Genomic DNA, 56445 nt, shown 5'->3' on the forward strand with positions numbered 1-56445 from the left:
CGGCTGGCCCCACTGGGGCTCGGGCGCGGCCGGGGGGCCCGAGGCGGGCAGGGGCTGTGTGGGCGGAGCGCCATCGGCCCCGGGGATGGGCGGCTGCCCGGGCGGCGGCGGAGGCGGGTAGCCACCGGCCTGCTGCGCGGGCAGGGTGTACGGGTCTTCGGGTTGGCTCGGGCCGGGCGGTCCGTAGTTGGACATGAGCTCCCCAGGGGGTTTAGTGGTTCAGCGCAACTTGAGGCAGAGTACGAAGTCGAGCCCATCGAGCTCGCTGTTGAAGAAGTACCAGTCGGTGTAGCCCTCGACCTTCGAGCACTTGGTCTTGGCGTCATCCGCGCCGTTGGTCGGACCGTCGACCCGGGCGAGCACCTCGTAGGTCTTCGGTCCGCAGGGGGTGACGACGAGCTTGGGCTGCTTCGTGTCGCCCTCGTTCTGGACGCACTGGCCCGCCTTCACGAAGCGGGCGTCGGTCGACGGCTCCGAGGCCGGCGCGCTCGCCTGCGGTTCGGCGCTCGGGCTCGACCGGCCGGTCGGGGTCGGGGTGACCGTACCGCTCGCCGACGGCGTGGGAGTCGGATCCTCCTTCTGCGCGACGAGGTAGTAGGCGGCCGCGCCGCCGCCGCAGAAGAGCACCGCCACGGCGACGAACGCGCCGACCAGCAGTCCGGTACGCCGCCGGGGCGGCGGGGTGGTGTGCGGCGCCAGCGCCGGCGCGACGCCCGGATGTGCCGGCACCTGCTGCTCGTACCCGGGATAGGGGTAGCCGGTGTGCTGGTCGACGTAGCCGGAGGACGAGGTGGCCGCCGGCGGCGCCAGACCGGTCCAGGGGTCCTGGTCCCTCCACGGGTCGGCCGGCGGAGTGTAGGGCTCCTGCGACTGCCGGTCGGGCCACGGCTGCTGCGGTTGGCCGGAAGTCGGCCCACCGGGCGGTCCGTAGTTTGACATGGAGGGTCCTCCAGGCCGGAGAGTGGGAAGGCGGCTGACCGTGCCAGCGGCGGTGCTCTGGTCACCGTAGCGTGATACTCCGACAGGGCACCTAACGCAATTGTGTCGACTCATGGCAACTCGTCGCGGCCGGGCCGGCGTGCGCGAGGTCGCTAGCATCCGGACGCGTGTTCGCCGCGTTCGCCATCACCGTCGGCGCGGCGGCCGGCGCGCTCACCCCGTGGCTCGCGTACCGCTTGGCGACCGAACCGGGAACGCCGCCGCGGTCGGCCTGTCCGCGCTGCCTGCGGCCGTTTCCACCCGGCCTGGCCGGCTGGGTACGACCGACCGCCCGTTGCCCCGCCTGCCCGGCCCGGCTCGCGGCGGGCCCCTGGTGGGCGGCGTTCGCCGGCGCCGGCGTCTTCGGTCTGCTCGCCCTGGCCCGTCCGGCCGACCCGGCGCTGCCGGTCTTCCTCGCCGTGGCCGCGGTCGGTCTGCCGCTCGCCACCGTCGACCTCACCTGTCTCCGCCTTCCCGATCCGCTGGTGGCCACGGCCGCGATTACCGGCGGCGCCGGGCTGGCCGGGGTCGCGCTGACCGCCGGTACCGCGGACCAACTGCTGCGCGCCCTGGCCGCCGCGGCGTGCTGCCTGGTCGGGTACGCCGTGCTGGCGCTCCTGCCCGGCTCGCGGCTCGGCTTCGGCGACGTCAAGCTGGCCGGGGTGCTCGGTCTGCCGCTCGGCTGGCTCGGCTGGTCGCCGCTGCTGGTCGGCGTCGCCCTGCCGCACCTGCTGACCGGCGCGCTCGCGCTGGCGCTGCTGCTGACCGGCCGGGCCGCCCGGGGAACGCCGCTGCCCCTCGGCCCGGCCCTGCTGGCCGGCGCGCTGTTCGCGGTCGCGCTGGCGTGAGCGCGACCCGGGGTGCCGCCCGACCCGTGCCACGCCGCCCGGCCCGTCGGCCCCGAAGCAGCAGCAACTCTGGCGACCCTGGAGCAGCCGCAACTGGCGGTCCTAGAGCAGCCGCAACTGGCGGTCCTTGGGCCGGCGCGGTTCGCTGTCGCCGAAGCGCTCGAAGAGCCCGGCGTCGATCGCGTCCAGGAACGGCGTCGGGTCGCACTCCTGCTCCCGTCCGTGCCGCTGGCGCCGGCGGGCGTGGCTGACGTAGAGCCGGTCCTGCGCCCGGGTCAGCCCGACGAAGAAGAGGCGCCGTTCCTCGGCCACCTCGTCCTCGCTCGGCTTCCCACCGGGGAACCGCATGGGCAGCAGCCCGTCCTCGCAGCCGACCAGGAACACGACCGGGAACTCGAGCCCCTTCGCGGCGTGCAGGGTGAGCAGGGTGACCGCCTCGGCCCGAGGGTCCAGGGCGTCGACCTCGGCCCCCATGGCGATCTGGGAGAGGAACATCGGCAGGTCCTCGCCGCAGCGCTGGGCGAGCGGGGTGAGCAGGTCCACCGCCGCCCAGACGTCCTCCGGGCCGGGCCCGCCCGACGCGTCGAGCGTCGGCGTGGCGAGCCGTTCCGCGAGTACCTGCCCGGTGAGGCGTACCCGGGCGGCCAGCGGACCGCCGAGTCCGTCGGCGAGGCGCAGCTCGCGTGCGATCAGCGCGACGCCCGGCCGGTCCCGCAGCCGGTTGTGCGAGCGCTTCTGCACCGGTACGCCGGCGCGGGTCAGCGCGTCGACCACCGGTGCGGCCTGGGCGTCGGTGCGGTACAGCACGGCGATGTCGCCGAACGAGACGTTCGAGGTGCGGCCGTCGATCCGCCCCGAGTCCAGCGAGCGGTGGGAGAGACCGCCGACCAGGTCGTCGATGGTACGGACCACGAAGTCCGCCTCGTCGACGACGGAGGCGGCCGGGTAGCGCCCGACCAGCGGCGCCTCCGGGTCGAGCCGGGCCGGGTCCAGCCGCCGCCCCCGCACCAGCGACGACGGCGCGATCGCCTGCACCGCGGCGGCCAGGATCGGCGCGGAGGAGCGGTAGTTACGGGTCAGCCGCACCAGCCGCGCGTCGGTGAAGTCCTCGGAGAAGCGCAGGAAGTACGAGACGTCGGCGCCTCGGAACGAGTAGATGGCCTGGTCCGGGTCGCCGATGGCGCAGAGGTTGCCGTCGGCCGGGCTGAGCAGCCGGAGCAGCTCGTACTGCACCGCGTCGACGTCCTGGTACTCGTCCACGAAGATCCAGCGCCACCGGTCGCGGTACCGCGCCACCAGCGCCGGGTCCTCCCGGAGCAGCTCGACGGGAAGGGTGACCAGCTCGTCCAGGTCGACCAGCTGCCGCTCGCGCAGCAACTTCCGGTACGCCGCCGGGTCGTCGCCGGCCTCCTCGCGTACCGCAGTCCGCTCGACGTCGTCGGCGATGCGGAAGTCGACGGGCAGTCCGGCGGCCTCGGGGTTCTCCCGCAGGATCGACAGCCCGAGCGAGTGGAAGGTGCCGACCGTGACGTCCTCGGCGACCGGTCCGAGCAGACCGTCCAGCCGGGCCCGCAGCTCCTCGGCGGCCCGCCGGGTGAAGGTGATGGCCAGGCAGTGCTCCGGGAAGACGTTCAGCTCCGCGCAGAGGTACGCGATGCGGTGGGTCAGCGTCCGGGTCTTGCCGGTGCCGGGACCGGCCACGATCAGCAGCGGCCCACCGGGTGCCGAGGCGGCGACCCGTTGCATCGCGTCGAGCCGGTCGAGCAGCCCGGTGCCGACCTCCTCCATGCCGGCGAGCATCGGCTCGAACGGCTCGTGTGGCGAGACCGGCGGGGCGATCGGCGGCGGCGGGACCGGGGTGGCCGCGGGGCGGGCGGGACGGCGTTTCGGCTCGGCCTTGGCCACCGGCTTGCTCCGCGCCTTCGCCGGGGCGGCGGTCCGCTGCCGCGGTACCGGCATGTCGAAGAGCGCGTCGGCCTGCCCGCCGCCGGCGGTGCGGCCCAACTCGTCCGGGTCGAAGACCGTGATCACGCCGTACTCGCCGTCGTAGCCCGGGATCCGGCGGACGTCACCCCGGCGCAGCCGGCCGATCGCCTCGCCGAGCAGCTCGCCGCCGGCCCGGCCCACCTCGTCCAGCGGTACGGTCTGCAGGATCTCCAGCTCGGAGCCGAGTGCGGCGAGCAGGTTGTTGAACTGGCCCTCCACGGTCTTGGAGCGCGCGCCGACCCCGTTCAGCTCGCCGAGGATCTCCGCGAGCGGTACCAGGTGGGTCACCCGGGGCGCGTTCGCCGGCCGGTACCCTTCGGGCCGGTCGGCCAGGTCCTCGACGCGGCTGAGCACACCGACGGTGAGCGGCTTGCCGCACTCCGGGCAGCGCCCGCCGGCCTGCCGGGTACGCTCCGGCGCCCAGTTGACGCCGCAGAGCCGGTGACCGTCGGCGTGGTACTTGCCCTCCTCCGGGAAGAACTCGATCGTGCCGCTCAGCCCCTCGCCGGTACGCAGGGCCGAGCGCAGCGCGTAGTAGTCGAGTTCCGTGTCGAAGACCGTGGCCTCGCGGGCCAGCGCCGGCGGCGAGTGCGCGTCCGAGTTCGAGACCAGGCGGTACCGGTCCAGGCTGGAGACCCGCCAGTTCATCTCGGGGTCGGAGGAGAGCCCGGTCTCCACGGCGAAGATGTGCTCGGCGAGGTCGGCGTAGCAGTCGGCGATGGCGTCGAAGCCGGACTTGGAACCGAGGGCGGAGAACCAGGGCGTCCAGATGTGCGCCGGCACCAGGTACCCGTCGGGGCTCGCCTCAAGCGTGATCTCCAGGAGGTCCCGCGAGTCGAGGCCGAGGATCGGGCGGCCGTCCGAGCCGAGGTTGCCGATGCGGCCGAGCGCGGTGTTGAACCGGGCCACGGCGTCCAGGTCGGGCAGGTAGATGAGGTGGTGCACCTTGCGGGTCCGGTCGTCCCGCTTGTAGATCGTGGAGATCTCCACGCTCAGCATGTACCGCACCGGGTTCGCCTCGGCGGCCGAGGCCAGCCGCGGCGGCAGCCGGCGGGCGATGTCCCGCTCGTCTTCCTCGCTCAACCGGTAGAGCCCGGGCTCGGCGGGGCGCAGCGTCTGACGGAGGTGGTCGAACCAGGCGGGGTGGGTGAAGTCGCCGGTACCGAGCAGGCTCACCCCCTTGCGCCGGGCCCACCAGGCCAGGTTCGGCAGGTTCAGGTCCCGGCTGCAGGCGCGCGAGTACTTCGAGTGGATGTGCAGGTCCGCGACGAACTGACGGGTGCCCACAGAGGAGCCGCCGGAGCTGGCGGCGCTAGACGGAAGCACGCCGCATCCTGTCACGCCCCGACCCGCCTCGGCGTGTCGCCACGCGTGAGTGTGATCCTCCCGTCCCGCCCGGACGAGTCCCCCGGCGGCGGCGCCCGGGGCGATCAGGCCGTGCTGCGCAGCTCCACCAGCGTCACCTGCGGCGGGGCGCCGACGCGTACCGGCGGGCCCCAGAACCCCGCCCCGTTGGTCACGTAGAGCCGCGTACCGTCGATCGTGGCCAGTCCGGAGACCACCGGCTGCTCCAACCGGACCACGTAGTCGAAGGGCCAGAACTGGCCGCCGTGGGTGTGCCCGGAGAGCTGCAGGTCCACGCCGTGCCGGGCGGCCTCGCGCACCTGGACGGGTTGGTGTGCCAGCAGCACCACGGGCCGGCTGGTGTCGCGGTCGCCGAGGGCGGCGTCGAAGTCCGGACCGGGCGCGCCTCGTTCGGTGGCGACCAGATCGTTGATCCCGGCGAGGTCGAGCACGCCGCCCGGAGTGACGATCCCGGTGCGCTCGTTCTGCAGCACCCGCAGGCCGAGCCGGTCCACCTCGGCGATCCATTCCGCGGCACCGGAGTAGTACTCGTGGTTGCCGGTCACGAAGAAGCTGCCGTACCGCGAGCGCAGCCCGCGCAGGGGCGCGGCGGCGGGGCCCAGCGCCTCGACCGTACCGTCGACCAGGTCGCCGACCACCGCCACCAGGTCCGCGTCGAGCCGGTTGATGGCGGCGACGATCCGTTCGGCGTGCGCCCGGCCGTTCAGCGGACCGAGGTGGATGTCGGAGACGGTGGCGATCCGCAGCCCGTCCATGCGACGGGGGAGCTTGGCGAGGGGGATCCGCACCCGGTCCAGTCGCGGCGGACCGGTCGCGACGCGCACGCCGTACCCGGTCACGCCGGTGGCGGTGAGTCCGGCGACGATGGCGGCTCCCCGGGCCAGCAGCAGCCGCCGGCCGGGGTCGTGCTCGGGTCCGACCCGGGACGCACCGGCCCCGCCCTCCGCCGGCGGTGCGACGGTTTCCTCCGGCGGGGCGATGGTGGCGACGGCCTCGGCGGTCGGCCGTTCGACCGTGGCGGTGTTGCCGACCGCGGCCGGCTGCGGCACCGGGCGGGCGGTCGCCGCGCGGGCTCGCCGGCGCAGCAGCAGCCGTACCGCGAGCACCGGTGCTTCGAGCGCGAGCAGCACCAGCACCAGGTAGAACATCAGCGCCAGCCAGAGGTAGCCCGGCCAGGTCAACCAGAGCAGGCCGGCCTCGGTACCGATCAACGTGGTCGGTACGGCGACGCCGAGCAGCACCAGGGCGGCGCTGCCCAGCCGCCGCCCGGTGCCGGGGCGGGTGGTGTCGCGGACCAGCCGTTTCCACAGGTAGAGATGGACCAGGCCGGCGCCGAGCGTCAGGGCGGCCAGGAACCACAGCGGCGCCATGCCGCCAATCTAGCCGCCGCCCGGCACGGGAGGGCCGGGATGCCCCCAGGCCGCCGTGAAGGGCGGGCCGGCGTCTGTGCTCCCGGCCGCCCGCGCGGCGGCGTCGTTCCTGGGCCGCGAGCGGGGCGGCGTCGTTTCTAGCCGCCGGCGAAGGGTGGCAGCACGTCCACCGTCGCCCCGTCCGGCAGGCGGGCCTGCCGGTCGTGCCAGCTGACGCCGTCGACCAGGAAGCTCGCCATCTTGAGCACCGTGGCGAGCCGCTCGCCGTGCCGGGTGCCGAGGTCGGTGGTCAGCTCGTCCAGGCTCCGGTCGCCGGATACCGACTCCACGCTGGTCCCGGCCGCGGCCCGGGCCGCGGCGAAGTACCGGACGGTCAACTCGTGCGCCACGGTTCAGCCTCCGATCGCCGACATCGGGCGGGCCGGTTGCAGGAAACTCGGATCGTCGATGCCGTGCCCGGCGCGCTTGCCCCACATCGCCACCCGCCAGCGCCGGGCGATCTCCTCGTCGTCCGCGCCGGCGCGGAGCGCCCCGCGCAGGTCCGACTCCTCGGTCGCGAAGAGGCAGGCGCGGACCTGGCCGTCGGCGGTGAGCCGGGTACGGTCGCAGTCGCCGCAGAACGGTCGGGTGACGCTCGCGATGACGCCCACCTTCGCCGGCCCGCCGGAGGGGTCGGTGGCGCCCTCGACCAGCCAGGTCTCGGCGGGCGCGCCGCCGCGCTCGGCCGGGTCGGGGTGCAGCGTGAACTCGGCGCGCAGCGCGGTCAGGATCTCCTCGGCGGTGATCATCGAGGAGCGGTCCCAGGCGTGCTGGGCGTCGAGCGGCATCTGCTCGATGAACCGCAGCTGGTAGCCGTGCGCGAGGGCGAAGCGCAGCAGCGCGGGGGCCTCGTCGGAGTTGACGTCCCGCATCAGCACGGAGTTGATCTTCACCGGGGTGAGCCCGGCCTCGGCCGCACCGGCCAGTCCGGCCAGCACGTCGTCCAGCCGGTCGCGGCGGGTCAGCCGGGTGAAGCGCTCCCGGTCGATCGTGTCCAGCGAGACGTTCACCCGGTCGAGCCCGGCGTCGCGCAGCGTGCGGGCCATCCGCGCCAGCCCGATGCCGTTGGTGGTGAGCGACAGCGTCGGGCGTGGTTCCAGCGCGGCGACGGCCGCGACGATGGCCGGCAGGCCGGGCCGGATCAGCGGCTCGCCGCCGGTGAACCGGACCTCGGTGACGCCGAGCCGCCGCACCGCGATCCGGACCAGGCGGATGATCTCCTCGTCGTCGAGCAGATTCCGCTGGGGCAGCCAGGCCAGCCCTTCGGCCGGCATGCAGTACGTGCAGCGCAGGTTGCAGCGGTCGGTCAGGGAGACCCGCAGATCGGTCGCGGCTCGCCCGAACCGGTCCACCAAACGGTCGTCATTCGGTCGGCCTACGCTTACCGGGGCCGACGGCGGGATGCCCATTGCTCGACCGTAGCGCGTCACCGGTGGAGGACGGAGCGGGCCGCACGAGCTACCTCTTCCCGGTACGCGCCGCCGAACAGCGCGGTGTGCACCAGGAGCAGCTGCAACTGGTGCAGCGGTACCCGGTCCCGCCATCCGTCGGCGAGCGGCCAGACCTCCTGGTAGGCGGCGAGTACGCGGTCGAGGTGAGGTGCCCCGCCCCAGAGCGCCAGCTGGGCCAGGTCCGTCTCCCGGTGTCCCCCGTGCGCGGCCGGGTCGACCAGCCAGACCCGGCCGTCCGCACCCCAGAGCAGGTTGCCCGGCCACAGGTCGCCGTGCACCCGGGCGGGCGGCTCGTCCCCGCCGTACCGGTCGACGCCGGCGATCACCTTCCGCACCAGGGCGGCCTCGGTCCCAGTGAGCGCGCCGTTGTCGACCGAGCGCCGCAGATGTGGTTCGAGCCGGTGTGCGGCGAACCACTCCGGCCAGGGACCGGGCGACGGGGCGTTCTCCTGGGGAAGCGCGCCGATGAACCCGATCCACTCGGCACCGAAGGCGGGCGCGCCCGCGCGGTGCAGGGCGGCCAGTTCTCGCCCGAAGCGTTCGGCCGCAGCCGGGCTCGGCTCGCCGGGCTCCACCCACTCCAGCGCCAGCAGCTCAGGCAGCGCCACGATCACCTCGGGGACCGGTACCGCCCCGGCCGAGCGCAGCCAGCACAGACCGGCCGCCTCGGTGGCGAAGAAGCCCTCCGGCGCCGGCGTTCCGGACCGCTCCGGCCAGGTCTTGGCGAACACCGAGTTGCCGTCGTCGAGCGTCAGCCGGGTGGCCGTGCAGATGCTGCCGCCCGGCACGGGCGTCTCCCGGATTCGCTGGTGGGTCAGGAAGGTGGGCAGGTGTCGCGGGTGCTCCCGGAGGTAGGCCAGGTCCATGCCTGCAAGGTAGTCGCCGGATATCGCCCGCGGGCCGCCCGGCACGTCACGGTGCCAAAATATCGACCGATTGCTATTTCTATTCTGACCTGCGGAACTACCCAGCGTGGCTGTGGACAACGCCGTGTCGATCACTAGTTCATCCACAGGGGTGGATGGGGACTTCCCGGCGCGCGGCGTGGCGGGCGACCCTACCCGGTATGAATCCCTCCGACCAGCCGCCGCTCTCGCTGCGTACCCCCGCCGACGTCATCGCGGCCGTGCCCTACCTGCTGGGCTTCCATCCCGCCGACAGCCTGGTGGTGGTCGCGCTGCGCGGAAAGCGGGTCGTCTTCGTGGCCCGGGGCGACCTGCCTGGCCCCGCCACCGGCCCCGCCGTCCCTTCCGGCCTCGCCTCTTCTGGTCCCGCCTCTTCTGGTCCCGCCTCTTCCGGATCCGGCCCGCTCCCCGGTCCCGACGGGGCCGGCCGGGCCCGCGACTCCGGGTCGGCGGCCCTCGGACCCCTCGGACCCCTCGGACCTGGGGCCGCTGCCGGGCCCGGGATCGTCGGACCGGGGCCCGGGTCCCGCGATCCCGGGTCCGGCCCGGTCGGTGACCTCGACACCCTGGACCTCGACGACGTGGCCCGCCACATCGCGGCGGTCGTCGGCCGGCAGAGCGCCGACACCGCCACCGTCATCGGCTACGGCCCGCCCGAGCGGGTCACCCCTGCCGTCGACGCGGTCCGGACCGAACTCGCGCGGGCGGGCCTGCGCGTCCTCGACGCGCTGCGGGTCACCGGATCGCGGTACTGGTCGTACCTCTGCGACGATCCGCACTGCTGCCCGCCGGAGGGGAAGGCGTTCGACCCCTCCACCAGTCGGGTCGCCGCGGCGGCCACCTTCGCGGGCCAGGTCGCGCTCCCCGACCGGGCCGCCCTGGTCCGGCTGCTCGATCCCGTGGTCGGCGCCGCCCGCGAGGCGATGCGGCTGGCGACCGTTCGCGCCGACCAGAGCCTCACCCGGCTGCTGGCCGCCGCGCCGACGGAACCGCGGCGGGCCCGCGAACTGCGTACCGCCGGCGAGTCGGCGGTACGGGTGGCGCACGACCGCCACCGGCGCGCGGATCGGCTCATTGACGACGAGGTCGCCTGGCTGAGCCTCCTCCTCGACCACATTCCCGTGCGGGACCACGCCTGGCGGCGCACCGGCCCCGAGGACTGGCAACAGTCACTCTGGGGCGACCTGGTGCGTCGGGCCGAGCCCGGCCTGGTGGCCGCGCCCGCGAGCCTGCTCGCCTTCTCGGCCTGGCGCGCCGGGCAGGGTGCGCTGGCCGCGGTCGCGATCGAGCGCGCGCTGAGCGACCGGCCGGGCTACTCGATGGCGCTGCTGCTGGAGGACGTGCTGCGCAACGGTGTGCAACCCTCCACGGTGGAGGCATGGCCCCGGGTCCGGCGCCCGGGCGCCCGCCGGGGTGCCTCCGGCCGGCCGCCCGGCGGCGAGGCCCGAGCCAGGGCGGACGCTGACCGGTCGCGCACGCGGGCCCGCCCGTCCGGTGGCGAGCCGACCCGCCGCGCCCGGCGACCCCGGCGGCCGGTCCGGTGAGGACCGGAGGCGCGGTCGGCGCGGCGCCGCGCGGTTGGGCAGGGCGGTCGGCCGCGCCGGGGCGGACGGGCGGAACCTCAGACGTCGACCCGGGAACCGCCGGTGTAGACGTTCATGGTGCTGCCGCGCAGGAAGCCGACCAGGGTCATGCCGGCCTCGGTCGCCAGGTCGATGGCGAGCGTGCTCGGCGCGGAGACCGCGGCGAGCAGCGGTACCCCGGCCATCCACGCCTTCTGCGTCAGCTCGAAGCTGGCCCGCCCGGAGACCAGCAGGACGTGGCCGCTCAGCGGAAGCCGGCGCTGGCGTACCGCCCAGCCGATCACCTTGTCCACGGCGTTGTGCCGGCCGACGTCCTCGCGCAGCACCACCAGGTTCCCCTCGGCGTCGAAGAGCCCGGCGGCGTGCAGCCCGCCGGTCTTCTCGAACTCCCGTTGCGCGGCGCGGAGCCGGTCGGGCAGGGCCGCGAGGGTGGTCGCCGGCACGCAGAGCGGGTCGCCGGCCACGTCGAACCGGGACCGGGTACGAATCGCGTCGATGCTCGCCTTGCCGCAGACCCCGCACGAGCTGGTGGTGTAGAAGTTCCGGGTCGGGTCGGTCTCCGGCGCCGGCACGCCGGGGGAGAGCACCACGTCCACCACGTTGTACGTGTTCGGCATGTCGGTACCGGCGCAGAGCTGTGCGGTGGCCACGTCGTCGGCGGAGCGGATCAGCCCTTCGGTCAGCAGGAAACCCATCGCCAGGTCGAGGTCGTCGCCGGGCGTACGCATCGTCACGGCGAGTGGTGCCCGGCGTCCCGGCCCGGCCGGACCGACCCGGATCTCGAACGGCTCCTCGGCCGAGAGGCTGTCCGGCCGGCGTACCGACACCCTGCCACCGGCGGACTCGGCCGCCAGGTCGATTCGCAAGACCGTACGCCGGTCAGTAACCCGTCCCATGCCGCCATACTGCCTCGCGCGAGTCGTCCCCCGCACGGCTACCGTGGCCGGATGGAGGCATTCGCTGCGGTGGTGCTCACCGGGGGCGGCGCCCGACGGATGGGCGGCATCGACAAACCGGCCGTGCCGGTCGGCGGCCAGCCAATGCGCGACCGGGTGCTCGACGCCGTCTCCGGCGCGTCGGCGCGGATCGTCGTGGGGCCGGCGACGGGCCTGCCACCGGACGTCCGGCACACCCGGGAGGACCCGCCGGGCGGCGGTCCGGTCGCGGCGACGGAGGCCGGGCTGGCGCTGCTCGATCCCGACCCGCCGACCACCGTCCTGCTCGCCGCGGACCTGCCGCTGCTCACCGCCGAGGCGGTACGGTCCCTGGTCGAGCACGTCTCCGGCGCGGCCGTAGACGGGGCGGTGTACCTGGACGACGGTGGACGCCGGCAGTTGCTCTGCGGCGCGTGGCGTACGGCGGCGCTGCGGGCCGCGCTGGCCCGGGTACGCGCCGGGCGGGGCGGCACGCTGGCGGGCGCGTCCATCCGGGGGCTGGTCGCCGACCTGACGGTGGCCGAGCTGTCGTGGACCCGATCCGGGCCGCCGCCGTGGTGGGACTGCGACACTGACGACGACGTACGCCGCGCGGAAGAGTGGATTCGATGAACGCGATGGACCAGTGGGTGACCGCCGCCTGCGCCGAACTCGGGGTGCCCGCGTCACAGGTGCGGGTGCCGGTGGTGCTGGATCTCGCGCGTGACGTGGCGCACCACGTCCTGCGCCCGGGCGCGCCGGTGACCGCGTACCTCCTGGGACTCGCGGTCGGGCGGGGCGCCGATCCGGAGACGGCCGCGGCCCGGCTCGCGGAGCTGGCCAAGAACTGGCCGGCCGCGGGGAATCCGGTCGAACCGGCCTGATTCCGGCGAGGCGTACGCGGCACTACGGCCACTCGCCCGCACGGCCGTACGCGTCGCCGGCCCTGACTGTCCGATCGGGGTCCGCGCTATCCCCTCCCTCCGATGCGCTGGATAGGGTGTGTGCCTGACGGACGGAGGGGATCATGAGGGCGGACCACACCCCGGTGACCGAGGACGACGTGACCGGCGACACGCCGGACCCGATCCTGCTCGACGAGTCGACCACCGCCGATCTCCAGGCGAAGGTGACCGAGGCGTGGCAGGAGTTCGCCCGCGCGCTGGCCGGTTGCCTCCGTACCCTTCCCGTCGGCGCGCAGATCGCGCTCACGCTCGACCCCACCGCCTCCGGCACGGACGACGCCATCTACTCGGTCAGCCTGGAGATCGGCGACGCCGGTGCGGTCCGGGCTCGCGCGGTCGGCAACGCGGTGCTGCCGCAGGGCTTCCGGCTCAACCGCGCCGCCGTCGCCGACATGGTCGCGCTCGGCTGGTCCCCGCCTGGCGTGGTGGAGGGCTCGGGGGAGCACTTCGGGCTGCGCGGTACGACCGCGGAGGCGAGCCGGCTCGCGAGCATCGTCTCCCGCACCCTCCGGGACGTGTACGGCGCGCCGCACCCCGCGTTCCTGGTCTACTCGGCGCAGGACGTCGACGGCGAACCCGTACCGGTCGAGCCGCTCGGCACCGCCCGGCCCGAGCCGGTCGCCGACGAGGACCTGGCGCTCGATCTCGAAGAGCTGACCACCACGCGGGCCGAGCAGGGCGGCGAGCCGGCGATTCCCCTGGAGGAGCAGGTCCGTACCGTCGTGTCGGCGATGCTGAAGTCGGACACGGAGCAGCTCCAGGTCGACTCCGACGGTGACATCAACATCCGCGCCGGTTCGGCCATGGTCTTCGTCCGGGTGCGGGACAATCCCCCGCTGGTGGACGTCTTCTCCCCGATCCTCACCGAGGTGGAGCCGACCGAGCAGCTGTACGTCAAGCTCTCCGAGCTGACCAACCGGATGCCGATCGGCCGGCTCTACTGCACCAACGACACCGTCTGGGCGTCGATCCCGGTCTTCGGGCGCAACTTCCAGCCGACCCACCTGATGCTCGCCGTCCAGGTGATGACCGGGCTCGCCGACGAACTGGACGACCGGCTGCACGGGGAGTTCGGCGGCAAGCGGTTCTTCGGCGAGGGCGACCGGCCGAGCCAGCGCGACTCCGGCGAGCACCGCACCGGCATGTACCTCTGACGTCGCGAGAACCGGAAGACCCCCGACCACGTACGGCCGGGGGTCTTCCTGATTGATGCCTCAGCAGCCCTTGGCCGCGCCCGAGTAGCGGCCGTCGATGGAGATCGGCTTCAGGAACGTGATGTCAGAGAAGGACCCCCAGCTGACGTAGGAAGTGCGTGGGCTGACGGTGTTGCAGGGAACGGACGACACGAGGACAGCCGTGCCCTTGAAGTTGCGGAAGTCCTTCTCCGGTGGGAAGAGACCGCGATGAGCGGGCAGCGTCGTCTTCGAGTCCGCCCAGGCCAGCTTGCTGGTGAGGCGGATGTTGTGGCGCTGGGTGCACTTCACGGAGGTGCGCGCGTACAGCCGGTTCTGCGACACGAACGGCTTCGAAACGGTGACCTTGCAGTCCTTGGCGGTCGGGCCGGCGGCGCTCGCCTGGGTACCGGCCGCGGCCGTACCGGCCATCGCCTCACTGTCGGCGTCGTGCGTCACCGACTCGACGGTGAGCGTCGGGCCGCTGGTGGTGTGGTTGGATCCGGCGCTGGCCAGATTGGCGGTACCGACTATCACCAGACCAAGAGCCGCTGCCGCGGTGAGCAGCGGCAACACCTTGTTCTTCAGAACGGATCGCATGTGTGGCTCCAGAATTGATGGGGCGGGAGAATGGAAGGCGGCGAGTAGGGGCCCCGGGGTTTCGCCGGCGATGACAGCTCAGCGCGTCACTGGGCGTATCGGCAATGGCACTCGTCGTACGGGACAATCCCGTACCGGCGGCCCGGACCGCCCTGTCCTGCCCCGCCCCCGATCCGAGCCCGCCGGGACTGTCCCGGCTCGACAGGGACATTCACCCAGACTGTTTCGGCTTTGCGGCGACATCCGCCGAGGTTGCCTCGGTTCCGCCCGGACGGGACGGCCGGATGCCGCGACGCGGTGTCGGCACAAGTCCGGTGCCGTCGCTTGCCGGAGGGGTGGTCGTGCGTCGAGCCGGTCCGGTGACGGGCGCCCGGGCCGGTCCGTGGTTCCCCGTCCGAGCTGACGCGGTGCGAGACCAGCCCTGATGGCACAGTTCGCGGGCGTTGTCTATCCCGATTTGCGGCGTTGCGTACGCGGATGACTCCGATGCATGCTCTTCGTGTTCAATTCGTCACCGCTTGTTGCGCGGGGCGGTGGCCTGGACGAGACCGTGCGCGAACCGGGAGGTTTCTGTGATCAACAACCGCTCGCCCCACCCGAAGCCCTCCCGCTCGCAGCAGCTCGACCCCGGCGCCGACGTCCTCGCCGTGCTCGACGGTGCCGACGTCTCCGAGCCGGTACGCGCGGCCGTCGAACACGCGCTGAACGCGCCACCGGCACCGAACCCGAGACCGACGCACCGGTCCTGGCCGGAGACGGACGCGCTCGTGCCGTACACGCTCCACCTGACCTTTCCCGCCACCGACCTGGACGACGCGCGGTCGCACGCGATCACGTACGTCGAGGGGCTGAGCCTGCTCCGGCCCGAGCTGGGCATCCATCCGCCGTCGCTGTCCCGGGCCGACTCCTGGAGCCAGCACGAGCCGCTCTACTGCGGGGCCGTCGGCCCGGACGCCGAGATCTGCGCGGACGTACGCAACCACCCGGGCTTCCACCGGGCCGCCGGGCTGGGTGGGCTCTGCTGGGGCGGCGGGGTCGACTACTGACCCTGCCCGACCCGACTCGGCCGAACCCAACCCCGGCCCGACCTGACCCGACCTGACCTGACCCGACCCGACCTGACCCGACCCGGCCTGACCTGACCTGACCCGACCGGCCCGGGCGGTGAGGGGGCGGAGGGTGGGGCCCAGAACCCCGAGACCGGGCCCCACCCTCCAGGGAGGAGGAGTCACGTCATGGCGAGCCAGCTCAGCGTGCGCATCCCCGCGACGCTGGTGGCCTTGAGCCCGGCCGCCGACAGGGTCCAGAGGACCCCGTCGACGACCAGGGAACGTCGGATCCCGCCGCCGCCGGGTCCGCCCGTTCCGGTGACACCCTCCGCGTGGTCGATCACGCCGACCTCGGTGAAGCCGCGGTCGTCGACCCGCAACACCCGGGCCGCGGGCTCCACCGCCGCGGGTTTCGCCGACCCGGGGCGACCGGCGAACGTCGTCATGCCGCTGACCGGTACGACCAGCAGTCGGTCGGCGGGCCAGTAGAGGAAGGCGTGCGGGTCGTGCTCGGCCTCCGAGTGGTCGCCCGGCACGTGGTACTGGGCCAGCCGGGCCGGCTTCGCCGGGTCGCGGACGTCGAAGAGGGATACCTGGGTCCCCTGGGTCCGCCCCCGCGCGTCCGCCTCCTGCCCGATCCCGATCAACCGGCCCTCCGCCGCCGGGTGCAGGTACGCCGAGTACCCGTTCACCTTCAACTCGCCGACCAGCCTCGGCGCGGCGGGGTCGCGCAGGTCGAGCGTGTAGAGGGGATCCGTCTGCCGGAAGGTCACCACGTAGCCGGTGGCGCCGAGGAACCGTACGGCGTAGATCCGTTCGCCCCGGCCCAGGCCGGTGACCCGGCCGGTCTCGGTCAGCCGCCCGCCGGCGGCGCGCAGCACGTACACGGCGGAACTGGTCGCGGCGGCGTCCCCGCCGGTCTCGTCGCTGGTCGTGGCCACCCGCAGGTGACCGTCCCACTCCGAGAGCGCGTACTGGTTGATCAGGTGGCCGGGAACCTGGGCCGAGGTGACGTAGCGGGGGCGCCCGGCCCCGGCGACGTCGAACTGGTAGATCTCGGTGGCCGGCTCGCCGGCCGGTCCGCCGTCCGGCTGCCCGGGCCCGACCGCGCCGAACGGGCGCCTGCCCCACCAGCCCGGGTCGTTGGCCAGGTAGAGCCGCTCGCCGTTGCTGTAGACGGTCTCCCCGTCGGCGGCCACGGAGACCGGGTCGCCGTCGCCGAGCGTGGTGGCGCCGAGGTCGAAGCTGAGCAGGGTGACGACCGATCGCCCCGAGTACGTCGCGGGGCGGCTCAGCCGCTCGCAGCCCACCCGCCCGTTGGTGGTACGGCCCCCGGAGCTGACCTGATAACCGGGCAGCCAGGCGTCGATGGGGGCCTGGTCGATCGCCCGCCGCTCGGCCTCCGCGCGCTTTCCGGGCGTCGCGCGGTCGTCGTCCGGAACGTCCAGCCGGAGCGCGGAGCGGACGACCACGCGTACGGTGGCGCCGGACTGGCGTGCGTCCAGGAGGGCGGCGTCGATCCGGTACGTGCCGACCAGCGTCGGCTTGCCGGTCAGGTCCACCAGCAGCAGGCGGGGCCCGCCGGGTTCGCCCGGTGCCGGGCGCGACCCGGCCGGTCGCGGAAGGACGGGTGTCACGCCCGTGGCGCCGCCCATCAGCACCAGGGCCCGGTCGCCGTGCAGGAGCAGGTTCGCCGCGCCGAAGCGGTACGGGTCGCCCGCGCCCTGAGCGAGGTCGAGTTCGCCGGTGACCCGGCGGGTGGCCGGGTCGATCACCCGCAGCGTTCCCGAGCCGACGGTGACGATCCGGCGGCCGTCGGTCTTGATCAGGTCGGGCTCGTCCGCGCCGGGCTCGTGCGTGTTGGTTCCCGAGTAACCGGGTGCCGCGGCCCCGGCGGCCGGCGCCCCGACGGCCCGCCGGTCGTCCCGGGTGCCCGGCCGGGCCGCGTCGGCCGGCACGACCTCCTCGATCTCGGAGACCGAGGCCTTGGCCGCCGCCCGCAGCCCGGCCAGCGCCTCGTCGCACGAGTCGAACGCGACGAGCTGAAGGCGCCCGACGGGTGGGGCCGGGTCCCGGCGCGGTGCCGGCTGGCTCGTACACCCGGCGAGCAGGACGAGCGCCGCGGCGGCACCGGCGGAGCGGGGGCCACACCTGGGGGTCATGCACCGTCTGACGCCTCGGTCCGCTCGCCGGTTCCCCCGTACCGAACGAATCGGTGAATCGGCCCATATGAACCGCCGAGCCGCCGCTCGCCCGAACGGTGGAGCCGCGGCGTCGTGGTCGGGCGTCGCGGGGCAGCACGGTCGGGCGTCGCGGTGGGGACGCCACGGCCCCGGCGTCGCGGTGCGACGCCGGGGGTCAGCTCGGCGCGGGTACGACGGTCGGGGCGTCGACCAGCCGGGAGAGCACGATCATGCTGCGGGTGGAGGTGACGAACGGTTCGGCGCGGAGCCGTTCGAGCGCCTGCTCCAGATGGGCGATGTCGGCGGCCCGCAGGTGCACCAGGGCGTCCGCCTCGCCGGAGACCGTGTAGGCGCCGACCACCTCCGGGTGCCGCCGGGCGGCCGCGGAGATCTGCACGGGCGTGGTCCGGCCGGTGCAGAAGAGCTCCACGAAGGCTTCGGTGTTCCAGCCCACCGCCGCCGGGTCGACGACGGTGGTGAATCCCTTGATGACCCCGGCCGCGCGGAGCCGGTCGACCCGTCGCTTGACCGCCGGTGCGGAGAGGGAGACCCGCGCACCGATCTCCGCGTACGAAGCGCGCGCATCGACGACCAACGACGCAATGATTCGCTGATCTACGGCATCAATCTGCAACGTTCTGCCTCTCGCAAGCAATAGTTCCGGCTGTCGACGACGATTTACCGTACCTACCCTTGGTGTCCGTGAACCAGCATCGTTCGCCGCGAAAGCGGACATATCTCATGTGCCCGCCGGAGCACTTCGACGTGGCGTACGCGATCAACCCGTGGATGGACACCGACACGCCGGTCGACACCGAGATCGCGGTGAAGCAGTGGGAGCGACTGCGCGAGACCCTGGTGGAGCTCGGGCACACCGTGCACGTACTGGCGCCGGAGCCCGGCCTGCCGGACATGGTCTTCGCCGCCAACGGCGCCTTCGTGGTGGACGGCACGGCGTACGGGGCGCGCTTCAAGCACCAGCAGCGCGCGGCCGAGGCGGCGGCACATCACGCGTTCTACGAGGCGAACGGCTGGTCGTTCGTGGCACCGGCCGAGACCAACGAGGGCGAGGGGGACTTCGCCTACCTGCCCGAGGCGCACGGCGGCATCGTCCTCGCGGGGTACGGGTTCCGCACCGAGCCGACCGCGCACGCCGAGGCGCAGGAGGTGTTGGGCCGTCCGGTGGTGTCCCTGCGCCTGGTCGACCCGCGCTTCTACCACCTGGACACCGCGCTGGCCGCGCTCGACGACCGTACGGTGACCTACTACCCGAACGCCTTCTCGGTCGGGGCGCAGCGGGTCCTCGCCCAGCTCTTCCCGGACGCGGTGCTGGCCGACGAGGTCGACGCGCTCGCCTTCGGGCTGAACCTGGTCAGTGACGGCCGGCACGTCGTGCTGAACAGCGAGGCGACGGCGATGGCGGACCGGGTCGCCGCCGCCGGCTACACCCCGGTGCCGGTCGAGCTGTCGGAGCTCAAGAAGGGCGGCGGCAGCGTCAAGTGCTGCGTGGCCGAGCTGCGCCCCTAGCCCCCGCGCGAGGCGCGCCGCCCCGCCCGGTCACGCCCGGGTACGGGCGCCCGGGCCGCGACCCGGCGCCCGGGCGGGCTCAGCCGAGCGTGGACAGCTCGCGGATCAGCACGTTCGAGAGGACCTGGCCGTCCAACTGGGCCCGGCGCAGGTACCACTTCTGCTGCGGCGTACGGGACTGGTTGAACTGCCACGGTCCGCGCGGGCTGTCGATCTGACCCACCTTGCCGAGGGCCAGGTTGAGCTGCTGCGGGGTCGGCCGGGCGCCGGCTAGCCGGATCGCCTTGTCGAGCACCTGCGCGGCGTCGTACGAGGCCATGGCGTACGTGGTCGGCGGCGTGCCGTGCGCCTTGCGGTATGCCGAGGAGAACTGGCGGTTGGCCGCGTTGTTCAGGTCGCCGGAGTAGTTCAGCGAGGTCAGGATGCCGTCGGCCTCCTGGGGCTTCAGCTGGGACAGCACCGTGCCCTCGGTGAGGAAGCCCGGGCCGTAGACCTGCTTGCGGTAGCCCGAGGCGTAGAGCTGCTTGAGGAAGACCACCGCGGCGGTGTCGCTGTGCGAGCTGAAGACCGCGTCCGGGTTGAGCCCCATCAGCTGGTTGACGTTGTTCGCGTACGCGCTCTTGCCGGGGTTGCTGTCCCCGCTGGTCCAGATGATCGTGCTGGAGAGGCGCTTGTCGGAGGGGCCGAAACTGGTCCGGAAGCCCTCCACGACGTCGCGGCTGATGTCGGTCTGCGGCGCGATGATCACGACCTTGCCGTTGCGCGGCACCCGGCTCGCCACGTACGGACCGAGGGCCTGGCCGGACTCGCCGTTGACGTACGAGGTGCGCCAGATGTAGACGACGCTCTGCAGGGCCGACGGCGAGGCGTTGGAGCCGATCAGGGGCACCCGGGCCTGCTCGACCGCCTCGCGGATGCCGGTCATGACGGCCGAGTTCGCCACCCCGGTGAGCGCGAGCACGTTCTGCTTGAGCAGGCCGTCCAGCGCCGCCTTGCCGGACTGGGCGGTCTCGCCCTCGTCCGCGATGACCAGGTTGACCGGGTGGCCGCCGAGGCGCTGGTCGTTCAGTTCGAGGTAGAACTGGAAGCCGTTGACGATCTCCTCGCCGATCGGCTTGTAGCTGCCGGTCTGCGGCGCGATCATCCCGATCCGGACGGGATCGTCGCTGAGCACCTCGGCCGAGGTCGAGTCCGGATCGGTGCCGCAGGCGGCGGCGAGTCCGGTCGTGCCCAGCGCGGCCAGGAGCTTCAGCGCCTGACGGCGGTCCATCTGCGACAACGATCTTCCTCTCCAGGTCGGGCGGCGGGGTCGCGGCCCATCCGGCGTTCTACCCGCTGCCCGACCTCGCGTCAATCCGGCCACTCACCCGACCAGCGACTCTAACCCGGCCACCACCTGCGGCCACGCGGGCGACCAGGGGTCGATCAGCCCGAAATGCTCGCATTCGGGGAGTTCCACCAGCGAGACCGGGGCGCCGGCCGCGGCCGCCACCTCGACGTACCGACGCCCGATCCGCACCGGTACCTGCTGGTCCAGCGTGCCGTGCAGCACGACGGTGGGCGTACCCAGCGCCGGCGCGCGTACCGGGTCGGCCGCCGCGTACCGCTCCGGGAACCGGTCCGGACCGCCCCCGAGCAGCGCCGCCACCGCGCCGTCGTCCAGGTCCAGCCGGTACGCCTCGCCCAGGTCGGCGACCGGCGCCAGGGCGAGCACGGCGCGCACCGCGGCGGGACGCGCGGCGGCGCAGTGCAGCGCGAGGTGCCCGCCGGCCGAGTGCCCGAGCAGGATCGGCGGACCGGGCGCGTACCCGGCACCGGGCCGGGCCGCCGCGACGAGCGCCGGCAGGGCGGCCACCCCGTCGCGCACGTCGGCGAGCGTGCCGGGCCAGCCGCCGCCGGGCTGCCCGGTACGCCGGTACTCCAGCTGCGCCACCGGATAGCCGCGCGCGGCGAGGTCGGCGGCGAGCGGACCGGTGTGGGTACGGTCGTACTCGGCCCGCCAGAAGCCGCCGTGCACCACCACGACCAGCGGCCGGGGCGCGCCCGGCACCGGCGCGGGCAGCCGGAGGTCGGCGAGCTGTTCCGGGGCGTCGCCGTAGCGGACCGTGAGGTCGGGCGGGGGCGCGGGCCGGCTGAGCACCGCCCGGGGGTCGGGGACCATGTGACGACGGTATCGGCGTCCCGGCGAGCGCCCCGGACCCGGCCTGAGCGAAGATGAGGAGCATGACCGAAACCCCACGTAGCCAGGACGAGAAGGCGGAGCAGGGCCGCACCGAGGCGGGTCGCTCCGGCACGGTGGTCGTGATGGGTCCGGACGGCCGCCCGATCGGCACCATGCAGGCCGACGGCGAGGCGCACGGCGAGGACCCGAGCCGGCTGATCGAGCAGCCGGCGAAGGTGATGCGGATCGGCAGCATGATCAAGCAGCTGCTGGAGGAGGTGAAGGCCGCGCCGCTGGACGAGGTCAGCCGCGCCCGCCTGCGCGACATCCACCAGCGCTCCATCGCCGAGCTGGAGGACGGTCTCGCCCCGGAGCTGCGCGAGGAGCTGGAGCGGATCTCGCTGCCCTTCACCGAGGGGAGCACCCCGAGCGAGAGCGAGCTGCGCATCGCGCAGGCGCAGCTGGTGGGCTGGCTGGAGGGCCTCTTCCACGGGATCCAGGCGGCGCTGGTGGCGCAGCAGATGGCCGCCCGCCTCCAGCTGGAGCAGATGCGCTCCGGTGGGCGTCCCGCCCTGCCGACCGGCCCGGGCGGCGCGATGATCCCCGGCATGCCGGGTGGCCAGCCCGGCGAGGCCAGCACCGGCCAGTACCTCTGACGCCCCCGGGCGCGGGGCCGCCTACCGGACCCACGCCGCCTCGCAGCTCGTCGGACCCGCGCCGCCGGGCGCCGGACGCGCCGCCCGCCGGGCCCGCGCCGGCCCGGCAGCGCCGGGGCGCACGGCTACTCCGGCGGAAGGATCTTGTCCAGGTACGCGGCCACGCCGTCCTCCTCGTTGCTCCCGGTGACCTCGTCCGCGATCTCCAGCACCGTCCGGTGCGCGTTCGCGACCGCGACGGCCTGACCGGCCCAGGTGAGCATCGGCAGGTCGTTGGGCATGTCGCCGAAGGCGACCACCTCGTCGGAGGTCACGCCGTAGCGGGAGCAGAGCCAGGCCAGCCCGGCGGCCTTGGTCACCCCGGCGGCCGAGATCTCCACCAGCCCCGAGTACGACGAGTGGGTCGCCTCGGCGAGCCCCGCCAGCGCAGCCGTCACCAGTTGCACGAACGCGTCCGGGTCCTGCCGTCCCGCCCGCGCCAGCAGCTTCACCGCGGGCGCGCTCAGCAGCTCCTCCGGTGTCTCGATCGCGCGGATGGCGTCGTGCCGGTGGTCCCAGTAGACCGGGTAGTCGGCCTCGTGCCGCATCTGGCGGCCGTCGGTCACCTCCACCGCGAGGCTGACCCCGGGAATCTCCGCGCGCAGCCGCCGGACCACCTCGGCCAGCAGCTCCGGGGCGAGCGGGTCGGCGCGCAGTACGGCGTCCTCGGTCGGGTCGTAGACCACCGCCCCGTTGGCGCAGACCGCCGGTACAGCCAGTTCGAGCTGCTCGTACACGTTCGCCAGCCAGCGGATCGGTCGACCGGTGACGAAGACCACGAAACGGTCCGCCGCGGCCAGCCGGGCCAGGGTGGCCGCCGTCCGGGGACTGACCGACCGGTCCGGTCGTAGCAGGGTTCCGTCCAGGTCGGTGGCGATCAGCCGCGGCGGTTGCCCCATCAACGAGACAGTAGCCTATCGAGGTAGACCGCTACCCCGTCGTCGTCGTTGCGGAGCGTCACCTCGTCGGCCGCGCGCCGGACCGTCGGGTGCGCGTTGGAGACGGCCACCCGCCCCCAGCCGGCCCACTCGAACATGGGCAGGTCGTTGGGCATGTCGCCGAAGACCAGGACGTCGTCCGGGTCGACCCCGAGCGCCTGCGCCACCACGGCCAGCCCGCTCGCCTTGTCCACCCCCGGCGGGGTGATCTCGACGAAGCCGAGTCCCGCCTGGGTCAGCGTCGCGACGTCGGCGGGGATCAGCCGGCGCCCGACGGCGAGCAGGGTGTCCACGTCGTGGTCGGCGGTACGGGCGAATCCCTTGATCACGTCGCTCGCGACGCAGTCCGCCCGGCTGCGCGCCTCGAACCGGTCCGGGTACGGCCAGCTCGGGTCGAAGTCGCCCCAGAGTGGGGCGTCGTGCGAGTCCATCGCCTCGACCATCACGGTCAGCGGCCCGACCTCGGCCTCCAGCGTGCTCAGCACGTGGGCCAGCACCGGCCCGGGCAGCCGCTCCTCGCGCAGTACCACCGGACCGGCCGGGTCGCTCTGGTCCACCACCCAGCCGCCGCCGGCCATCACCAGGAAGTCGGCGGCCCGGATGTCGTTGCGGGTCAGCTCGGTCAGGCGGGGTCCCCGGCCGGTCGCGCCGACCACCGGTATCCCGGCGGCGCGCACCCGGTCGAGGACCTCGTGGGTGTACGCCGAGACGGTGTTGTCCGTGCGGACCAGCGTGCCGTCCAGGTCGGTGGCGATGAGCTTGGGCAGTCCGGGGCGGGGCATTTCTCCTCCTCTGCCCGCCATCGCCGAGCCGTCGGACGCCTTCCGGGCCGACCGCGGTGCCATGGGCCACGGCCGCTAGCTCACGACGGCGGGCAGCAAACGTACCTCGCGCTCCGCGACCGATCCATGACTTTTGCGGTAATCGACCGTGAACCGGGTAGGGCGTGTTCCGGTACGGCGCGCTTTCGGCGGGCCGTACCGGAACAGCCTCCGGTCAGCGAGGTTCGAGCAGGTCGCGGCCGCCCAGGTAGGGCTGGAGCGCCTTGGGAACTCGTACCGATCCGTCCGGTTGCTGGTGGTTCTCCAGGATCGGTACGAGCCAACGGGTGGTGGCCAGCGTGCCGTTCAGCGTGGCCGCCGTCTGCGGCTTGCCGTTCTCGTCCCGGTACCGGATGTTGAGCCGGCGCGCCTGGAACGTGGTGCAGTTCGAGGTCGAGGTGACCTCGCGGTACCGCCCCTGCGACGGTACCCACGCCTCGCAGTCGTACTTGCGGGCCGCGCTCGTACCGAGGTCGCCGGCGGCGGTGTCGATCACCCGGTACGGCACCTCGACCTTCGCCAGCATCTCCTCCTCCCAGGCGAGCAGCCGCAGGTGCTCGTCCCGCGCCTCCTCCGGCCGGCAGTAGGAGAACATCTCGACCTTGTCGAACTGGTGCACCCGCATGATCCCGCGGACGTCCTTGCCGTACGAGCCGGCCTCCCGGCGGAAGCAGGACGACCAGCCCGCGTAGCGCAGCGGCCCGTCCAGCGGGAGGATCTCGCCCGAGTGGTACGCCGCCAGCGGTACCTCGCTCGTGCCCACCAGGAAGAGGTCGTCGGCCTCCAGGCGGTAGACCTCGCTCGCGTGCTCGCCGAGGAAGCCCGTGCCCTCCATCGACTCGGGCTTGACCAGCACCGGCGTGATCACCGGGGTGATGCCGTACTCCACCGCCTGGGCGATCGCGAGCTGGAGCAGCCCGAGCTGCAGCTGCGCGCCGACGCCCGTGAGGTAGTAGAACCGGCTGCCCGAGACCTTGGCGCCGCGCTCGACGTCGATGGCGCCCAGTCGCTCGCCCAGCTCCTGATGGTCGCGCGGGTTCTCGATCGCCGGCTTGGTGCCCACCTCGCGGAGCACGACGTAGTCGTCCTCGCCGCCGGCCGGGGCGCCCTCCTCGACCAGGTTCGGCAGGGCGAGCTGCGCGCGGCGCAGCGCCTGGTCGGCCTCGCCGGCGGCGGCCTCGGCCGCCTTCACCTCCGCCGACAGCTCTCGGGTACGGCTCAGCAGCGCGGCCTTCTCGTCCCCGGTGGCCTTCGGCATCTGCTTGCCGAGCTGCTTCTGCTCGGCCCGCAGCGCCTCGAACCGCGAGACCGCCGCCCGGCGGGCCTCGTCGGCGCGCAGGACGTCGTCGACGACGGACTCGGACGCGCCGCGGGCGCGCTGGCTGGCACGGACGAGTTCCGGTTCATCGCGGATCAGACGCAGGTCAATCACGGCAACCGAGCCTACCCGGCGGTTCGCGCGGGCCGCACCGCGATATCGGTCCCCGTCGTCCCCGCCACCGGCGGCGTCAGCGCAGGTCCTGGTCGGGGCGGGCGAAGGGCGCGGTCGGCGCGACCGTCAGGTCGGCCGGCAGCGCGGAGTCGGACTCGGGTTCGTCCCGGCGGCGCCGGCGCCACGGCCAGCCGGCCTCGCCGGCCGGCTCGTCGCCCGGCCCCGGCCCGCCCGCCCCCGGCCCGCCCGCCCCCGGCCCGGCCGCCCCCGGCCCGTCCGCTCCCGGACCGCCCGCTCCCGGACCGCCCGCCTCGGCCGGGCCCGCGCCGGACCGTCCCGGCAGGCGCCGGGCGAGGTGGAGCGCCAGCCCGAGCAGCGCGGTGGCGGCGAACGCCGCCACCAGGCCGCGGCCGTACTCGACCTGGAGCCGGTCGGCCGGGGGGAAGAAGAGCTGCCGGCTGGCCGTGCGGGTCAGCGAGGAGCCGGCGGCGAAGAGGACGCCGAACAGGACCCCGGCGATGGCCAGGCCGGCCACCCGGGCGTTCTGCCGTACCCCGGCGGTGGTGCCGGCCAGCGCGAGCGCCAGGCAGGCCACCAGCCCGAAGAGTCCGAACAGGTACGTGAGCCCGAAGCCGCCCACCTCGGCCACCCCGGCCGGTACCCGTACCGTCGTTTCGCCGTCGCCGCTCGGGTCGGCGACCCGGCTGACCGTCCACTCGCCCACCAGCGACGCGAAGGCGGCCACCGCGCCCAGCCCGCCCACCAGCGGGGCGAGTCGGCGGTCCCGCAGCAGCCCGGCGAGCGGCCGGGACCGGGGCCCGGCGGGCTCGCCGCCGCCCCACTCCACTATCGCCGGCGCGGTGGCCCCGCCGGTCGGGGGCGGCACGGGCGTCTCCGGGTCCTGGGGCGCCGGGTCGGCCGAATGGTTGTCCTGTCGGGGGATGGGGCGATCCTGCGACATCGGCCAGCCCTTCCGCCTGGGTCATCCCTCCGCATCATGACACAGGCGTGCGGCTGGTCACCCGTGTGCTTTCCCGGTGCGTCGCATTCGCGGCCGGCTTTCGGCTAGCGTCATCCGCATGCCTATCCGCACCGCATCCGCCCTCTGGCAGGGCAATCTGACCGAAGGTTCCGGCACCGTCCGTACCGGTAAGGGCGGCCTCGCCGGCAACTACTCCTTCAAGTCGCGCTTCGAGGAGGGCGAGGGGACCAACCCGGAGGAGCTCATCGCCGCGGCCCACGCGGGCTGCTTCTCGATGGCCTTCTCCAAGGCGCTCGCCGACGCCGGCTACACGGGCACCAGCGTGGACACCACGGCCAAGGTGCACCTGGACAAGACCGACGCCGGATTCACCGTCACCCGGATCGACCTGGAGACCGTCGGTGCCGTCCCCGGCATCGACGAGGCCGAGTTCAAGAAGCTGGCCGAGGCGGCCAAGGAGAACTGCCCGATCTCGCGCCTGCTCGCGCCCGGCGCGCAGATCAGCCTCTCCGCCACCCTCTCGTCCTGATCCAGATCCTCGCGGACTGATCCGACCGGCGAAGATCACCGTGGTCGCGGGCGGGAACGGCCCGATCCCCGCCGTACGCCTCGATCACGGTGATCCCCCGTCGGCGCGCCGCCCGGCCGACACACCTCGGGCAGAATTGGTGACGTGCCAGTCGAGATGAGCCGCGAACGCTTCGAGGAGCTGGTTGGCGAGGCGCTCGATGAGGTGCCCGAGGACCTGCTCAAACTGATGAAAAACGTGGTCATCCTGGTCGAGGACGAGTCGCCGCCCGACGGGCCGGAGCTGCTCGGCCTCTACGAGGGGCACGCCCTGACCAGCCGGGGCTGGGACTACTCGGGCGTACTGCCGGACCGGATCACCATCTACCGCAATCCGATCCTGCGGATCTGCGAGGACGACGCGGACGTCGTCGACGAGGTGGCCGTCACGGTGGTGCACGAGATCGCCCACCACTTCGGCATCGACGACGAGCGGCTGCACGCGCTCGGCTGGGGCTGAACCGGTCTGGCCAGCCGGCACGTTGTGCTGGTTGCCTACGCTCGAACCCCCACCCGCCGAGAGGAATCGTCACATGCGCAGTGCCCTGTTCGCCGCCGAGAACCTGGAGAAGGAGTCCAACCAGCCCGGGATGCGGCTCCAGAACTCCAAGATGTTGAAGATCGAACTCAACGGCGAGGCGATGGCCCGCGTCGGCTCGATGGTCGCCTACCAGGGGCAGGTGCAGTTCCAGGCACTCGGCTCGGGCGGCCTCGGCAAGTTCCTCAAGCAGAAGCTCACCGGCGAGGGCGTGCCGCTGATGAAGCTGACCGGCCGGGGCGACGTCTTCCTGGCCGACCTCGCCTCCGACGTGCACCTGATCGACCTGGAGCCGGGCGACGCGCTCTCCATCAACGGCTCCAGCGTGCTCGCCTTCGACTCCACCCTGCAGTACGACATCAAGATGGTCGGCGGCGCCGGGATGATGTCCTCCTCCGGCCTGTTCAACTGCGTCTTCACCGGTCACGGCCGGATCGCCATCACCACCAAGGGCACCCCGGTCGTGCTCAACGTCGACGCGCCCACCTATGTCGACCCGCAGGCCGCCGTCTGCTGGTCGGCCAGCCTGCAGACCGGCTACCACCGGGCCGAGCAACTCGGTCTCGGTACGCTGCTCGGCCGGCGTACCGGGGAGGCGTTCACCATGAGCTTCGCCGGCCAGGGATTCGTGGTGGTCCAGCCCTCCGAGGAGCCGCCGGTGCAGGGCAGCGGCCAGCAGGGGCAGTCCGGCGGCGGCCTGCTCGGCGGCCTGCTCGACTAGCGGCGAGATCCGCGAGGCGCGCGGTGCGGCAAGATCCGCGAGACGTCGCCCTGGCGCGTGGTGCGCCGGCCCGTGTCGAGGCCGCCGGCCGGCCAGCTCGACACGGGCCCGGCACCCCTAGCTGATCTCGCCGGCGCGCAGCCGGGCCAGCCAGGCCGCCGCGTCGGCGTAGTCGACGTCGGAGAGCCCGGGCGGGGCGGGCACCGGCCGCTCGCCCACGGGCGCCCAGCGGTGCCGGGGGTAGGAGCCCAGGAAACGCACGTCGGCGCAGACCCGGTGCAGGCCCTGCAGCGCCTCGCCGAGGCGTACGTCCTCGACGTGTCCGGTGCAGTCGAGGAAGAAGACGTACCGGCCGAGCGCCTCCCCGGTCGGGCGGGACTCGATGCGGGTCAAATTGACCCCTCGTACGGCCAGCTCCATCAGCACGGCGAGCAGCGCGCCGACCCGGTCGTGCGCGATGTAGACGGCCAGCGACGTGACGTCGTCGCCGGTCGGCGGCGCCGGCGGTCCGGGGCGGGCGACGAGGACGAACCGGGTCACCGCGTCCGTGTGATCGGCGATCTTCTCGGCCAGTACCGTCAGCCGCTGCCGGGCCGCGCCGATCGGCGCGCAGATCGCGGCGTCGTGCTCGCCCCGGGCCGCAGCCGCCGCGGCGGCGCCGTTGGAGAGGACGTCGACGACGGTGGCGTCGGGCAGGTGCGAGCGCAGCCAGCCCCGGCACTGCGTCGAGGCCTGGGGATGGGCCGCCACCGTCCGTACCGCGTCGAGCCGCGTGCCGGCCGGCGCGGCGAGCACGAACTCGACCGGCAGGATGATCTCGCGGGTGATGACCAGCGGAGCCCCGTTGGCTATCTCGTCGAGGGTCACCCCGACGGCGCCTCCGATCGAGTTCTCCAGCGGCACCATCGCGGCGTCGGCGTCCCCGGTGCGGACCGCCTCCAGCGCCTCCGGCACGCTGCGGGCCGGGGTCCGACTGCCCCGCTCGGCGGCGGGGACGGCGCCCAGCGCCTGCTCGGCGAAGGTGCCCTCGGGGCCGAGGTAGACGTAGCGGGTGGGCGGTGTTCCGGGCATGCGGTCAGCCTACGCACCGAAGCCGGGCAGCGTTCCGGTCGTGCCCTCGGCGGCGGCGCAGGCGCGGGAGAGGATGCCGGGCGGCGCCTCCACCCGGACCGGGATGTTGCAGACGTCCGTACCGGCGGTGACCAGCTTGAGCGAGCCGGGCGACCCCTTCGAGACGACCTGGAGCGGATCGCGCTTCGGCACCTGGACGACCGTGTACTGCCATTCCTCGGCGCAGAGCGGGCCGGTGGAGACGCTCGCCTGGGCCTGCGCCGGGACGACGTCCGCGCGCCGGAGCAGCGCGATCACCTGTGCCGCGCTGGGCCTGCCCTGGCAGTCGGTGGCGATCTCGTCCGGGGCCGTGCTGGTCTGACCGGGCAGCGGGAAGGTCGGCGCGAGGGTGGGTACCGGGGCTGCCGTGGTGGGCGCCGAGGTCACCGACCGCGTCGCCGACGGGTGCGCCTGTGCCTCCCGGAGTTCGGGCGGGGTGCCGCACGCGGCCAGCAGCGGCACGCCGGCTAGCAGCAGGCCGGCGCCGAGGCGGGCCGCTGCGGTGGTCGAGCGAGGTGCGCGGAGCACGAGCCGGTCCTTGGCCTGAGAGGGCACCCGAGGTGCGGCTGGCGGGATCGTGCCCATGTTAGGGCGATATCGCGTTTTGGACCATCAGGTGGTGATGCGGTGCCCGGAGTGGGTCAGGGTGGCGAGGGCCTCGTCGAGGCGTACCGCGGGCACCAGGAGGTAGTCGGTGTCGTACGTGGAGAAGGCGACGATGTTCACCCGGGCGTCGGCCAGCGGCACCACCAGGGAGGCGAGGATCCCGGTCAGGGCGAGGTCGAGCGGCCCGACCACCTGTAGGCAGCGCCACGGCGTCTCCACCGTCGCCTCGCCGGGGACCCGGTCCGCGCGACAGATGATCGACACCTCGTCGGCCGTCCAGGTGACCGACATGACGCCGTTGTCGGCCGACGTACTCAGCAGGCCGGTGGGTACCGAGGATCCGGCCGGTAGCCGGCACACGGCGTATTCCTCCGGCAGCAGAGCGATGTCCAACATGAGGGCACCTTACGGTGGGCAGGGGCGTGTCCCAACTCCATAACGGTGCGGTGATCGCCACACCGCCGTCGCTCCGGCCTTGCCCGGCCCGGCCCCCGGCCCTCCGGTCGGGGTGGCCGCCGGTGTGCCCGCCGCCTCCGGTGCCCCCGCCGAGCGGCGGCGCGAGCCTCGGGGGAAGGTCAGACCGAGGAGAAGAAGGTCAGCGAACCGGCGACGACCCCGTGTACGAGAACGGGGGTGGCGATCGCGTCGACCGTGGCGTCGGGCTGGCCGGAGATCCGTGGCTGTACCCGCAGCAGGCCCCGGGCCAGGCGGCCCGAGCTGAGGGCCAGCAGCGGCGGGATCTTGTCAGTCTCCTGCTCGGTCAGCTCGGCTCGCGCCGCGGTGAAGTCCAGCAGGCGCAGCGCGCCGTCGAGCAGCGGCCGGTTGACCACCTCGCTCGGCGTGCCCAGCCCCAGCAGCGCGCAGCAGGAGGCGGAGACGGCGACGATGATCATGCGGAGGTCGATCAGCAGGCAGGGCTCGTCGGCCTCCGCCACGGTGGCGGACCACCGGGAGAAGCTGTCGGACTCAGGCTCGGATGTCGCGGCGCTGGGCTGCGGCACGAACGCTTCCGAGAGCGAGAGTTCGACGTGGGCCACCGCGCCTCCTATACACACCACCGGCTCACCCACGCTAGCCGGTTTCGACCGGAGCACCCACTCCCGCCGGGGCTCACACCGGCTGGCCAGGTGCTGCCCGCCGCCGCCCCGCGGGGGCGACGTGATGCCGTGGCGGGCATTGGACGTACGCCCCGTCGGGGTGGCGCCGGATGCTGACGTTACCGGTGGCCGGCCCGCTTGTCAGCGGCCGTTCGGCCTTCCTCGTACCAGCGGTAGTCGGCGGGCGACCGGTAGGGTGCGTTGAGCCAGGTAGAGGGCGACTGCGCCACCCGGGAAAGTTTTTCGGCGGTCGCCGCGCTGATCCGGCTGCCGCCCGCCACCAGGAGGCGGTCCAGCTCGCGGTGGGTCGCGACCAGACACTCCTTGGGCAGGCCGTAGACGCTGATCACCCCGGAGCCGACGAAGGTGAGGATCGGGGTGACGGGGATGTTCAGGCCGACCGCCGCGGACATCGCCTTGCTGGCCCGCTTGGCGTCGCGGCGCGCCTCGGAGACGTAGGGCGGGCGCTTGCCGTTGATCTGTACGACGTCACCCGCGATCAGGACGCGGGACCGGCCGTGATCGGCGACGGTGACGGCGAAGAGGCCGCTCGGCCCGATCGCGAGGAAACCGGCACGCTCGTCGCGGGTGCGGTCCAGGTCGAGCAGCTGCGTTTCCGGGAAGTCGGTACGCGGCCAGTCGATCACGTGCCAGGAGGGGCCGAGATGGTCGAGCTGATGGAGCGCCCGGGCTCCGGCCGCCTCGACCCGTCGGGCGTCGCGCTCGGCACGACGACGTCGGGCCCACTCCACCGGGGACGGTCGTAGCGGCTGCAGTGTCCCGGCCGAGTCGGGGGATCGACGATCTGCGCCTGCGGAAGGCAGCGCCCGGGGAGCAGGCACGGCTCGGCGCGCGGGAAAGACTGTCATCGCGACCTCCGGCAAAAGGTCCCTTGAAGTTATGTTCTCACTACCCTACGTGGCCGCACCGGTGGGGGAGCAAGCCGAAGCGCCGGAGTGAGTATGGATGAATGCCGTATTCACCCGAAGCCTCTTTTCCCGAATGGTGACAACCACTGCCCTACGCTGCGAAGGTGACCCACTACGTCGACAGCGAGGTCGGCCGGCTCGGCACGGTGCTGCTCCACCGGCCCGGCCCCGAACTGGCCAGGCTCACGCCGCGCAACAACGACTCCCTCCTCTTCGATGCGATCCCCTGGGTGGGGCGGGCCCAGGAGGAGCACGACGCGTTCGCCGCGGTGCTGCGCGAACGCGGAGTCGAGGTCCTCTACCTCGCCACCCTACTGGCGGAGACGCTCGCCATCCCGGAGGCGCGCGCCGAGTTGACCGAGCAGGTGCTCGGCGACCCGCGGCTCGGCGACACGCTGCGCCGCCGTACCGCCGACCACCTGGCGGACCTCGGTCCCGCCGAACTGGCCGACGTGCTCGTCGCCGGCCTCGCGCGCGAGGAGCTCCGGCTCGGCGGCGACCGTCCCACCGGCCTGGTCCACGCCCTGATGGACCGGCACGAGTTCGTCATCGACCCGCTGCCGAACCTGCTCTTCACGCGGGACTCCTCGGTCTGGCTCCGGAACCGGGCCGCCGTGACCAGCCTGGCGATGCCGGCCCGCCAGCGCGAGACGAGCCTCACGGGCGCCATCTACCGGCACCACCCGCGATTCGCCGGCACCCGGCTGCTCTACGACCCGACGCTCGAAACGGTCGAGGGCGGCGACGTCCTGCTGCTCGCGCCCGGCGTGGTCGCCGTCGGCGTCGGCGAGCGCACCACGCCCGCCGGAGCCGAACGGTTGGCCCGCCGCATGTTCCGGGTCGGGGTGGTCCGTACGGTGCTGGTGGTCCCGGTCGCGCAGCAGCGGGCCACCATGCACCTCGACACTGTCTGCACGATGATCGATACCGACACCGTGCTGATGTACGCGAACGTCGCGCACGTCCTCGCCGCGTACACGGTGACGGCCGGCGACGACGGTGACCTACGGATCGACGGGCCGACGCCGTTCCTGCGCGCCGCCGCCGAGGCGATGGGCCTGGAGACGCTGCACCTGGTCGACACCGGCCTCGACCCGGTGACGGCCGAACGCGAGCAGTGGGACGACGGCAACAACACCCTGGCCATCGCGCCGCGGCTCTGCGTGGCCTACGAACGCAACGTGGAGACCAACGCGCAGCTGGAGCGGATCGGCATCGAGGTGATCCGCATCGCCGGTTCCGAACTCGGCTCCGGCCGGGGCGGCCCGAGGTGCATGTCCTGCCCGATCCTCCGCGAAGCCCGGTGACCCCAGCGAGTCGCGCCGCCGTCCGCAGGCGCCACCAAGCGGAGGGAGCGTGCGAGCCGCGCCGGCGGAGCCGGCGCCAGCGGCTCAGCGCAACGTGAGCTGACGGCCGAGTAGGCCCTGCTTGGCGCGGCGCCCGGCGGCGTCGAGGGGGGCGGCCTCGGCCAGCGCCTCGGCGTACCGCTTGGCGAACTCGGCGACCGGCGCCTCCCACCGGTCGGCCTCCGGCTCGCGGGGCAGGTCCCAGACGGGCACCAGCCGACCGTGCGCCCGGAACATGCCGGCGAACTTCGTACCCTCGCCGAGCAGCAGTTCGTTGGCGGCGCTCAGCCGGGCCAGCGCGTCGAGCGCGGCGTCCTCGTCCTCCGGCAGGACCCAGCGCACGTGCGCCTTGTCCGGGACGCGGCACCAGTACGCGGCCGGGGCGGCGGCGAGCCGGACGGTCGGGTAGATCGACGCGTTCGCCCGCTCCAGCGACGCCTGGACGTTCGGGTCCCCGGCGGCCTCCGGGTCGAGCCAGAAGTCGAAGCCGTCGTGCATGGTGACGTCGAGCGGGCCGTCGACCAGGATGTCCTGGAGCCGGGGTCCCGCGCCGGGCAGGGCCGGCACCGTCACGGTGCCGCCGGGCTCGGTCTCGAGCGCCCGCAGCAGCGCCACGGCGAGGTCCCGGGAGACGTCGCCGGACTGTACGTGCCGTTGCAGACCGACCAGCACCCGCCCGTCGGGCCGGGCGACCGCGGGCGCGGCCATCGGCAGCACGGTGGCGAGGCTCACCGGACGGTCGCCGTACCGCTCGACCAGGTCGGGTACGAGCGTCAGCGGCGCGGAGGCGGCCGGTACCAGCTCGCGGAGCGCGATCCACTCCGGCTCGTCCACCAGACCCTCGAACGGCCGCGGCACGAAGATGTCGCGTACCTTCTCGCGCTTGGGCGCGGCCTCGCCGCCGGGGCGCTGGCTCTTTCGACGCTTGCTCACGCCAAGAGAGCCTAGGCCATGCGCTCGGGTGTCACCGCCGGGCCGCGCTGGATCGCGTCGGGTCCGGTCCCGGCGTCCCCGCCGCTCGGCGCGGTGGGCGGCCCGGCCGGGACGAGTACCTGCTGGACGGGCTCGACCAGCTCCGCCCAGACGCTCTGACCCAGCCCGTCGCGCTCGACACCCCAGCGGCGCGACAGCGCGGCCACGATGGTCAGCCCCCGTCCGTCGGCGGAGTAGAGGCTGGCCGTACGGGGCTTCGGCGGGCTGCCACCGCCGCCGTCGGTCACCCGGACCTGCAACCACTGCCCCTCCGGCTCGGGGCGCAGCCGCCACGCCACCCGGACCACGCCGCCGGGCAGGGGCTCGGCGTGCCGTACGGCGTTGCCGACGAGTTCGGCCAGCACCGCCACCGCGTCCGCGAGCAACGTCGGCCGGACGAGTCCGGCGAGTTCACGGGAGAGCCGTTGTCGTGCGATCCGGGCGGCGCGGGCATGGTGCGGTACCACCACGCACCAGGCGCGCTCGTTGCGCGTCGTGGACACGGCCAGGTGCCTCCTCGCCGACCGCAGGTATCAGCCGCTGCGGCTCACCCTCGGGGAAGTCGCACCTCTGCGACGGTACCGCCCTGGGGGCGTGGCCGTAGCGATACCCAGCCACTTTGTCGCTCCACGATGCGCCGTACCAGGTAGAGGCCGAGGCCCGCCCCCGGGTACCGCCGCCGGTCGCCCGACTCGCCCTGCCAGAAGCGCTCGAAGGCGCGTTCGACGTGCTCGGGTCGGATGCCGATGCCGCGGTCGCTGATCCGGAACGCGACCGTGTGCTCGTCGGCGTCGGCGCTCAGCTCGACCGGGGAACCGGCCGGCGAGTACTTGCCGGCGTTGGTGGCCAGCTCGGTCAGCACTGTGGACAGGCTGGCCCGGTCGCCGAGCGCCTTGGGCAGGTCGCGGGGGAGCCGGACGGTCATCCGCGGGCGCAGGTCCGAGGGCAGGTCGGTCAGGGCCCGGTGCAGCGCCTCGACCAGGTCGAACGGCAGGGGCGGCGAGCCGCCCACCGGGCCGGCGTCGTTCGCTGAGGCGAGCAGCCGGTCGACGAGCCGGGCCAGCTCGTCGGCGCGCTGCCCGATGATCCGCGCCGCCTGGCGTCGGTCGGGCTCGGAGATCGACTCCCAGTGATGGCTGAGCGTGTCCGCGTACCCCTTGATGACGGTGACCGGCGTGCGCAGTTCGTGGCTGGTGACGGCGATGAAGAGGTCCCGGTCGTAGTCGCGTTCGTGCTGGTCGGTGACGTCCCGGAAGGTGACCACCCGGTACGCCACGACGCCGCCCGGCAACTCGCCCGAGGTGATTCTCAGCCACCGGCCGTCGGGTAGCCGGTGGTCCGTGACCTGTCCGGGCGGCGGGAGCGGAAACGGCAGCGGTTGGTTGATCATCCGTGCGGCCTGGTGTCCGGTGACCCGTTCGGCGGCGGGGTTCCAGAGCCGGACGTAGCCGTCCCGGTCGACGATCGCCAACCCGTCGGCGAGCGCGGCGAGCACCGCGCCGTCGCCGTGTACCGGCAGCCCGGTCTGGTCGCCGTAGATGTGCGCGACGCAGGAGGCGAGGTACGCCATGACCGTGTGGTGCTCGGTGTCGCCCCGGTCGTCGGCGCGGGGGAAGAACGCGTGCAGGCCACCGACCGCCACGCCACCGATCTCGGCGCGCGCCGCCATCATCCGGCGCAGCCCCCGACCGGTCAGCTGGTGGGCCAGCTCGCCGTCGAGGGTGTCCACGCGGAACTCCTGTGCCCGCGGGCCGACCAGCACCCGGGTGGTGACCGGGTCGGCGGCCGGTACGGGCCGGCCGAGCGTCCAGTCTGCGGCGCCGGTGGCGGCGATGACGCGCCCGCCGGCGGGACCGTACTCGACGAAGGCCATCCCCGTGGCGCCCAGCGCGCGCTGGGCGAGGCGTAGCAGGTGGTTGAGGACCGGTAGCCCGGAGTCCCCGGAGTTGATCATCTCGATGATGACGGTGTGACCGGCGATGAGAGCGGCATAGTCGGGACGCTCCGGCATGCCCCGAGTCTGCCCGCTCCACTCCGGATCCCGCAGCCCCGGTCCCGGGCTGTTCCGGCTGGCGCCAATCCGACCCGGCGGCACCGGGGGACCCGGCCAGCCACCGCCGCCGATCGGCCGGCCGACCGCCCCCGCCCCACCGCCGGGCCGGGCGCCGCCGGTCGGGGTGGTCCCGCCGCCGGGCGGGTCCGGCCGGGTCACCGGCCCAGCCGCTGCAGGACCAGCGCCGGCCGGTCCGTGATCACGCCGTCGACCCCCTGGTCGAGAACGAGGTCGAGATCGGCCGGTTCGTTCACGGTCCAGACGTAGACCGGGTAGCCGGCGTCCCGGAGCCGGGAGACCAGCTGCGGCCGGGCGCGCACCAGCCCGAGGCCGGGGCCGGCGATCCGGGCGCCGAACGGCAGCCGGTTCATCCGGAGCCAGGGCGGCAGCGCCTCCAGCAACAGCACGGTCGGCAGCTCCGGAGCGAGTTCCCGGATCCGCCGTACGGCCAGTGGGGAGAAGGACATGACGGTCACCCGTACCGGGGCGGCACCGGTGCCGTCGACCAGGCCGTGCCGGCGGAGCAGCGTGACGAGCCGCCGCTCGACGTCCGAACCGTACCGGGTCGGGTGTTTCGTCTCGATGAGCAGCTCGATCCGGCGCCCGGCCGACCGTACGGCGCGCAGCAGCCCGTCGAGCGTCAGCAACCGGGTCCGGCTCGGGTCGGCGGGGATGTCGGTCGGAAGGTCCTCCACCGGCATCCCGTCGACGGACTCGCCCGGATGCCAGGAGCCGAAGTCGAGTTCGTTCAGCTCGGCGAGGGTGTAGGCGCTGACCCGGCCCCGGCCGTTGCTGGTCCGGTCGAGCCGCCGGTCGTGTACGCAGACCAGGTGGCCGTCCCGGGTGAGGCGTACGTCGCACTCCAGCCCGTCGGCGCCCTCGTCGAGCGCGCGCAGGTAGGCGGCGAGCGTGTGTTCCGGCAGGGCCGCGGACGAGCCGCGGTGGGCGAACACCAGCGGGGTGGGCACGGCGTGGTCCACTCGACCTAGATGACCTGGGCCGGGCTTCCGTCCTCGCTCACGAGCTTCCGGCCGGCGGCCGCCCACTCCCGCATACCGCCGTCCAGGTTGCGGACGTTGTCCCAGCCGTTGCCGATCAGGTAGTTCACCACCTGGGCCGAGCGGCCGCCGGAGCGGCAGACCACCACGACGTCCCCCTCGTTCGGCACCTCGGCGAGCCGGGCGGGCAGTTGCATCATCGGCAGGTGGTGGGCGCCGGGCGCGTGTCCGGCCGACCACTCGTCGGGCTCGCGCACGTCGAGCAGGTAGGCGCCGTCGGGAACCTCGGGCGGGGTCACGGAGGGAACATCGGGTCCGAACACGGGTACCAAGCCTAGGCCATCGGCTTTCGGCCATCACGAACCCGCGCTCGACCGGCAATCCGCGAGACATCATCCGGGGGCCCGGCCCGGCCCGGCCCGGCCCGGCGCGGTCCGCCACGGGATACCCCTAGATGTGGTTCACCCACTTCGGGTTCGCCCGTATCCAGTCGTCGACGGTCTGTTCGCGCATCGACCGGAACAGCCCGCTCGCCCCCTCGTCGAGCACCACGTACGAGACGTCGTCGATCATTTCCGGGTACGACGGCACCTGCACCCCCACCAGCGAGTCGGTATGGAGGCCGCGGAGCGCGAAGACCAGGTCTTCGAGGGCGAAACCGTTCGTGTCGGCGGTGACCGAGGAGCCGATGGCGCGGATCAGCTGGTCGAGCTTGACCGGCTTGGTCAGCAGCCCCTCTGTCGAGATCTTGTCCAGGATCGCCTTGAGTAGTTGCTGCTGGTGGCGTTGCCGGTCGTAGTCGCCGTTGGGCAGGTCGTACCGCTGCCGGGCGAAGTCGAGCGCCTGCGCGCCGCTCATCCGCTGGCAACCCGGCTGGAAGAGGGTCTGGGTGTGGATCGAGCGTACGGGCGCGTCGACGCACATCTGCACCCCGCCGAGCAGGTCGATCACCCGGCGGAATCCGGAGAAGTCGATCAAGGCGGCGCCGTCGAACCGGACTCCGGTGAGCCGGGTCAGGGCCGCCGAGAGCAGGCGCGTGCCGCCCCGGCCGCCCCCGCCGTGCTGGAACGCCGCGTTGATCTTGTCGGAGCCGCCGGGGTACCCGCCGTCCGCCGAGGCCGGTATGTCAACGAGCAGGTCGCGAGGTATCGAGATCAGCTGCGCCCGGCTCAGTCCGGCCGGGATGTGCATGATCATGATGGTGTCGGAGCGCTGCTCGTCCGGCGCCGCGCCGGGCCGCTGGTCGGAGCCGACCAGCAGGTAGTTCAGCGGCCCGCTGATCGAGGTCCGCTCGTGCCGGGCCGACGGGTCGAGGAGCAGGTCCCGGAAGACGCTCCGGTCGTACCGGTCGGCCAGGATCGGTATCCCGATCCCGGCGGCGCCGGCGACGAGGAGCAGTACCAGTCCGAGCCCGGTCAGTACCCGGGCCCAGACCGGCGAACGGGTACGTGCCGTTCCGGGGCCGGCCTCCCCTCCCGCTCGGGCGACGGCCGGCGGACCCTGCTGTTGGTCTGGTGGACTGTGCCGTTCGTTCCGTGGGTCCGACCGACGCGGACCTCGCCTGAATCTGGACGTGACGCCTCCCGGACCCGACTGCGTGAGACTTCCTCACGTCAGGACGGGGCCGACTACCCGCTCTCCGGCGTTTCTAGCCTGCGGCGGGCGGCGTGGTCCGGTCCGACCCGTGGTTGCCTAGGCCGACGGCTTCTTCGAGAGCACGCTCGGGTTGGCGGCGACGAACTCGGCGAGCGTGTCCGCCTTGACCGCGGCGAACATCTGCTTGCTGATCGGCTTGAGCGCCTCGGCGCCCTCACCGTTGCCGGCGAACGTACCGTCGTTGGTGCGCAGCAGCACCAGCTCGTTGGCGGTCACGTTGCGCATGGTGAAGACGAAGTCGGCGATCGGCACGCCGCCGGTGTCGAGGGTGAACGCCTTGCCGGCCGCCTTCATCAGGGTGTTGAGCTTGAGCGGGTTGGTCATCACGCCGCCCTCCATGGCCTTCGCGGCCATGGCCTTGATCAGCTGCTGCTGGTGCTGCTGGCGGTCGTAGTCGCCGTTCTTCAGGCCGTACCGCTGGCGCGAGTAGTCCAGCGCCTCCCAGCCCTCCATCTCCTTGCAGCCCGGCTTGTGCACCACCGCCGGCCAGCGCCCGTTGCCGACCTTCTTGGCGTCCGCGTTCCACATCGGCTTGCCGTTGACCATCATCATGTGGTGCGACTCGACCTTCTGGTCGACGCAGATGCGCACGGTGCCGAGCGCGTCGATCACGCTCTTGAAGCCGTTGAAGTCGATGATCGCGGCGCCGTCGAAGCTGATGCCGGTCAGCTTCTTGATCGTCTGAGCCATCAGCTGTGCGCCGCCGGCCCAGCCGGCGCCGTTCTGCGCGCCCCAGTAGAAGGCGCTGTTGATCTTCTCTCGACCGCCGCGGAACTTGCTCTTGGTGAAGGCGGGGATCGTCACCTCGGTGTCGCGGGGGATCGACACCAGGTACGCCTGGTCGTGCGTGGCCGGAATGTGCAGGATGATGATCGTGTCGGCCCGGGTGTCGTTGTGCTCCCAGGAGCCGCGCACGTCCACGCCGAGCAGCAGCAGGTCGATCGGGCCCTTGAGGTCCTTGCCGCCCTCGGCGTCGGTCTTGCCCGCGTCGCCAAGCAGGTTCTCCTGCTCGATGCTGCTGGTGGCCTGGCTGATCACCGCCTTGCTGCCGACGATCGCGATGCCGCTGGTCATCATCAGCGCGGCGCCCCCGATGACGAGCAGGCGGGCCCAGAGCGGGTCCTTGCGACGACCCTTCTTGGTCGCCTTACCGCCCGTGCCGCCCTTGCCGCCTCTCCCACCGCCGCCCTTGCGCGGCGGCTGGTTGGCTGGCGTCACACGGACGGATGCGCTCGCGGGCTCCATCGATGGGGGACGTCGGCGGGTCTGAACCGGCATGCCTGCTCCAGATCGCAATTCAGGGGGCGAGCCTACTCTACGGAATCGTTTAGAAGATTGCGAGCCAATCCATGTTTCAGCCTCCGACATCTGTATCGGTTATGTCGCGGTGACGGTGTGGCATTTCCGGTAACCGGGCGGGGTGGGACGGCCGGACGATCGGTGCGATGCGTACCTGTCGTGGCGCAAGGTGAAAACCGCTGCCGGTCGACGCCCGCGCTGACGTAGCAAGAGCGGCGGATGGTTGCAGCGGTGTCGCCGTATCGGCAGTGACAGTGGTCACTGCCGACCGATACCGGTCGGGACTATGGCGGACTATCCGATTACCCAATGTGACGATCTTTCTGGTCGGGTCCTCTCGTCCGTTCCTCCGACGTCGCTGGTCCGTTCGGCCGGCCGCCCAAAGTGGATCAGCGAGCCGCCCGTCTCGGCGCCGGCCGTCCCGTCGCCGTCACCGGTATCCGGCACGGGTTTCCGGGGCGGGAGCGGGCGCCGCCGTACCGGTGCCGAGAGGTCCCGCGCCGGCCCTGGTCGCGGCGCCGGGTCGGCACGCGGCGCGCGCCTGGTCGCTCGGCCTCCGCCGGGGTACGTCGCCCCGTGCCACGCGACGGCGCGGGCCGGTACGCGTCCGTCCCGGTTCGGCCCGCCGCCGTAATTCCCGTGCGACAGGCGCGTCCGACGGCCGATCCGGCCGGGCGCACTATGCCGTCGCAATGGGCGCGAATTGCACCGGGAACGGTTATTGAAATGTCGGGACCATCGCGTCGAATGGGGCCTCGCCGATCGACCGGAAAAGCGGTGGTCGCGACCGTCGGGAGCCGCGGCCATTTCCCCGGACGCGGACGAGCGGCCGGTCGAACGGCTCGGTGACGGCGACCGGATGCGGTAAGTCCGCCGGCCCCGCCGCCACGGCGCGGTGTCGGCCGCGTAATCGCGATCGTGTCACCGAATAGGAAACGATCGAGCAGTCTCCGGCGATGCGGTCCCGGCTCCGACCCTCGCCCGATCGAGGCAGGCGGGGCCTCGGCACCTCGCTCGACCAGCGCGTACGGGCGCCGCCCTGACGCCGGCGAGCCGGCGCGGCGAAGTGCCCGGGAGCCGCGGCCGGGGCGGCCCGGGTCGTACCCGGCGGTGCGGAGTCGCAATTCCGTCCGGCCCGCAATCGCCCGACGAGTGGGAGCGACGCCGGTAACGCCCGGTCCGACTTGGTCTCCCCGCTCGCCCGCGCCGGTACGGAAAACGGTTCACGTTCGCGCCGGAGGGCGGCGCCGAACTGGACAACCCGTTACGCCGGGTCGAATTACACCCGCCGGTAACCCGGGCGACCGCGGAAATTCTCGCGGCCGCCCGGAGCCCGGTGCGTCACTTCGGCGCGGGTGAGGGGGCGATGTTCGCCTGGACCCAGTCGGCCATCTTGTCGCTGGAGATCGCCTGATACATCGCCAGCGCCTTCTCCCGATCGGAAACCACGACCGACTCGCCGTCGATGGTGTCGCTGCCCTTGTTGGGGCTGGTGATGAACTGGAGGTTCTCGCCGCGCAGCTTGCGGAACTGGACGGCCATGCTGACCAGGGAGAAGCCCTCGTCGACGGTGACCGCGCCGGTCACGGACTTGAGGAAGGCGTTGAGCTTCGCCGGGTTGCTCAGGGTGCCGGAGCTGACCGCCTTGTCCATCAACGCGCGGAGGAACTCCTGCTGGTGCCGCATCCGGGCGAAGTCCCCGTCCGGGAACTGCTTGCGCTGCCGGATCCAGTCCAGCGCCTCCTCGCCGTTCATGTGGTTGACGCCCTTGTTGAACTTCCGGAACGGCTTGTGGATCGAGGTGATGCTCCGCTCGACGTTCAGGTCGACGCCGCCGAGCGCGTCGGTGACCTCCTTGAAGCCGGCGAAGTCGATCGCCATCACGTGGTCGACCCGCACGTCGGTGAAGCACTCCACCGTCCGTACCGCCAACGGCAGACCGCCGAACGCGAACGCCGCGTTGATCTTCGCCCGGTCCCCGGTGTCGCAGCCGGAGCTGGCCTTTTCGGGTATCCGCACGTAGAGGTCGCGCGGGATGGAGACGAGGTACGCCCGGTCGTGGCTCGCCGGGATGTGCATGAGGATGATCGTGTCGGCGCGCCACTTCCCGGCCTGGTCCACGGGGGCGTCCGGGTCCCGGGAGTCGCTCCCCACCAGCAGGATGTTCAGCGCGCCGTCGACGGGCTTCGCGGGGCGCCCGCCGGTGATCGTCGAGAACGGGTCGGTCCGGGCGAGGTCGTTGTTGACCTTGTTGGCGTACAGCCACGCTCCCCCGGCCGCGATCAGTCCGAGGATCACCAGCGCCGCCACGACGACCAGGGCGATGCGTCCCCAGCGCGGGCGCGGGCCGCGGCGCGCCGGACCGCCGGGCAGCCCGGGGCCGCCGGGGCCACCCGGTCCGCCGGGCCCCGCCGGGCGGCCGTAGGTGCGTTCGGAGGCGCGAGCTGCTCGACCCGGCGTACCGGGATAGCTGTCGCCGGCCGACACGCGGGCGCGGCCGGCGCTGCGTGCCGTACCGGCGGAGGCCGCTCCCGAGACGGAGGCCCGGCCGGCGGAATCGCCGGGTGTCCTCCGGTACGGGTCGGTCGGGTAACCGGCAGGCGTGGTTGCAGACATGCCCCCAGGGTACGAAGAAAGTCCAAAACCGGCCTTCTACCACGGCCGGGGGAGCGCGATCCGTGGATCGCGACGCGATCACCCGTCGATGGCCGGGACCACCTGCCGCCGCTCGCCGCCGCCCCGCCGACACCGGACGCCCCCGACGGGCGCCAGACTCCGAGGGGCGCCAGGCTCCGAGGGGCGGGAGGCCCAGACGGACAGCAACGGCCCGACGGGTGGGCGTTCAGCCCAGCCGCTGGGCGAAGTGCTCGATCGTGCGGCGCAGCCCGTCCTCCGGCCCGACCTCGGGCGCGTAACCCAGACGCTCCCGAGCCAGCGTCAGGTCCGGCCGGCGCATCTCCGGGTCGTCGGCGGTACGGGTGATGTAGGTCACCTGAGACGTGCTGCCGGCCAGCGAAACGATCAGTTCGGCCAGCTCCCGCATCGACAGCTCGTGCTCGGTACCGCAGTTGATCGGGCCGGACTCGGTCGAGTCGAGCAGCAGCAGGATCCCCCGCACCAGGTCGTCGACGTAGCAGATCGAGCGGGTCTGCGCCCCCGTGCCGTGCACGGTGATCGGCTCGCCGCGCAGCGCCTGGCTGATGAAGGTCGGGATGGCCCGGCCGTCGTCCGGGCGCATCCGCGGCCCGTACGTGTTGAAGATCCGTACGATGCCGGCGTCGAGACCCCGGTAGCGCCGGTACGCCATCGTGGCGGCCTCGGCGAACCGCTTTGCCTCGTCGTACACGCTTCGGATGCCGACCGGGTTGACGTTGCCCCAGTACGTCTCGACCTGGGGGTGCACCTTCGGGTCGCCGTACGCCTCGGAGGTGGAGGCCATGACGAACCGGGCACCGTCGGCCACGGCCCGGTCCAGCAGGTGCAGCGTGGCGATCGAGCCGACCCGCAGGATCTCGATCGGCAGCGTGGCGAAGTCGGTGGGGCTGGCCGGCGAGGCCAGGTGCAGGATCGCGTCGAACCGCTCCGCGGTGGCCGGGTGGTGGTTCGGCAGCCCGTCCGAGACGTCCGCCTCCACCAGCGTGAAGCGCGGGTGGTCGGCGAGGTGCGCGACGTTCTCCTTCGACCCGGTCACGAAGTTGTCCACCGCGACGACGGTGCAGCCCCGCGCGATCAGCGCATCGACCAGGTGCGACGGCACGAATCCGGCACCGCCGGTGACGAGGATCCGATGGCCTTGTCCGAAGCGCTGCGCTACCACCATGTCGCCAGCCTACCCAGCATCGGGATCTCCGCGTGCCGCTGGGCGTACCGGCCGGCCGGCCGACGCGGGTGGCGGTGGTACGACGAACGGGTGGTACCGGGCCTCGTTGCCCGGTACCACCCGCTCCGCATGCTCGCCGAGGCGCCTCGCGGGTCAGTGCGCCCCGGCCCCGGTGAGGGCGCGCACCTCCAGCTCGGCGTACTTCCGGTCGTCCGTCTCCTTGGAGACGAGCGTGCCGATCCAGCCGCAGAGGAAGCCGAACGGGATCGAGATGATGCCCGGGTTGGACAGCGGGAAGAAGTGCCAGTCCGAGTCCGGGAACATCGAGGTGGCGGCGCCGGAGACCACCGGCGAGAAGAACACCAGGAAGACCGCGGAGATCAGGCCGCCGTAGATGGCCCAGACCGCGCCCGAGGTGTTGAACCGCCGCCAGAAGAGGGTGTAGATGATCGCTGGCAGGTTGCCCGAGGCGGCGACCGCGAACGCCAGCGCCACCAGGAACGCCACGTTCAGGCTCTGCGCGAAGATCGACAGCACGATCGAGATCGCGCCGATCACCAGCGCGGCGATCCGGGCGACGTTGACCTCCTGCCGCTCCGAGGCCTGGCCGCCCTTGACCACGTTGGCGTAGAAGTCGTGCGCCAGGCTGGACGAGGAGGCCAGGGTGAGCCCGGCGACCACGGCCAGGATCGTGGCGAAGGCGACCGCCGCGATGATCGCCAGCAGGGTCGCGCCGCCGACGTCCCCGCCGAGGAAGTCGATGCCGAGAGCCTGCGCGAGCTGCGGCGCGGCGGTGTTGCCGGCCTTGTCCTGCGCGGTGATCGCCTCGCTGCCCACCAGGGCCGCCGCGCCGAAGCCCAGCGCCAGGGTGAAGAGGTAGAACGTGCCGATGATGCCGATCGCCCAGAGCACGCTCTTGCGGGCCGCCTTGGCGGTCGGCACCGTGTAGAAGCGGATCAGGATGTGCGGCAGGCCGGCCGTACCGAGCACCAGGGCGATGCCGAGCGAGAGCAGGTCCACCTTGTTGTAGAACGTCTGGGTGGAGTTGCCCGCCACCTCGACGCCGTAGCGCAGGCCGGGTTCCAGGAAGGCGCTCCCCTTGCCGGATCGCTCGGCGGCGTCGCCGAGCAGCCCGGACAGGTTGAACTTGTAGTGCGCCAGCACCAGCAGCGTCATCACGAGCGTGCCGCCCATCAGCAGCACGGCCTTGATGATCTGTACGTAGGTGGTGCCCTTCATGCCGCCGACCGTGACGTAAATGATCATCAGCGCGCCGACCAGGATGATCGTGGCGATCTTCGCCGCGTCCGCGTCCATGCCGAGGAACGTGGTCCCGGGCCGGATGCCCAGCAGGAGCGCCACGAGCGCGCCGGCGCCGACCATCTGGGCCAGCAGGTAGAAGATCGACACCGTGATCGTGGAGACCGCGGCGGCGGTGCGTACCGGCTTCTGCCGCATCCGGAACGCGAGCACGTCGGCCATCGTGTACCGGCCCGAGTTGCGCAGCAGCTCCGCCACCAGCAGCAGCGCGACCAGCCACGCCACCAGGAAGCCGATCGAGTAGAGGAAGCCGTCGTAGCCGTAGAGCGCGATCAGACCGGCGATGCCCAGGAACGAGGCCGCCGACATGTAGTCGCCGCCGATCGCCAGGCCGTTCTGGAAGCCGGAGAAGGAGCGACCGCCGGCGTAGAAGTCCGTGGCGGTCTTGGTCTGCCGGCTGGCCCAGATGGTGATGGCCAGCGTCACCGCCACGAGGGTCAGGAAGAGCACGATCGTCAGGGTGCGCGCCGTGCCGTTGGTCGCGGCCGGCGCGGCCAGGAAGGAGTACGGGCTCATGCTCCCTCGCCTCCCTGCTCCAGCTCGGCCCGGATCCGGTCGGCCACCGGGTCGAGCTTGCGGTCCGCGTGGCGCGAGTAGAGCCAGGCGATCAGGAACGTCGAGACGAACTGCAGCAGGCCGAAGACGAGCGCGACGTTGATGTTGCCGACGAGCTTCGTGCCCATGAAGTCCCGGGCGTACGCCGAGAGGATCACGTACAGGGCGTACCAGAGGAAGAATGCCACCGTCATCGGGAAGACGAAGTTGCGCAGGGCCTTGCGGAGCCCGGCGAACTCGTCCGACCGCTGCACGGCGACGTACCGGTCCGGCGTGACTGCCGGAGCGGGCGTTTCCGTGGACATGCGGATCACCACCTTCGCAGGTGTGGGGAGTTTCGCGCACGGTATGGAGCCCGCCGGCCGATCGACAGCGGTGATCCGATACCCGGTCACCGGCTGCGCCGAACGGGCCACTGCGTGCGCCGAGTGACCCCGGTCACGCCGTTCAGCGGCTCCCCGCCCCGGGTCGCCGGGGCTCCCCGCCCCCGGTCGCCCAGACGGTCACTCCGGCAGTTCGCGGTACCGGCCCCGGTGGTGCAGCAGCGGGGCGGCCCGATCGGCCAGCTCGACCACCTCGATGGTGGCCTCGACGAGCAGGGCCCAGCCGTACTCCCGCGCGCCGTCGAGCCGGCAGCCCGACCAGCCGCCCGCGTCGGCCGGGACCGGACCGTACCCGGTCTCGGTCCACTCGCCGGTGGCGAAGAGGCCACCGGGGGCGGGAAAGAGCCCGGCGAAGCGGTCCGCGAGCTGCCGGTGCGCGGGCCCGAGCAGCGCGACCGCGAACCGGCCGGAGGTCGAGGCGGCCGACCACAGCTCCGACTCCTCGTCGACCAGCCCGAGCAGCCGGCCCGGCTCGCCGTCCGCGACCAGCGTGGACGAGACCGTCAGACCCGCCGGCGCGGTGGGCTCGCCGGTCGCCGTGCCGTACGCCGTCCAGAGCGTCACCGGGGCCGGGAGGCGTCCCCGCAGCCGGCGTACCTTCGACCGCTCCTGCGGCGGGGTGGCGAACGGGTCGGTGTGGTGGATCTCCGCGCCCGGTCGATGATTCACGTGAAACACCTCGCCCCGCGAGACACCGGCAGGCCGGACCCGTCGGTGGCGCTGCCCGACGCCGCGGCCCCACCCGGCGCCTTGACCTCGCCCGACCCGGTGCCGCCACCGTCGGCGTCGAGTACCGCCGGCAGCCCGCAGAGCGCGAACAACTCGGCGTCGAGGAACGCCACGACTCGCGAGATTCCCTCGGCGGTGACGGTGAGTACCTGGAGCGAGTGTGGCTGGTACACGCCGTCGCGCAGCGCGTAGGAACCGAACGCCGGCTGCCCGTTGGCCCGGGTCGGGATCAGCCGGTAGTCGCCGGGCGCCAGGATCCGGCGGGCGAGGAAGCGCACCACCGACTCCCGGCCGGCGTACCAGGTCGGGATCGGCGGCATCTCCCAGATCGTGTCGTCGGTCAGTACCTCGGTCAGGGCGTCGAGGTCGGCGTTCTCGAACGCGGTGGCGTACCGGTCGACCAGCGCCCGCCGGTCGGGGTCGGTCGGTTCGGCGACGCCGTCCTCGGTGGGGGCGATCTGGTGGAGCTGGGCCCGGGCCCGCTGCAACGCGCTGTTGACCGCGGCGGTGCTGGTGTCGAGCAGGTCGGCGACCTCGTCCGCCCGCCAGGCCAGCACGTCACGCAGGATCAGTACCGCGCGCTGCCGGCCCGGGAGGTGTTGCAACGCCGCGACGAACGCCAGCCGGATGCTCTCCCGCGACTCCACGACGGTCGCCGTGTCGACGCCGAGCAGCGCGTCGGGCGCCGGCTCCAGCCACGGCGTCTCCAGCAACCGGCCGCCGACCCCGTCGTCGGCGTCGTCGCTCGGGCCGCCCAGCCCGGAGGGCAACGGCCGCCGGCCCGCGCTCTCCATTGCCTTGAGGCAGGCCCTGGTCGCGATCCGGTACAGCCAGGTGCGCAGCGAGGAGCGTCCCTCGAAGTCGCCGTACCCGCGCCACGCCTGGAGATACGTCTCCTGGACCGCGTCCTCGGCGTCGTGGATCGAGCCGAGCATCCGGTAGCAGTGCGCCAGCAGTTCCCGCCGGTAGGGCTCGCTCAGCCGGGCGAACCCCTCGTCGAGGTCGGGGCGGGATGTCGGTCCGGCCGGGTGCCGTGCCGTTCGTGTCATCGTCCCATAATCACCCCATCGGCCAGAGCATGGCCGCCATCACGCCGGCCATGGCGGCGTGGGCCAGGTGGGAGGTCCGGTCCGCGGGGCGCGGGGCCACGGTGCCGGAGGCCGGGCGCAGGCCGTGGAAGAGGAACCACACTCCCATGCCCGCGAACAGCCAGCTCAGTGGTACGGATTGGAACATCGCAGGACTCCCGTGGTCGGGACGGCGGGGTGGCGCCTCGGCCGGAAGCGTCACCCCGCGTGCGGTTCGCTGTTCAGTGGTGGGCGTGACCGTGGGCGTGCCCAGAGTGGTCCGCCGGGTTGCCGTACGTGTCGTGGTAGGGGAACTCGTTGACGTAGCGGCCCTGCCGACCGAGCGGGGTCAGGTCGAGGAGGTGATAGGTGCCCATCATCACCTCGGTGCCCCGGCCGTACGTCGAGTACGTGTGGAAGATGCCGTCGCCCTCGCGGACGAAGACACTGATGCCCTGACCGTCGCCCTTCAGCCGGTACGCCGCGTCCCGCTGAAGGGTCGCCTTGTCCTTGTAGTTGTAGTAGATCGGCGCGACCGACTCGTCGTTCGTCACGTGGAAGTCGAAGTTGAAGTCACTTCCGGCCGACGAGACCCACGTGGCCGTCCAGCCCATCCGCGTCCGGTACCGCTCGATCTTTTCGAGCGGCGCCCGGGAGACCATCACGAACGAGGTGTTCAGGCCGTTCAGGTGCTCCAGCCGGCCCAGGCTGTCGATGGTGAAGGAGCAGCTCGGGCAGCCGTCCTCCCACTCCGGATGGAACATGAAGTGGTACACGATCAGCTGGGGCCGCCCCTCGAACAGGTCGGCGAGGCGTACCTTCCCGTCCGGGCCCTCGAAGACGTAGTCCTTGTCGATCCTGACCCTCGGCAGCTCGCGGCGCCGGGCGGCGACCGCGTCCTGGGCCCGCATCGCCGCCTTCTCCTGCGCGAGCAGCTCAAGCCGGGCCCTCAGCCACTCCTCGCGGGACGTGACCTGTGTATTCACAGCTCTCTCCTCTGGTCGGTAATCGCGTCGCGGGCGAACGGCGAAACGCGTCACTCGCCGACCGTCCACCGATGTAGAGGAGCCGGGCGCCGGAAACTTATCGGCACCGCCCAGGGATGTGGTGCCGCTCACCCAAGCGGATCGAAATCCGTGGGTACGGGCATTCGGGCCGGCCCGAATCCCTGCTCACAGGCGCCGCTGCGGCGGCGGCGCCGGCCCGGGAACTCGTCGGCACGCGCCGGAGGTGTGGTGCCCCTCACTCCGTCGGTCGTCCCGCCCGACGGTCGGGTACCACCACGCCGAACGCCCAGCGTGGCGCCGGACCAGTTCCGGCGCCACGCTGGGCGGGCGGTGGCGGGGTCAGCGGCGGTACGCCGCCAGGTCCGCCTGATTGGTCGACTCCGGCCGTTCGATCGTGGCCGTGACGGTGCCGTCCAGTCCGACGAGGTACAGGTGGTCCGACGTCTGGACGACCAGGGTGTCGTCCGGCCGGAAGAAGATCTCTTCGACGCCGCCGCGCAGCTTCGACGGCAGGTCGATCCGCTTGCCGCTCACCGTGTCGAGCACGAACCGCGCCCTGGTGACCCGCGTCGGATCGCCGCTGCCCAGCCCGGTGGCGACGTACCGGCCGTCGTCCGAGACGGCCTGCACCGAAGACGGGCACTCGCCGGTCCGGTCGCACTCCGGCTGCCCGGCGACGCTGACCTTGCGTACCCGGGTGCCGTCGGGCCGGGCCACCACCAGGCTGTCGCCGTCGGCGTGCACCCGGTAGGCGCCGTTCGCCGACCAGCTCAGGTACGACGGGAAGGCGGTGATGCCGAGCTTGTCGTACCTGCCGGTGACCGCGTCGACGTAGCCGTACGACTCCCCGGTGGCGACGTCGCCCTCCAGGGTGGTGACGCCGACCAGCAGCCGGCGCGAATCCGGCATCCAGGCCGGTCCGGTGCCGCCGCCCCAGGAGACGCCCTGCCGCACCACCTTGCGTGCCCCGCCGGGCTGGACGACGACCAGGTCCCCCGGGTACTCGCTGACGTCCTTGGCCGGACGTACCAGGGCCACCCTGCTGCCGTCCGGCGCGACCGTCGCGACCTGGTCGCCCAGCTTGCGCGGTCCGAAGCTCGTGGTGCGGGCGACGCCGTCGGTCACCGTGACCACCTCGATCTCCGCGCCGACCCGCAGGTAGACCAGTCGGCCCGGGACGTGCGAGAGCGCCGCGTTCGCCGGGGCGGACCCGGTGGGGCTGGCCGGAGCGCTCGGCGTGGTCGTGGCGGCCGGGGTGGTCGGTGCCGGCGTCGGCGGCTCGGACGCCGTCTGCGAAGCGGCGGGCGGCAGCGGATGCCGCTGCCCCTGCGGGGCGAGCTGCAGTCCGCCGATCCCGAGCAGCCCGACCAGGGCCAGCGCGGCGGCCGTGGTGCCGGCGACCCGTCGCTGCCCGATCCGGCGGGCGGTCGTCTCCACCCGGCCCCGCAGGGCGGTGTAGTCGGTGTCGGTCATCTCGTCCGCCAGATCGGCGAGCCGGTCGTTCAGTTCGTTCATCGGTCCACCCCTGCGGCCAGCTCGATCTCGGGCATCAGCTCGCGCAGCCGGCTGAGGGCACGCGCGGTGTGGCTCTTCACGGTGCCGACCCTGCAGTTGAGGATGTCGGCGGTCTCCGCCTCGCTGCGGTCCTCGAAGTACCGGAGCACGACGACGGCGCGCTGCCGCGCCGGCAGGGCCAGCAGGGCCCGACGCAGCGTGAGCCGTTCCACCGTGGCCTCCGCGTAGTCGGCGCGGTCGTGGCGCTCCGGCAACTCGCCGGGCATGCTCTCGGCCACCCGGCGCCGGCGCCAGAAGCTGACCTGGAGGTGGTACATCACGCGGCGGGCGTACGCCTCGGGATGACCGCCGTCGGCCAGCCGCTGCCACATCCGGAACGTCCGCGCCAGCGCGTCCTGGACCAGGTCCTCCGCCAGGTGCCGGTCACCGGTCAGCAGGTACGCCGTCCGGAGCAGGGCCGGTGTCCGGCTGCGGAAGAATGAGTCGAAGTCATCGGTCATCTGCTCCGTCACAGGGGCTCGAGCGGCGGCCGCGCCGGTGCCGGCAACCGTCGTGATGGCTTGGGTCATCTGTTTGGCTCCGGTCTGAGAGGGCTGAGGCTGCCTGCGCGCGGCGGTGGACACGCGGATAAACGTCGCCACGAACCGCCGCGGGTTACCGATCTCGCGCGGACTTCCGCGTCGCGAATCCGACCGTCGGCGCGGCGGGCCGGGGACCACGCGAAACGCGGCGGCGGCGCACATGCCGGGCGGCCCAGGCCGCCCGGTGGCTCTCAGAGCCGCAGCGCCTCCGGGGCGTGCAGGCGCAGCATGGTGGCGCCGACGTCGGCGGGGGTGCGGTGCCGGGTCGCCATCGACACCGCCACCATCACGGTGAACGCCAGCGGCACCGTCCAGGCCGCCGGCTGCGCCACGAGCACGGCCGGCCATCCGTCCAGCGGCGGACCCACCACGGTGAGCAGCACGGCCAGCGCCGCGGCGCCCCCGCCGACGAGGATGCCGGCGGCGGCACCGAGATCGGTCAGCCCCCGCCACCAGATGCCCAGCACCAGCAGCGGGCAGAAGCTGGAGGCGGCGACCGCGAAGGCCAACCCGACCACCTGCGAGACGTCGAGTTCGGAGGCGCGCAGCGCGAGCACCACCGGTACCAGGCCGGCGAGCAGCGTCGCCAGCCGGAAGTCGCGGACCGAGCCGCGACCGAGCAGGTCCGTGGAGACCACGCCGGCGACGCTCGTCAGCAGGCCGGACGAGGTGGAGAGGAAGGCCGCGAACGCGCCGGCGGCGACCAGCGCGGCGAGCAGCTGACCGGTCAACCCCGGCCCGAGCGCGGCGCTCGGCAGCAGCACCACCACCGCGTCGGTCTGCCCGGTCAGCAGCAGCTCCGGCGTGTAGATCCGCCCCAGCACGCCGTACAGGGTGGGCAGCAGGTAGAAGGCGCCCACCAGGGCCAGCACGACCAGGGTGGTACGCCGGGCGGCGGCGCCGTCGGGATTGGTGTAGAAGCGGACCAGCACGTGCGGCAGCCCCATGGTGCCGAGAAACGTCGCCAGGATCAGCGAGTACGTGGCGAACAGCCCCTGGTCGTCCCGGCCCGCGGCGCTCGGCAGCAGCCAGTCCAGCCCGTTCGCGCTCGGTACGCCGGCCACCCGGGGCACCGGCTCCCCGGCGGCGAAGGTGAGCTCCTCGCCGGGGCGTACCTCCCGGATCGTGCCGTCGGCGAGGGTGAGGGTCGCCGGATGCTCGACCACGACGGTGGTGGCGACCCGGAAGGCCGTACCGTCCGGCGGCGTCACCGGCGGGCGCCCGTCGTGCTGCCACTGCAACACCAGGAAGATCACCGGAACCGCGAGCGCGGTGAGCTTCAGCCAGTACTGGAAGGCCTGCACGAAGGTGACCGCCCGCATCCCGCCGAGCGCCACGTTCGCGGTCACCACGGCGCCGACCAGGAAGGCGCCCAGCTCGTACGGGGCGCCGGCGACCGTGGTCAGCGTCAGCCCGGCCCCCTGCAGCTGCGGTACCAGGTAGAGCCAGCCGATGAAGATGACGAAGAGGGTGGCCAGCTTCCGCAGCCGGCGGGAGCCGAGCCGCAGCTCGCAGAAGTCCGGCAGGGTGAAGGCGCCGGAGCGGCGCAGCGGCGCGGCGACGAAGAGCAGCAGCGCCAGGTAGCCGGCGGCGAACCCCACCGGGTACCAGAGCACGTCCACGCCGTCCTTCAGCACCAGCCCCGCGATGCCGAGGAAGGAGGCGGCCGAGAGGTACTCGCCACCGATCGCGGCGGCGTTCCAGGTCGGGCTGACCATGCGCGACGCCACCAGGAAGTCGGAGGTGGTGCGCGCCAGCCGCAGGCCGTAGAAACCGATCGCGACGGTGATCAGCGTGACCGCCACGACGGTGGGGATGGTGAACGGGTTGCCCACCTCAGTGCTCCGGCCGCTGGACCACGTCGGTGAAGTCCTGCTCGTTGCGCTCGGCCAGGTGCACGTACGCCCAGCCGACGGCGACCAGGAACGGGAACGAACCGGCGCCGAGCAGCAGCCACGGCAGGTTCACGCCGAAGAGCGTCACCTCGCCCACGGTCGGTGCGACGGCGAAGAGCAGCGGCAACCCGCCCAGCCCGATCGCGACCACCAGCGACAGGCGCAGCGCGAGCGCGAGCTGGGCGCGGACCAGGCCGCGTACCAGCGCCTCGCCGACCGGGGTCTGCTGGGTCAGCTCGGTACGGGTCCGGTCCGCCGGGGGCCGGGGCGCCGAGACCTCGGCCAGCACGATCCGCGCCCGGCGCGGCGCCGCGTCCGGCGATCCGGCGGTGGTGGATCCCGGGGTGCCGTTCGACGGTCCCGCGACGGTCACCGGCCGCGCCGCGGTCGACGGCGGCGCGGCGGTCGACGGCGGCGCGGGAGCCGGCCCCGGTGAGGGGGCCGGCCTCCCGCCCGCGGCGTCGCTCGGGTCAGCCATCCCGGCAGTGTAAGGAAGAGGCCCCGCCCGTGGCTTCCACCCGGACTGGGCCCCCTCCTACACCGTTCCGCCGCTCGCGTACCCCGTGCCCCCTCGCCACGACGTCCCCCTCCGGCGGCGCGGTCGTTCAGCGCGTGCCCTCCCCGCACAGGTACCGGTCCGGGCGCACCGGCCGGGCCTCGATCAGCCGCCGGGCCCGCTCCCGCCCGAGGTTGTACTCCCGCCAGTCGTCCGGGCGGCGGTCCAGCTGGTAGGCGATGTAGCCCAGCGCGCAGCCCCGGTCCGGCTCGGGCAGCCGGTCGATGGCGGGTGCCGCGTCCGCGGAGAGGCCCGAGAGGTAGCGCAGGTCGATCCGCCCGGTCTCGGCGTACCGGTCGACGTTGCGGTCGGCGATGAGCCGGTCCGGGTTCAGCGCCACGAGCCCGAGCAGGACCAGTACCGCCGTGCCGAGCACCAGGCGGGGCACCCAGGCGCCGCGCAGCCGGACCCCGGCGACCAGTACCAGCACGAAGACCAGGCCCAGCCAGATCTCGCACGCCGCCACCAGCAGCCGCAGCCGGGTCGCGCCGTACGCCTGCGCGTAGACGTTCATCCGGTACAGCGCCGAGGCCACCACGACCAGGCTCAGCAGCGCCAGACCGCCGAGGAGCAGCCGTACCAGCAGCCGGTCGGCCCGGTGTGCGCGGGGCGCCCAACGTGCCGCCGCCGCGAGCACCAGCAGCGTGAGGGCCGAGACGGCCAGCAACTGCCAGAAGCCGCTGCGCGCGTACTCCGCGTAGGTGAGCCCGGAGGTGCGCAGCACGTGCGCCGAGCCGCCGAAGAGAACGGTCAGCTGCACCAGCACGAACGCCGCGAAGAGCAGGTCCAGCAGGGCCACCGGCACCGCCCACTCCGCCCGCCGCAGCCGGCGCCGGGCCGGCCCGTCCAGGCCGCCCAGCTCCGGCGGGGCGACGAGCACGTACGCGCCGCCGAGCAGGCCCGCACCGACGAGGCCGCCGACGAAGATCCAGCGGACCACGGTAGCGCCCGACAGCTCCGGCAGCAGATCGCCGACGAGGTCCGCGAAGACGCCGTCCGCCGAGGCGAAGAGGGAACCGAAGACGATCAGCAGGACGATCGACACCGCGGCGGTCAGGACGCCCCGCCAGGCCGAGGCGCCCACCCGTCCGCCCGCGCGCAGGCCCCGCGCCGCCCAGGGCAGCGACCGGAACACCGCCGCCGGCGGGATCAGGCCCGAGAGCAGCAGGCCGCGTACGGAGCGCCCGTCGGCCGTGGCCAGGCAGGCCGTCACGCCGGCGGTGAGCAGACAGAGTACGAAGAGCCAGCCGGCCGCCCGGATTGTCCCGGCGCCGACCAGCGCCACCGTCGCCGCGGCCCAGAAGAGCCGGGTCGCGCCGACCCGCCGCCACCGGGACCGGCCGCCGCCCGCCTCGCCCGGGGTGTCCGGCTCGCCCGCCCGGCCCGGCGCCCCCGTGGCGTCGGGCCGGGACCGGGCGGTTCCGGGCCCGGAGTGGGAGGCCGACCAGACGGCCGTGCCGAGCGCCACGGTGCCGGCTACCACGGCGACCAGCCAGCCGACGCCCGCGCGGGTGAGCGGGATGCTGACCGCGCTCACGACCGCCGCGCCGGCCACGGTGGCCAGCACGGCCCGGTGCGCCGGGCCGACCGGTCCGGGCCAGCGCCGACTCCACACCGACGGTCGGGGCGGCAGCGGCGGCGGATACCCCGGGTACGGTGGCGCCGCGACGACTCCCGGGGGTGCCACGACCCCGCCCGGTGGTGGTACGGCACCGGGACTCGGTGCTCCCGCGACGGGCGGTGTTCCCGGGGGCGGCGGTGCCACGGGCGGCGCTCCCGGAGCGGGTGGCGCTCCCGCGACGGGCGGTGCCACGGGCGGCGCTTTCGGGGCGGGTGGCGCTCCCGCGACGGGCGGCGCGACGGGCGCGGGCCCGGGTGCGCCGGGGCTCACCGGCTGCGGTGCGCTGGGTGCCGGTGCCGGTGCCGGTGCCGGTGCGGGTGCGGGTGCCGGCGCTGGCGCGGGTGCTGGTGCTGGTGGGTGCGGCTGTGCCGGCGGGCTCGGCTGTGCCGGCGGGTGCGGCTCGGGTGTGTCCGACGCGGGTCCGGTCATCTCTCCCTCTTTAGGGCTGGGGCTCTCCCGGGGCACGCTGTGCCGGGGAGTTCGGGGGTTTTCGGGCAGGCGGTACCGACGGTCCGGGTGGTCGGACCGGTGCGTGGGTTCGGGTCGTCCCGGGTCAGGTGGCCGCGGCCAGCGGCAGGCTCACCCGGATCCGGCAGCCGTTCGCCGGGCGGTCCGGTGCGGTCGGTACGGGATCCAGGACGGCGATGCTGCCGCCGTGCATCTCCACCACCCAGTGCGCGATGGCCAGGCCCAGGCCGGTACCGCCGCCACGGGCGCGCTCGCCGCGGGTGAAGCGCTCGAAGACCCGGGAACGTTCCTCCACGGGAATGCCGTCGCCCTCGTCGATCACCTCGAACTGGAGCTGGTCCCCCCGCTGGTCGACGGAGACGAGCACCATCCCGCCCGCCGGGCTGTGCCGGGCCGCGTTGTCGAGCAGGTTCGCGAAGACCTGGTGCAGCCGCCACGGGTCGGCCTCGAAGACCAGCGGCTCGGCGCCGTGGCGTACCTGGAACCCGACCTCGCGCCCGGCGCCGGCCGCCGTGACCGCGGCCTGCCGGACCGCCTCGTCGAGGAAGTCGACGACGTCGACGCGGACCCGGCGCAGCGGTACCACCCCGGCGTCCAGCCGGGAGAGATCCAGCAGTTCGGCGACGAGCTGCCCGAGCCGCTCGGTCTGGGCCAGCGCGGTCCGCAGCGTGCCGGGATCGGGTTCGGCCACCCCGTCCACCACGTTCTCCAGCAGGCCCTGAAGGGCGGTGATCGGCGTACGCAGCTCGTGCGAGACGTTGGCGATCAGCTCGCGGCGGTGCCGGTCGGCCTCGGCCAGGTCGCTCGCCATCTGGTTGAACGCCACGGCCAGCTCGCCGACCTCGTCGCGGGAGGTGGCCCGGACCCGGCGGCTGTAGTCGCCCCGGGCCATCGCCCGGACCGCCGCGGTCATCTCCCGCAGCGGCGAGGTCATCCCGTGCGCGAGGACCTGCGAGGTGAGCAGGGCCAGCGCGATCGCGGTTATCGAGGTCATCGGCGGCAGCCAGCCGATGCCGATCCGGAAGATGCCGAGCCCGGCCGCGCCCGAGGCGACCAGGAGGATGCCCAGCTT

General features: G+C 73.2%; 52 protein-coding genes and 2 pseudogenes (1 of these 54 cut by a window edge). 12 read left to right on the top strand and 42 right to left on the bottom strand.

The genetic code is table 11. The features are described 5' to 3' along the window. Window positions 1-219: 219 nt before the first annotated feature. Window positions 220-939 (bottom strand): flagellar basal body protein FliL, encoded by a 720-nt coding sequence (locus AB0J86_RS02770; protein WP_363851367.1) that lies wholly within the window; start codon window positions 937-939, stop codon window positions 220-222. A gap of 167 nt (window positions 940-1106) precedes the next feature. Between AB0J86_RS02770 and AB0J86_RS02775 the strand changes: the two genes are divergently transcribed. Next, entirely contained in the window at window positions 1107-1826 is a 720-nt protein-coding gene (locus AB0J86_RS02775; protein ID WP_363851369.1) for a prepilin peptidase, read from the top strand. Between the two features lie 102 nt (window positions 1827-1928). Here the strand turns inward: AB0J86_RS02775 and AB0J86_RS02780 are convergent, their stop codons facing one another. From AB0J86_RS02780 to AB0J86_RS02800, 5 genes are all read right to left on the bottom strand, one after another. Beyond that, a complete protein-coding gene (locus AB0J86_RS02780; protein ID WP_363851649.1) occupies window positions 1929-5099 on the bottom strand; it encodes a UvrD-helicase domain-containing protein in 3171 nt (1056 codons plus the stop codon). Between the two features lie 143 nt (window positions 5100-5242). After that, entirely contained in the window at window positions 5243-6547 is a 1305-nt protein-coding gene (locus AB0J86_RS02785) for a metallophosphoesterase (RefSeq protein WP_363851372.1), read from the bottom strand. A 137-nt stretch (window positions 6548-6684) separates the two neighbouring features. Further along, window positions 6685-6936, bottom strand: a complete 252-nt coding sequence (locus AB0J86_RS02790; protein ID WP_363851375.1) for a MoaD/ThiS family protein — start codon at window positions 6934-6936, stop codon at window positions 6685-6687. A gap of 3 nt (window positions 6937-6939) precedes the next feature. Further along, window positions 6940-7995, bottom strand: a complete 1056-nt coding sequence (gene moaA, locus AB0J86_RS02795; protein WP_363851378.1) for a GTP 3',8-cyclase MoaA — start codon at window positions 7993-7995, stop codon at window positions 6940-6942. A 17-nt stretch (window positions 7996-8012) separates the two neighbouring features. Further along, window positions 8013-8903 carry a fructosamine kinase family protein gene (locus AB0J86_RS02800; RefSeq protein ID WP_363851380.1) on the bottom strand — a complete coding sequence of 297 codons (891 nt, stop codon included), beginning with the start codon at window positions 8901-8903 and terminating at the stop codon, window positions 8013-8015. A 200-nt stretch (window positions 8904-9103) separates the two neighbouring features. Here AB0J86_RS02800 and AB0J86_RS02805 point away from each other — a divergent pair. Further along, window positions 9104-10327, top strand: a pseudogene (locus tag AB0J86_RS02805) (DUF4192 domain-containing protein); the annotation flags it as partial. 236 nt (window positions 10328-10563) lie between these two features. Here AB0J86_RS02805 and fdhD read toward each other — a convergent pair. Further along, a complete protein-coding gene (gene fdhD / locus AB0J86_RS02810) occupies window positions 10564-11421 on the bottom strand; it encodes a formate dehydrogenase accessory sulfurtransferase FdhD (protein WP_363851383.1) in 858 nt (285 codons plus the stop codon). A gap of 51 nt (window positions 11422-11472) precedes the next feature. On the opposite strand from fdhD, the gene AB0J86_RS02815 reads away from it, so the two are divergent. The 3 genes from AB0J86_RS02815 to AB0J86_RS02825 all read left to right on the top strand — a co-directional run bounded on the left by AB0J86_RS02815 (window position 11473) and on the right by AB0J86_RS02825 (window position 13558). Continuing rightward, a complete protein-coding gene (locus AB0J86_RS02815; protein WP_363851385.1) occupies window positions 11473-12072 on the top strand; it encodes an NTP transferase domain-containing protein in 600 nt (199 codons plus the stop codon). Then, complete coding sequence (locus AB0J86_RS02820; protein WP_363851388.1) at window positions 12069-12323, top strand: DUF6457 domain-containing protein; 255 nt, start codon at window positions 12069-12071, stop codon at window positions 12321-12323. The genes AB0J86_RS02815 and AB0J86_RS02820 overlap by 4 nt, the downstream gene beginning before the upstream one ends. Window positions 12324-12466: 143 nt before the next feature. Continuing rightward, window positions 12467-13558, top strand: a complete 1092-nt coding sequence (locus AB0J86_RS02825) for a hypothetical protein (protein WP_363851390.1) — start codon at window positions 12467-12469, stop codon at window positions 13556-13558. Window positions 13559-13618: 60 nt separating this feature from the next. Here the strand turns inward: AB0J86_RS02825 and AB0J86_RS02830 are convergent, their stop codons facing one another. Continuing rightward, window positions 13619-14176: a hypothetical protein gene (locus tag AB0J86_RS02830; RefSeq protein WP_363851393.1), complete on the bottom strand. Its 558-nt coding sequence runs from the start codon at window positions 14174-14176 to the stop codon at window positions 13619-13621. Window positions 14177-14748: 572 nt separating this feature from the next. Here AB0J86_RS02830 and AB0J86_RS02835 point away from each other — a divergent pair. Then, the gene (locus AB0J86_RS02835; protein ID WP_363851396.1) at window positions 14749-15222 is read left to right on the top strand and encodes a hypothetical protein; all 474 of its coding nucleotides are present in this window, start codon (window positions 14749-14751) and stop codon (window positions 15220-15222) included. Between the two features lie 182 nt (window positions 15223-15404). Here AB0J86_RS02835 and AB0J86_RS02840 read toward each other — a convergent pair whose 3' ends face one another. Next, window positions 15405-17387: a beta-propeller domain-containing protein gene (locus AB0J86_RS02840; protein ID WP_363851399.1), complete on the bottom strand. Its 1983-nt coding sequence runs from the start codon at window positions 17385-17387 to the stop codon at window positions 15405-15407. Between the two features lie 196 nt (window positions 17388-17583). Beyond that, window positions 17584-18042: an Lrp/AsnC family transcriptional regulator gene (locus AB0J86_RS02845; RefSeq protein ID WP_363851402.1), complete on the bottom strand. Its 459-nt coding sequence runs from the start codon at window positions 18040-18042 to the stop codon at window positions 17584-17586. Window positions 18043-18101: 59 nt separating this feature from the next. On the opposite strand from AB0J86_RS02845, the gene ddaH reads away from it, so the two are divergent. Continuing rightward, window positions 18102-18935 (top strand): dimethylargininase, encoded by an 834-nt coding sequence (ddaH, locus tag AB0J86_RS02850; RefSeq protein ID WP_363851405.1) that lies wholly within the window; start codon window positions 18102-18104, stop codon window positions 18933-18935. A gap of 79 nt (window positions 18936-19014) precedes the next feature. On the opposite strand, the gene AB0J86_RS02855 is transcribed toward ddaH, so the two are convergent. Next, a complete protein-coding gene (locus tag AB0J86_RS02855) occupies window positions 19015-20214 on the bottom strand; it encodes an ABC transporter substrate-binding protein (RefSeq protein WP_363851408.1) in 1200 nt (399 codons plus the stop codon). Between the two features lie 84 nt (window positions 20215-20298). Further along, window positions 20299-21096, bottom strand: a complete 798-nt coding sequence (locus AB0J86_RS02860) for an alpha/beta hydrolase (RefSeq protein ID WP_363851411.1) — start codon at window positions 21094-21096, stop codon at window positions 20299-20301. Window positions 21097-21158: 62 nt separating this feature from the next. On the opposite strand from AB0J86_RS02860, the gene AB0J86_RS02865 reads away from it, so the two are divergent. After that, window positions 21159-21752, top strand: a complete 594-nt coding sequence (locus AB0J86_RS02865) for a bacterial proteasome activator family protein (protein ID WP_363851414.1) — start codon at window positions 21159-21161, stop codon at window positions 21750-21752. Window positions 21753-21877: 125 nt separating this feature from the next. Here AB0J86_RS02865 and AB0J86_RS02870 read toward each other — a convergent pair whose 3' ends face one another. The 4 genes from AB0J86_RS02870 to AB0J86_RS02885 form a co-directional block, all read right to left on the bottom strand. Further along, window positions 21878-22690 carry an HAD family hydrolase gene (locus tag AB0J86_RS02870; RefSeq protein ID WP_363851417.1) on the bottom strand — a complete coding sequence of 271 codons (813 nt, stop codon included), beginning with the start codon at window positions 22688-22690 and terminating at the stop codon, window positions 21878-21880. Further along, the gene (locus AB0J86_RS02875; RefSeq protein ID WP_363851420.1) at window positions 22690-23511 is read right to left on the bottom strand and encodes an HAD family hydrolase; all 822 of its coding nucleotides are present in this window, start codon (window positions 23509-23511) and stop codon (window positions 22690-22692) included. The genes AB0J86_RS02870 and AB0J86_RS02875 overlap by 1 nt, the downstream gene beginning before the upstream one ends. 214 nt (window positions 23512-23725) lie before the next feature. Next, window positions 23726-24982, bottom strand: a complete 1257-nt coding sequence (serS, locus tag AB0J86_RS02880; protein ID WP_363851423.1) for a serine--tRNA ligase — start codon at window positions 24980-24982, stop codon at window positions 23726-23728. A 76-nt stretch (window positions 24983-25058) separates the two neighbouring features. Further along, the gene (locus AB0J86_RS02885) at window positions 25059-25943 is read right to left on the bottom strand and encodes a hypothetical protein (RefSeq protein WP_363851426.1); all 885 of its coding nucleotides are present in this window, start codon (window positions 25941-25943) and stop codon (window positions 25059-25061) included. A gap of 118 nt (window positions 25944-26061) precedes the next feature. Between AB0J86_RS02885 and AB0J86_RS02890 the strand changes: the two genes are divergently transcribed. The 3 genes from AB0J86_RS02890 (at window position 26062) to AB0J86_RS02900 (ending at window position 27790) form a co-directional block, all read left to right on the top strand. Then, window positions 26062-26493, top strand: a complete 432-nt coding sequence (locus AB0J86_RS02890) for an OsmC family protein (protein WP_363851429.1) — start codon at window positions 26062-26064, stop codon at window positions 26491-26493. 156 nt (window positions 26494-26649) lie between these two features. After that, a complete protein-coding gene (locus tag AB0J86_RS02895) occupies window positions 26650-26991 on the top strand; it encodes a metallopeptidase family protein (protein WP_363851652.1) in 342 nt (113 codons plus the stop codon). Window positions 26992-27064: 73 nt separating this feature from the next. Then, the gene (locus tag AB0J86_RS02900; RefSeq protein WP_363851431.1) at window positions 27065-27790 is read left to right on the top strand and encodes an AIM24 family protein; all 726 of its coding nucleotides are present in this window, start codon (window positions 27065-27067) and stop codon (window positions 27788-27790) included. Between the two features lie 117 nt (window positions 27791-27907). Here the strand turns inward: AB0J86_RS02900 and pheA are convergent, their stop codons facing one another. The 5 genes from pheA to AB0J86_RS02925 all read right to left on the bottom strand — a co-directional run bounded on the left by pheA (window position 27908) and on the right by AB0J86_RS02925 (window position 31472). Next, window positions 27908-28861, bottom strand: a complete 954-nt coding sequence (pheA, locus tag AB0J86_RS02905; RefSeq protein WP_363851434.1) for a prephenate dehydratase — start codon at window positions 28859-28861, stop codon at window positions 27908-27910. Between the two features lie 9 nt (window positions 28862-28870). Further along, a complete protein-coding gene (locus tag AB0J86_RS02910) occupies window positions 28871-29428 on the bottom strand; it encodes a hypothetical protein (RefSeq protein WP_363851437.1) in 558 nt (185 codons plus the stop codon). An 84-nt stretch (window positions 29429-29512) separates the two neighbouring features. Further along, complete coding sequence (locus AB0J86_RS02915) at window positions 29513-29902, bottom strand: ACT domain-containing protein (RefSeq protein ID WP_363851440.1); 390 nt, start codon at window positions 29900-29902, stop codon at window positions 29513-29515. A 179-nt stretch (window positions 29903-30081) separates the two neighbouring features. Next, complete coding sequence (locus tag AB0J86_RS02920) at window positions 30082-30543, bottom strand: PAS domain-containing protein (RefSeq protein ID WP_363851443.1); 462 nt, start codon at window positions 30541-30543, stop codon at window positions 30082-30084. 179 nt (window positions 30544-30722) lie between these two features. Continuing rightward, complete coding sequence (locus AB0J86_RS02925) at window positions 30723-31472, bottom strand: hypothetical protein (RefSeq protein WP_363851446.1); 750 nt, start codon at window positions 31470-31472, stop codon at window positions 30723-30725. Between the two features lie 164 nt (window positions 31473-31636). Here AB0J86_RS02925 and AB0J86_RS02930 point away from each other — a divergent pair, with 164 nt between their 5' ends. Further along, window positions 31637-32839 carry an arginine deiminase gene (locus AB0J86_RS02930; protein WP_363851449.1) on the top strand — a complete coding sequence of 401 codons (1203 nt, stop codon included), beginning with the start codon at window positions 31637-31639 and terminating at the stop codon, window positions 32837-32839. An 84-nt stretch (window positions 32840-32923) separates the two neighbouring features. Here AB0J86_RS02930 and AB0J86_RS02935 read toward each other — a convergent pair whose 3' ends face one another. From AB0J86_RS02935 to AB0J86_RS03035, 21 genes and pseudogenes are all read right to left on the bottom strand, one after another. Next, window positions 32924-33811: a DUF5926 family protein gene (locus tag AB0J86_RS02935; RefSeq protein WP_363851452.1), complete on the bottom strand. Its 888-nt coding sequence runs from the start codon at window positions 33809-33811 to the stop codon at window positions 32924-32926. 11 nt (window positions 33812-33822) lie between these two features. Continuing rightward, window positions 33823-34320 (bottom strand): ATP-binding protein, encoded by a 498-nt coding sequence (locus AB0J86_RS02940; RefSeq protein WP_363851655.1) that lies wholly within the window; start codon window positions 34318-34320, stop codon window positions 33823-33825. A 77-nt stretch (window positions 34321-34397) separates the two neighbouring features. Next, on the bottom strand, window positions 34398-35861 hold the full coding sequence (locus AB0J86_RS02945) for an ATP-binding protein (protein WP_363851454.1): 1464 nt from the start codon (window positions 35859-35861) through the stop codon (window positions 34398-34400). Between the two features lie 197 nt (window positions 35862-36058). Next, complete coding sequence (locus tag AB0J86_RS02950) at window positions 36059-36871, bottom strand: glycerophosphodiester phosphodiesterase family protein (RefSeq protein ID WP_363851457.1); 813 nt, start codon at window positions 36869-36871, stop codon at window positions 36059-36061. A 17-nt stretch (window positions 36872-36888) separates the two neighbouring features. Further along, window positions 36889-37224, bottom strand: a complete 336-nt coding sequence (locus AB0J86_RS02955) for a rhodanese-like domain-containing protein (protein WP_363851460.1) — start codon at window positions 37222-37224, stop codon at window positions 36889-36891. A gap of 127 nt (window positions 37225-37351) precedes the next feature. Continuing rightward, window positions 37352-38299 carry an LCP family protein gene (locus tag AB0J86_RS02960; RefSeq protein WP_363851658.1) on the bottom strand — a complete coding sequence of 316 codons (948 nt, stop codon included), beginning with the start codon at window positions 38297-38299 and terminating at the stop codon, window positions 37352-37354. Window positions 38300-38593: 294 nt separating this feature from the next. Then, window positions 38594-39775 (bottom strand): LCP family protein, encoded by a 1182-nt coding sequence (locus AB0J86_RS02965; protein WP_363851463.1) that lies wholly within the window; start codon window positions 39773-39775, stop codon window positions 38594-38596. 1422 nt (window positions 39776-41197) lie between these two features. Continuing rightward, the gene (locus tag AB0J86_RS02970; RefSeq protein ID WP_363851466.1) at window positions 41198-42472 is read right to left on the bottom strand and encodes an LCP family protein; all 1275 of its coding nucleotides are present in this window, start codon (window positions 42470-42472) and stop codon (window positions 41198-41200) included. A gap of 226 nt (window positions 42473-42698) precedes the next feature. Then, the gene (locus AB0J86_RS02975; protein ID WP_363851469.1) at window positions 42699-43676 is read right to left on the bottom strand and encodes an NAD-dependent epimerase/dehydratase family protein; all 978 of its coding nucleotides are present in this window, start codon (window positions 43674-43676) and stop codon (window positions 42699-42701) included. Between the two features lie 153 nt (window positions 43677-43829). Then, window positions 43830-45512, bottom strand: a complete 1683-nt coding sequence (locus AB0J86_RS02980; protein ID WP_363851472.1) for a cation acetate symporter — start codon at window positions 45510-45512, stop codon at window positions 43830-43832. After that, on the bottom strand, window positions 45509-45856 hold the full coding sequence (locus AB0J86_RS02985) for a DUF485 domain-containing protein (RefSeq protein WP_363851475.1): 348 nt from the start codon (window positions 45854-45856) through the stop codon (window positions 45509-45511). Before AB0J86_RS02985 ends, AB0J86_RS02980 begins: the two co-directional genes overlap by 4 nt. Window positions 45857-46054: 198 nt before the next feature. Beyond that, a pseudogene (locus tag AB0J86_RS02990) lies at window positions 46055-46618 on the bottom strand (flavin reductase family protein); the annotation flags it as partial. Continuing rightward, window positions 46600-47712: a sigma-70 family RNA polymerase sigma factor gene (locus tag AB0J86_RS02995; protein WP_363851478.1), complete on the bottom strand. Its 1113-nt coding sequence runs from the start codon at window positions 47710-47712 to the stop codon at window positions 46600-46602. The gene AB0J86_RS02995 and the pseudogene AB0J86_RS02990, both read right to left, overlap by 19 nt. A gap of 10 nt (window positions 47713-47722) precedes the next feature. Then, window positions 47723-47899 (bottom strand): hypothetical protein, encoded by a 177-nt coding sequence (locus AB0J86_RS03000; protein ID WP_363851481.1) that lies wholly within the window; start codon window positions 47897-47899, stop codon window positions 47723-47725. A 73-nt stretch (window positions 47900-47972) separates the two neighbouring features. Continuing rightward, complete coding sequence (locus AB0J86_RS03005; protein WP_363851484.1) at window positions 47973-48716, bottom strand: DUF899 domain-containing protein; 744 nt, start codon at window positions 48714-48716, stop codon at window positions 47973-47975. A gap of 360 nt (window positions 48717-49076) precedes the next feature. Further along, window positions 49077-50252, bottom strand: a complete 1176-nt coding sequence (locus AB0J86_RS03010) for a hypothetical protein (RefSeq protein WP_363851487.1) — start codon at window positions 50250-50252, stop codon at window positions 49077-49079. Continuing rightward, window positions 50249-50752 (bottom strand): SigE family RNA polymerase sigma factor, encoded by a 504-nt coding sequence (locus tag AB0J86_RS03015; protein ID WP_363851490.1) that lies wholly within the window; start codon window positions 50750-50752, stop codon window positions 50249-50251. The genes AB0J86_RS03010 and AB0J86_RS03015 overlap by 4 nt, the downstream gene beginning before the upstream one ends. A gap of 272 nt (window positions 50753-51024) precedes the next feature. Then, window positions 51025-52668: a cation acetate symporter gene (locus AB0J86_RS03020; protein WP_363851493.1), complete on the bottom strand. Its 1644-nt coding sequence runs from the start codon at window positions 52666-52668 to the stop codon at window positions 51025-51027. A gap of 1 nt (window position 52669) precedes the next feature. Continuing rightward, window positions 52670-53020, bottom strand: a complete 351-nt coding sequence (locus AB0J86_RS03025) for a hypothetical protein (protein ID WP_363851661.1) — start codon at window positions 53018-53020, stop codon at window positions 52670-52672. A gap of 313 nt (window positions 53021-53333) precedes the next feature. After that, window positions 53334-54971 carry a DUF4173 domain-containing protein gene (locus AB0J86_RS03030; RefSeq protein WP_363851496.1) on the bottom strand — a complete coding sequence of 546 codons (1638 nt, stop codon included), beginning with the start codon at window positions 54969-54971 and terminating at the stop codon, window positions 53334-53336. A gap of 487 nt (window positions 54972-55458) precedes the next feature. Then, on the bottom strand, window positions 55459-56445 hold the 3' portion of the coding sequence (locus tag AB0J86_RS03035; protein WP_363851663.1) for an ATP-binding protein. The gene runs 51 nt beyond the window's last position; 987 of the gene's 1038 nt are visible here — the last part of the coding sequence; its start codon lies off the right edge, out of view; its stop codon occupies window positions 55459-55461.

Source organism: Micromonospora sp. NPDC049559 (assembly GCF_040676675.1).
In the GTDB taxonomy this organism is placed as follows: domain Bacteria; phylum Actinomycetota; class Actinomycetes; order Mycobacteriales; family Micromonosporaceae; genus JBFAPK01.

Bases quoted from the DNA above. Each gene is read 5' to 3' on its own strand.
- AB0J86_RS02945 (WP_363851454.1), bottom strand. From the start codon at position 35,861: ATGCCGGAGCGTCCCGACTATGCCGCTCTCATCGCCGGTCACACCGTC.
- AB0J86_RS02825 (WP_363851390.1), top strand. From the start codon at position 12,467: ATGAGGGCGGACCACACCCCGGTGACCGAGGACGACGTGACCGGCGAC.
- AB0J86_RS02830 (WP_363851393.1), bottom strand. From the start codon at position 14,176: ATGCGATCCGTTCTGAAGAACAAGGTGTTGCCGCTGCTCACCGCGGCA.
- AB0J86_RS03015 (WP_363851490.1), bottom strand. From the start codon at position 50,752: ATGACCGATGACTTCGACTCATTCTTCCGCAGCCGGACACCGGCCCTG.
- AB0J86_RS02980 (WP_363851472.1), bottom strand. From the start codon at position 45,512: ATGAGCCCGTACTCCTTCCTGGCCGCGCCGGCCGCGACCAACGGCACG.
- AB0J86_RS02815 (WP_363851385.1), top strand. From the start codon at position 11,473: ATGGAGGCATTCGCTGCGGTGGTGCTCACCGGGGGCGGCGCCCGACGG.
- AB0J86_RS02875 (WP_363851420.1), bottom strand. From the start codon at position 23,511: ATGCCCCGCCCCGGACTGCCCAAGCTCATCGCCACCGACCTGGACGGC.
- AB0J86_RS02970 (WP_363851466.1), bottom strand. From the start codon at position 42,472: ATGTCTGCAACCACGCCTGCCGGTTACCCGACCGACCCGTACCGGAGG.
- AB0J86_RS02890 (WP_363851429.1), top strand. From the start codon at position 26,062: ATGCCTATCCGCACCGCATCCGCCCTCTGGCAGGGCAATCTGACCGAA.
- AB0J86_RS02820 (WP_363851388.1), top strand. From the start codon at position 12,069: ATGAACGCGATGGACCAGTGGGTGACCGCCGCCTGCGCCGAACTCGGG.
- pheA (WP_363851434.1), bottom strand. From the start codon at position 28,861: ATGCCCGGAACACCGCCCACCCGCTACGTCTACCTCGGCCCCGAGGGC.
- AB0J86_RS02900 (WP_363851431.1), top strand. From the start codon at position 27,065: ATGCGCAGTGCCCTGTTCGCCGCCGAGAACCTGGAGAAGGAGTCCAAC.
- AB0J86_RS02800 (WP_363851380.1), bottom strand. From the start codon at position 8,903: ATGGACCTGGCCTACCTCCGGGAGCACCCGCGACACCTGCCCACCTTC.
- AB0J86_RS02975 (WP_363851469.1), bottom strand. From the start codon at position 43,676: ATGGTGGTAGCGCAGCGCTTCGGACAAGGCCATCGGATCCTCGTCACC.
- fdhD (WP_363851383.1), bottom strand. From the start codon at position 11,421: ATGGGACGGGTTACTGACCGGCGTACGGTCTTGCGAATCGACCTGGCG.
- AB0J86_RS02995 (WP_363851478.1), bottom strand. From the start codon at position 47,712: ATGACACGAACGGCACGGCACCCGGCCGGACCGACATCCCGCCCCGAC.
- AB0J86_RS03000 (WP_363851481.1), bottom strand. From the start codon at position 47,899: ATGTTCCAATCCGTACCACTGAGCTGGCTGTTCGCGGGCATGGGAGTG.
- AB0J86_RS02985 (WP_363851475.1), bottom strand. From the start codon at position 45,856: ATGTCCACGGAAACGCCCGCTCCGGCAGTCACGCCGGACCGGTACGTC.
- AB0J86_RS02785 (WP_363851372.1), bottom strand. From the start codon at position 6,547: ATGGCGCCGCTGTGGTTCCTGGCCGCCCTGACGCTCGGCGCCGGCCTG.
- AB0J86_RS02870 (WP_363851417.1), bottom strand. From the start codon at position 22,690: ATGGGGCAACCGCCGCGGCTGATCGCCACCGACCTGGACGGAACCCTG.
- AB0J86_RS02840 (WP_363851399.1), bottom strand. From the start codon at position 17,387: ATGACCCCCAGGTGTGGCCCCCGCTCCGCCGGTGCCGCCGCGGCGCTC.
- AB0J86_RS02860 (WP_363851411.1), bottom strand. From the start codon at position 21,096: ATGGTCCCCGACCCCCGGGCGGTGCTCAGCCGGCCCGCGCCCCCGCCC.
- moaA (WP_363851378.1), bottom strand. From the start codon at position 7,995: ATGGGCATCCCGCCGTCGGCCCCGGTAAGCGTAGGCCGACCGAATGAC.
- AB0J86_RS03010 (WP_363851487.1), bottom strand. From the start codon at position 50,252: ATGAACGAACTGAACGACCGGCTCGCCGATCTGGCGGACGAGATGACC.
- AB0J86_RS02925 (WP_363851446.1), bottom strand. From the start codon at position 31,472: ATGACAGTCTTTCCCGCGCGCCGAGCCGTGCCTGCTCCCCGGGCGCTG.
- AB0J86_RS02865 (WP_363851414.1), top strand. From the start codon at position 21,159: ATGACCGAAACCCCACGTAGCCAGGACGAGAAGGCGGAGCAGGGCCGC.
- AB0J86_RS02770 (WP_363851367.1), bottom strand. From the start codon at position 939: ATGTCAAACTACGGACCGCCCGGTGGGCCGACTTCCGGCCAACCGCAG.
- AB0J86_RS02885 (WP_363851426.1), bottom strand. From the start codon at position 25,943: ATGTCGCAGGATCGCCCCATCCCCCGACAGGACAACCATTCGGCCGAC.
- AB0J86_RS02895 (WP_363851652.1), top strand. From the start codon at position 26,650: ATGAGCCGCGAACGCTTCGAGGAGCTGGTTGGCGAGGCGCTCGATGAG.
- AB0J86_RS02915 (WP_363851440.1), bottom strand. From the start codon at position 29,902: ATGTTGGACATCGCTCTGCTGCCGGAGGAATACGCCGTGTGCCGGCTA.